Annotated in this window: 53 protein-coding genes (2 of these 53 running past the window's edge); 22 read left to right on the top strand and 31 right to left on the bottom strand. The window is 69.8% G+C overall.

Going from position 1 to position 55,873, the window contains the following annotated elements; genetic code table 11:
* From OG966_RS06025 to OG966_RS06005, 5 genes are all read right to left on the bottom strand, one after another.
* On the bottom strand, positions 1–251 hold the 5' end (the start) of the coding sequence (locus OG966_RS06025) for an ATP-dependent Clp protease proteolytic subunit (RefSeq protein ID WP_326648374.1). 385 nt of this gene lie to the left of the window's left edge; 251 of the gene's 636 nt are visible here — the first part of the coding sequence; it begins with the start codon at positions 249–251; its stop codon lies beyond the left edge, outside the window.
* Between the two features lie 872 nt (positions 252–1,123).
* On the bottom strand, positions 1,124–1,417 hold the full coding sequence (locus OG966_RS06020; RefSeq protein ID WP_326648373.1) for a hypothetical protein: 294 nt from the start codon (positions 1,415–1,417) through the stop codon (positions 1,124–1,126).
* Positions 1,418–1,658: 241 nt separating this feature from the next.
* Positions 1,659–1,841, bottom strand: a complete 183-nt coding sequence (locus OG966_RS06015; RefSeq protein WP_326648372.1) for a hypothetical protein — start codon at positions 1,839–1,841, stop codon at positions 1,659–1,661.
* 2 nt (positions 1,842–1,843) lie between these two features.
* The gene (locus OG966_RS06010; protein WP_326648370.1) at positions 1,844–2,185 is read right to left on the bottom strand and encodes a DUF397 domain-containing protein; all 342 of its coding nucleotides are present in this window, start codon (positions 2,183–2,185) and stop codon (positions 1,844–1,846) included.
* A gap of 91 nt (positions 2,186–2,276) precedes the next feature.
* Entirely contained in the window at positions 2,277–2,720 is a 444-nt protein-coding gene (locus OG966_RS06005; RefSeq protein ID WP_326648369.1) for a recombinase family protein, read from the bottom strand.
* Between the two features lie 112 nt (positions 2,721–2,832).
* Between OG966_RS06005 and OG966_RS06000 the strand changes: the two genes are divergently transcribed.
* Both OG966_RS06000 and OG966_RS05995 read left to right on the top strand, forming a co-directional pair.
* Positions 2,833–4,077 (top strand): Twin-arginine translocation pathway signal, encoded by a 1,245-nt coding sequence (locus OG966_RS06000; RefSeq protein WP_326648368.1) that lies wholly within the window; start codon positions 2,833–2,835, stop codon positions 4,075–4,077.
* Position 4,078: 1 nt separating this feature from the next.
* Entirely contained in the window at positions 4,079–4,396 is a 318-nt protein-coding gene (locus OG966_RS05995; RefSeq protein ID WP_326648367.1) for a 4a-hydroxytetrahydrobiopterin dehydratase, read from the top strand.
* A 931-nt stretch (positions 4,397–5,327) separates the two neighbouring features.
* On the opposite strand, the gene OG966_RS05985 is transcribed toward OG966_RS05995, so the two are convergent.
* Positions 5,328–5,828: a hypothetical protein gene (locus OG966_RS05985; protein ID WP_326648366.1), complete on the bottom strand. Its 501-nt coding sequence runs from the start codon at positions 5,826–5,828 to the stop codon at positions 5,328–5,330.
* A 229-nt stretch (positions 5,829–6,057) separates the two neighbouring features.
* Here OG966_RS05985 and OG966_RS05980 point away from each other — a divergent pair, with 229 nt between their 5' ends.
* A complete protein-coding gene (locus OG966_RS05980) occupies positions 6,058–6,339 on the top strand; it encodes a type II toxin-antitoxin system Phd/YefM family antitoxin (RefSeq protein ID WP_326648365.1) in 282 nt (93 codons plus the stop codon).
* 133 nt (positions 6,340–6,472) lie between these two features.
* Here OG966_RS05980 and OG966_RS05975 read toward each other — a convergent pair whose 3' ends face one another.
* On the bottom strand, positions 6,473–7,462 hold the full coding sequence (locus OG966_RS05975; protein ID WP_326648364.1) for an ABC transporter permease: 990 nt from the start codon (positions 7,460–7,462) through the stop codon (positions 6,473–6,475).
* 109 nt (positions 7,463–7,571) lie between these two features.
* Here OG966_RS05975 and OG966_RS05970 point away from each other — a divergent pair, with 109 nt between their 5' ends.
* The 8 genes from OG966_RS05970 (at position 7,572) to OG966_RS05935 (ending at position 14,517) form a co-directional block, all read left to right on the top strand.
* Positions 7,572–8,192: a TetR/AcrR family transcriptional regulator gene (locus OG966_RS05970; RefSeq protein ID WP_326648363.1), complete on the top strand. Its 621-nt coding sequence runs from the start codon at positions 7,572–7,574 to the stop codon at positions 8,190–8,192.
* 131 nt (positions 8,193–8,323) lie between these two features.
* Positions 8,324–8,626 carry an urease subunit gamma gene (locus tag OG966_RS05965; RefSeq protein WP_326648362.1) on the top strand — a complete coding sequence of 101 codons (303 nt, stop codon included), beginning with the start codon at positions 8,324–8,326 and terminating at the stop codon, positions 8,624–8,626.
* A gap of 9 nt (positions 8,627–8,635) precedes the next feature.
* Positions 8,636–8,947 (top strand): urease subunit beta, encoded by a 312-nt coding sequence (locus OG966_RS05960; RefSeq protein WP_326648361.1) that lies wholly within the window; start codon positions 8,636–8,638, stop codon positions 8,945–8,947.
* Positions 8,940–10,661 (top strand): urease subunit alpha, encoded by a 1,722-nt coding sequence (locus tag OG966_RS05955; protein ID WP_326648360.1) that lies wholly within the window; start codon positions 8,940–8,942, stop codon positions 10,659–10,661. Before OG966_RS05960 ends, OG966_RS05955 begins: the two co-directional genes overlap by 8 nt.
* A gap of 10 nt (positions 10,662–10,671) precedes the next feature.
* Positions 10,672–11,346 carry an urease accessory protein UreF gene (locus OG966_RS05950; RefSeq protein WP_326648358.1) on the top strand — a complete coding sequence of 225 codons (675 nt, stop codon included), beginning with the start codon at positions 10,672–10,674 and terminating at the stop codon, positions 11,344–11,346.
* A gap of 19 nt (positions 11,347–11,365) precedes the next feature.
* Positions 11,366–12,043 carry an urease accessory protein UreG gene (gene ureG / locus OG966_RS05945; RefSeq protein WP_326648357.1) on the top strand — a complete coding sequence of 226 codons (678 nt, stop codon included), beginning with the start codon at positions 11,366–11,368 and terminating at the stop codon, positions 12,041–12,043.
* Complete coding sequence (locus OG966_RS05940; RefSeq protein WP_326648356.1) at positions 12,040–12,780, top strand: urease accessory protein UreD; 741 nt, start codon at positions 12,040–12,042, stop codon at positions 12,778–12,780. Before ureG ends, OG966_RS05940 begins: the two co-directional genes overlap by 4 nt.
* A gap of 159 nt (positions 12,781–12,939) precedes the next feature.
* Positions 12,940–14,517, top strand: coding sequence for an alpha/beta hydrolase (locus OG966_RS05935; RefSeq protein WP_326648355.1), 1,578 nt, complete (start codon positions 12,940–12,942; stop codon positions 14,515–14,517).
* A 189-nt stretch (positions 14,518–14,706) separates the two neighbouring features.
* Here OG966_RS05935 and OG966_RS05930 read toward each other — a convergent pair whose 3' ends face one another.
* The gene (locus tag OG966_RS05930) at positions 14,707–15,744 is read right to left on the bottom strand and encodes an NAD-dependent epimerase/dehydratase family protein (protein ID WP_326648353.1); all 1,038 of its coding nucleotides are present in this window, start codon (positions 15,742–15,744) and stop codon (positions 14,707–14,709) included.
* A 64-nt stretch (positions 15,745–15,808) separates the two neighbouring features.
* Complete coding sequence (locus tag OG966_RS05925; protein WP_326648352.1) at positions 15,809–16,516, bottom strand: lysophospholipid acyltransferase family protein; 708 nt, start codon at positions 16,514–16,516, stop codon at positions 15,809–15,811.
* A gap of 392 nt (positions 16,517–16,908) precedes the next feature.
* Here OG966_RS05925 and OG966_RS05920 point away from each other — a divergent pair, with 392 nt between their 5' ends.
* Positions 16,909–17,316, top strand: a complete 408-nt coding sequence (locus tag OG966_RS05920; RefSeq protein ID WP_326648351.1) for an SSI family serine proteinase inhibitor — start codon at positions 16,909–16,911, stop codon at positions 17,314–17,316.
* 10 nt (positions 17,317–17,326) lie between these two features.
* Here the strand turns inward: OG966_RS05920 and OG966_RS05915 are convergent, their stop codons facing one another.
* From OG966_RS05915 to OG966_RS05895, 5 genes are all read right to left on the bottom strand, one after another.
* The gene (locus tag OG966_RS05915) at positions 17,327–17,485 is read right to left on the bottom strand and encodes a hypothetical protein (protein ID WP_326648349.1); all 159 of its coding nucleotides are present in this window, start codon (positions 17,483–17,485) and stop codon (positions 17,327–17,329) included.
* Between the two features lie 63 nt (positions 17,486–17,548).
* Complete coding sequence (locus tag OG966_RS05910; protein WP_326648347.1) at positions 17,549–18,499, bottom strand: cytochrome c oxidase assembly protein; 951 nt, start codon at positions 18,497–18,499, stop codon at positions 17,549–17,551.
* Positions 18,500–18,628: 129 nt separating this feature from the next.
* Positions 18,629–19,654 carry a 6-phosphofructokinase gene (locus tag OG966_RS05905; protein WP_326648346.1) on the bottom strand — a complete coding sequence of 342 codons (1,026 nt, stop codon included), beginning with the start codon at positions 19,652–19,654 and terminating at the stop codon, positions 18,629–18,631.
* A 149-nt stretch (positions 19,655–19,803) separates the two neighbouring features.
* Positions 19,804–20,532 (bottom strand): type 1 glutamine amidotransferase, encoded by a 729-nt coding sequence (locus tag OG966_RS05900; protein WP_326648345.1) that lies wholly within the window; start codon positions 20,530–20,532, stop codon positions 19,804–19,806.
* Between the two features lie 29 nt (positions 20,533–20,561).
* On the bottom strand, positions 20,562–21,800 hold the full coding sequence (locus tag OG966_RS05895; protein WP_326648344.1) for a MurT ligase domain-containing protein: 1,239 nt from the start codon (positions 21,798–21,800) through the stop codon (positions 20,562–20,564).
* Positions 21,801–21,915: 115 nt separating this feature from the next.
* Here OG966_RS05895 and def point away from each other — a divergent pair, with 115 nt between their 5' ends.
* Positions 21,916–22,461, top strand: a complete 546-nt coding sequence (def, locus tag OG966_RS05890; RefSeq protein WP_326648343.1) for a peptide deformylase — start codon at positions 21,916–21,918, stop codon at positions 22,459–22,461.
* An 81-nt stretch (positions 22,462–22,542) separates the two neighbouring features.
* On the opposite strand, the gene OG966_RS05885 is transcribed toward def, so the two are convergent.
* Positions 22,543–23,190: a TetR family transcriptional regulator gene (locus OG966_RS05885; protein ID WP_326648342.1), complete on the bottom strand. Its 648-nt coding sequence runs from the start codon at positions 23,188–23,190 to the stop codon at positions 22,543–22,545.
* A 154-nt stretch (positions 23,191–23,344) separates the two neighbouring features.
* Here OG966_RS05885 and OG966_RS05880 point away from each other — a divergent pair, with 154 nt between their 5' ends.
* Positions 23,345–24,571, top strand: coding sequence for an acyl-CoA dehydrogenase family protein (locus OG966_RS05880; protein ID WP_326648340.1), 1,227 nt, complete (start codon positions 23,345–23,347; stop codon positions 24,569–24,571).
* 100 nt (positions 24,572–24,671) lie between these two features.
* Here OG966_RS05880 and OG966_RS05875 read toward each other — a convergent pair whose 3' ends face one another.
* From OG966_RS05875 to OG966_RS05865, 3 genes are all read right to left on the bottom strand, one after another.
* The gene (locus OG966_RS05875; RefSeq protein ID WP_326648339.1) at positions 24,672–25,160 is read right to left on the bottom strand and encodes a glutathione peroxidase; all 489 of its coding nucleotides are present in this window, start codon (positions 25,158–25,160) and stop codon (positions 24,672–24,674) included.
* Positions 25,161–25,333: 173 nt separating this feature from the next.
* Positions 25,334–26,206: an acyl-CoA thioesterase gene (locus OG966_RS05870; RefSeq protein WP_326648338.1), complete on the bottom strand. Its 873-nt coding sequence runs from the start codon at positions 26,204–26,206 to the stop codon at positions 25,334–25,336.
* A gap of 31 nt (positions 26,207–26,237) precedes the next feature.
* Complete coding sequence (locus tag OG966_RS05865; RefSeq protein WP_326648337.1) at positions 26,238–28,811, bottom strand: DEAD/DEAH box helicase; 2,574 nt, start codon at positions 28,809–28,811, stop codon at positions 26,238–26,240.
* Between the two features lie 60 nt (positions 28,812–28,871).
* On the opposite strand from OG966_RS05865, the gene OG966_RS05860 reads away from it, so the two are divergent.
* On the top strand, positions 28,872–29,663 hold the full coding sequence (locus OG966_RS05860; protein WP_326648336.1) for a metal-dependent hydrolase: 792 nt from the start codon (positions 28,872–28,874) through the stop codon (positions 29,661–29,663).
* Positions 29,664–29,676: 13 nt separating this feature from the next.
* Here OG966_RS05860 and OG966_RS05855 read toward each other — a convergent pair whose 3' ends face one another.
* Together OG966_RS05855 and OG966_RS05850 are read right to left on the bottom strand one after the other, a co-directional pair.
* On the bottom strand, positions 29,677–31,458 hold the full coding sequence (locus OG966_RS05855) for an ABC transporter ATP-binding protein (RefSeq protein WP_326648335.1): 1,782 nt from the start codon (positions 31,456–31,458) through the stop codon (positions 29,677–29,679).
* Positions 31,455–33,269 carry an ABC transporter ATP-binding protein gene (locus OG966_RS05850; RefSeq protein ID WP_326655096.1) on the bottom strand — a complete coding sequence of 605 codons (1,815 nt, stop codon included), beginning with the start codon at positions 33,267–33,269 and terminating at the stop codon, positions 31,455–31,457. Before OG966_RS05850 ends, OG966_RS05855 begins: the two co-directional genes overlap by 4 nt.
* A 158-nt stretch (positions 33,270–33,427) precedes the next feature.
* Here OG966_RS05850 and OG966_RS05845 point away from each other — a divergent pair, with 158 nt between their 5' ends.
* Positions 33,428–35,029 carry a peptide-N4-asparagine amidase gene (locus tag OG966_RS05845; RefSeq protein WP_326648333.1) on the top strand — a complete coding sequence of 534 codons (1,602 nt, stop codon included), beginning with the start codon at positions 33,428–33,430 and terminating at the stop codon, positions 35,027–35,029.
* Between the two features lie 184 nt (positions 35,030–35,213).
* Here OG966_RS05845 and OG966_RS05840 read toward each other — a convergent pair whose 3' ends face one another.
* On the bottom strand, positions 35,214–35,675 hold the full coding sequence (locus OG966_RS05840; protein ID WP_326648331.1) for a MarR family winged helix-turn-helix transcriptional regulator: 462 nt from the start codon (positions 35,673–35,675) through the stop codon (positions 35,214–35,216).
* Positions 35,676–35,793: 118 nt separating this feature from the next.
* Between OG966_RS05840 and OG966_RS05835 the strand changes: the two genes are divergently transcribed.
* The 3 genes from OG966_RS05835 (at position 35,794) to mltG (ending at position 39,226) form a co-directional block, all read left to right on the top strand.
* Positions 35,794–37,602, top strand: coding sequence for an ABC transporter ATP-binding protein (locus OG966_RS05835; protein WP_326648330.1), 1,809 nt, complete (start codon positions 35,794–35,796; stop codon positions 37,600–37,602).
* Positions 37,603–37,642: 40 nt separating this feature from the next.
* Entirely contained in the window at positions 37,643–38,236 is a 594-nt protein-coding gene (locus OG966_RS05830; protein ID WP_326648329.1) for a hypothetical protein, read from the top strand.
* Between the two features lie 126 nt (positions 38,237–38,362).
* Positions 38,363–39,226, top strand: a complete 864-nt coding sequence (gene mltG / locus OG966_RS05825; RefSeq protein ID WP_326648328.1) for an endolytic transglycosylase MltG — start codon at positions 38,363–38,365, stop codon at positions 39,224–39,226.
* 6 nt (positions 39,227–39,232) lie between these two features.
* Here the strand turns inward: mltG and OG966_RS05820 are convergent, their stop codons facing one another.
* From OG966_RS05820 to OG966_RS05805, 4 genes are all read right to left on the bottom strand, one after another.
* On the bottom strand, positions 39,233–40,312 hold the full coding sequence (locus OG966_RS05820; RefSeq protein ID WP_326655095.1) for an NAD(P)-binding domain-containing protein: 1,080 nt from the start codon (positions 40,310–40,312) through the stop codon (positions 39,233–39,235).
* A 120-nt stretch (positions 40,313–40,432) separates the two neighbouring features.
* Positions 40,433–41,971 (bottom strand): L-piperidine-6-carboxylate dehydrogenase, encoded by a 1,539-nt coding sequence (gene amaB, locus OG966_RS05815; protein WP_326648327.1) that lies wholly within the window; start codon positions 41,969–41,971, stop codon positions 40,433–40,435.
* Positions 41,968–43,308, bottom strand: a complete 1,341-nt coding sequence (hglS, locus tag OG966_RS05810) for a 2-oxoadipate dioxygenase/decarboxylase (protein ID WP_326648326.1) — start codon at positions 43,306–43,308, stop codon at positions 41,968–41,970. Before hglS ends, amaB begins: the two co-directional genes overlap by 4 nt.
* Before the next feature lie 33 nt (positions 43,309–43,341).
* Entirely contained in the window at positions 43,342–44,502 is a 1,161-nt protein-coding gene (locus OG966_RS05805; RefSeq protein WP_326648325.1) for an NAD(P)/FAD-dependent oxidoreductase, read from the bottom strand.
* 140 nt (positions 44,503–44,642) lie between these two features.
* Between OG966_RS05805 and OG966_RS05800 the strand changes: the two genes are divergently transcribed.
* The gene (locus OG966_RS05800) at positions 44,643–45,548 is read left to right on the top strand and encodes a LysR family transcriptional regulator (RefSeq protein ID WP_326648324.1); all 906 of its coding nucleotides are present in this window, start codon (positions 44,643–44,645) and stop codon (positions 45,546–45,548) included.
* Between the two features lie 2,405 nt (positions 45,549–47,953).
* Positions 47,954–48,958, top strand: coding sequence for a GntR family transcriptional regulator (locus OG966_RS05795; protein WP_326648323.1), 1,005 nt, complete (start codon positions 47,954–47,956; stop codon positions 48,956–48,958).
* A gap of 623 nt (positions 48,959–49,581) precedes the next feature.
* Here OG966_RS05795 and OG966_RS05790 read toward each other — a convergent pair.
* Together OG966_RS05790 and OG966_RS05785 are read right to left on the bottom strand one after the other, a co-directional pair.
* Positions 49,582–50,004 carry a secondary thiamine-phosphate synthase enzyme YjbQ gene (locus tag OG966_RS05790; RefSeq protein WP_326648322.1) on the bottom strand — a complete coding sequence of 141 codons (423 nt, stop codon included), beginning with the start codon at positions 50,002–50,004 and terminating at the stop codon, positions 49,582–49,584.
* A gap of 373 nt (positions 50,005–50,377) precedes the next feature.
* Complete coding sequence (locus OG966_RS05785) at positions 50,378–50,704, bottom strand: hypothetical protein (protein WP_326648319.1); 327 nt, start codon at positions 50,702–50,704, stop codon at positions 50,378–50,380.
* Positions 50,705–51,277: 573 nt separating this feature from the next.
* On the opposite strand from OG966_RS05785, the gene OG966_RS05780 reads away from it, so the two are divergent.
* Positions 51,278–51,964 carry a phosphatase PAP2 family protein gene (locus tag OG966_RS05780; protein ID WP_326648318.1) on the top strand — a complete coding sequence of 229 codons (687 nt, stop codon included), beginning with the start codon at positions 51,278–51,280 and terminating at the stop codon, positions 51,962–51,964.
* A 7-nt stretch (positions 51,965–51,971) separates the two neighbouring features.
* Here the strand turns inward: OG966_RS05780 and OG966_RS05775 are convergent, their stop codons facing one another.
* The 4 genes in view from OG966_RS05775 to OG966_RS05760 are tightly spaced (at most 37 nt apart) and all read right to left on the bottom strand, a layout consistent with a single transcriptional unit that may run on beyond the window.
* The gene (locus OG966_RS05775; RefSeq protein WP_326655094.1) at positions 51,972–53,276 is read right to left on the bottom strand and encodes a glutamate-1-semialdehyde 2,1-aminomutase; all 1,305 of its coding nucleotides are present in this window, start codon (positions 53,274–53,276) and stop codon (positions 51,972–51,974) included.
* Between the two features lie 37 nt (positions 53,277–53,313).
* Positions 53,314–53,865 (bottom strand): dTDP-4-dehydrorhamnose 3,5-epimerase, encoded by a 552-nt coding sequence (rfbC, locus tag OG966_RS05770; RefSeq protein WP_326648317.1) that lies wholly within the window; start codon positions 53,863–53,865, stop codon positions 53,314–53,316.
* On the bottom strand, positions 53,862–55,169 hold the full coding sequence (locus OG966_RS05765) for a polysaccharide pyruvyl transferase family protein (protein WP_326648315.1): 1,308 nt from the start codon (positions 55,167–55,169) through the stop codon (positions 53,862–53,864). Before OG966_RS05765 ends, rfbC begins: the two co-directional genes overlap by 4 nt.
* Positions 55,166–55,873, bottom strand: partial view of a glycosyltransferase family 2 protein gene (locus tag OG966_RS05760; RefSeq protein WP_326648313.1) — the 3' portion only. 240 nt of this gene lie beyond the right edge of the window; the window shows 708 of its 948 coding nt (coding positions 241–948); the start codon falls outside the window, past its right edge — the gene reads right to left on this strand; its stop codon occupies positions 55,166–55,168. Before OG966_RS05760 ends, OG966_RS05765 begins: the two co-directional genes overlap by 4 nt.

The following is a 55,873-nucleotide window of genomic DNA, read 5'->3' as shown; positions in this document are numbered from 1 at the left end:
TAGATCGCGGACATGGCGCCGAGCGAGCCGCCGGGGGAGTTGATGTACAGGCAGATGTCCCGGTCCGGGGCGGCGTACTCGAGATGCAGGAACTGCGCGATCACATCGTTGGCGGAGGTGTCGTCGACGGCGGTCCCGAGGAAGATGATCCGCTCCTCGAGCAGCTTCGAGTACGGGTCGAGGGTGCGGGCTCCCGCGCTGGTGCGCTCGGTGAACTGGGGCAGGACGTAGCGGGCGGCAGGGCGGCTCATGGCGTACCTCTCCTCGGATGCGACCTCTGTAAAAAATGTACAGGACGTACAGAAGGTGATGATGGGGAGCATGGCCTAGTGATCGAGGAGAAGCAACAGGTCAGAGACGGTTTCGCTATCAGCGAGCGGGCTGATATCTCACCCAGACCACCCATCGCGTCATCGAATCGAAGTCGAGCGTCAATCTCTACCTATGAATCCTAGGCACCCTGGAGTATCGTTCCAGGTAGAGGACGACCGAGCGCAGCCAACAGCCAGGGTTCCGCAGGCGTGATGCCTGGGGCGTGATGTCCACCAGGAACAGCGGCTCGGCAACAGGCAGGCGAAAGGCGGACCAGGACGGTGCCGCGAGACCACCGCGTGATGCGGATGCCAGCGAGACGGGCGGGCCAAATCGGGCCCGCGGAACGGTCCTCCGCCCGCTGCTGCTCATGTCTGGGGTCCCCGTGCGCGCCTTTGATGGACCACGCTTGCGCGACGAGCGCCGCCTCGTCGGACTGTCCGCCGCCCAGCTTGCCGCCCACGTCGGGCGCAGCGGAGGGGCGATCCTCAAGTACGAGGCCGACTCGGCACAGCCGCCCTGCTGTAGCCGACGCCCTCGCCGCCGCGCTCGGCCTGCCGCTCGAGCGGTTCCTCAGGCCAAGGTTCGCAGGCGCCCACTGCTCAGCGACGCCTAACGCGGAGTGTGGTCGTCGTCTTCACTGGAGACCCCGTTCCGGCGGCTGGCGAACCATGCCGTCACGGCAGCGATCCCTCCACCAATCAGAGCGGCAAGGGCATCGAAACTCGCCAGTCCGGACGCCACAACGATCGATCCTCCGGCGGCAATCGGAGCCACGAGGAGAGCGGCATACGCCGTCCATCGCTTTGCGTCACGCATAGGTCTTGACCCCCGCTACGACGGATGAGAGCAGTACCAGCAGCCCCGCTAGATCTGCTACCACAACGTGCACCCAGCCCTTGATTACGCCCGTGCCGTCGTAACAAACCATTCGGACTCCGAACGGCATGAAGGTCAGCCCCAGGATGATGACGACGAGTGCTGTCGCTACCGTTGCCGCATCGATTGGTTTTCCCTCAAGGCTGGCGGCCAGCAAGGCGCCGCAGAAGGCGACAGCTGCAGTAACAATCCAGTCGATCCAGAAGACCGCGTCGTCGATGGTCAACGCGTGTTTCTCGCCCGGGCGAGGCTCCCGCGAGACCAAGCGAAGCCAGGTCTGTAGAACAGCCACTACGAGCGCTACCCCAAGCGTGAGTAGCCAGGCCAAGACGTCCCCCTTGAAGCCGTGAGCAGCCAGCATCCTTGCACTGCAAGCGAGTTCACGCGAACTGAATCGAGGAACTGCAAAGGGGAAGCCCCGGCCTGTCCGCGACGGGGGGCGCAGACAGACCGGGCCGGTCAGGGAACTAGGCGGTGGCCGGCTGCGCGAGACGGCCCTTGCGGGTGGCGCCTCCGCAGTTCTCGCACGAGACGATGACAACACCCTGATTGATCAGCGGGACGGTCTGCTGACTCTGGCATTCCCGGCACCGGGTGTGGCGGAACCGCTCGATGCTCGCGAACGCCTGCCCTACCTGGATCGCGTCCATGGTCAGACGGCCGCGGCGGCGGTGGCCTGCTCCATCTCCGCATCGGTGGCCATCAAGTCATCGAACTCGCCGGCCTTGATGCCCTCGGCGAACTTGGTGAACTCGGCCCGGCTGAAGTGCAGTACCGGGCTGTCCATGTCCTTGTCGTCGGAGAGGGCGACCATGCGGGTGCCGTTCGGGATGTTGTAGTGCGGGTGGTCCTTGGCGTCCGGTGCCTCGGCGAGGATGACGCAGTCCTTCAGGATCGGGTCAAGGTCGGTCCTGCTCGCCTTGCGCCAGTCCAGCCCGAGGGCGTGCGAGTTCTCGAACGGCTTGGTCGTGATGCCATTGCTGATGGTGCCCATCAGTGGTGTCCTCTCTCTCGGATGTTCGCTGTCCGTGCAACCCGTCCCGGCCGGGGGTTCCTGGCCGGAGTCATCCGGTCGGGACGGGCGTTCAGTGGGGTGTGCAGAGCCGACCGCGCTGCTTCTCGGCAGGCGCGTCGCTCTCGCCCTCGGCCGTCACGCAGTGCCCGCCTGTCTGCCCGACGCGGTGCCGCATGACCGAGCTCTGCGAGGCGTCCCGGGTAAGCCGGTCCCAGCCGTCGACGAGGCACACGATCCGACCGGGGGCCCTGTCCATGGCCACACACAGCGCGTCGAACTGCGGCCTGTGATGACTCAGGGCGTGGTCGCCGAGGTCGAGCCAGATACCCGCGACGTCCCAGCCGCGGGACTCCGCGTATGCGCGGCACCGGTCGAGGCGGATGTCGAGAATGACAGTCGACGTGGTGGCGTGCCGGTCGTAGATGAAAGCGCGCGGCCGGTCCTCGGCCGTGGCCTCTTGGTCGTCAGCCGAAGGGTCGGATCCTGTCGCGATCTGTGTACGTCCGGTAGTCACACGTGGATGATGGGCGTGCACGTCGGGACCCAAATAGGTCGCGGTACGGCCACGCGTGGCCACGTAGCGGCCATGGCCGAGGACATGGGCAATGACACCTCAGACTGGGCGCGTGAGCCGCAACGACGCATTGAGAGCGGCCCGGTTACGGAAGGGCTGGCGCACCGTCGAGGCCGCGGCCACGGCGCTCCAGGAGCACGGGCAACAGCTCCTCGACGACTGCCAGTTCACCGTGTCCGCGCGGACGTGGCGCCGGTGGGAGGGTGGCCGTCCCGGCTGGCCGGCGGAAGAAACCGCCATCGTGCTGCACGACGCGCTCGGCCACTGGCCCGAAGACCTCGGCTTCACCACACCGCCCGGCTGGATCCGGCCCGAGCACCACCAAGAGGACGACGTGAAACGCAGGGCCTTTGTCTCCGTCACCGCCGCCGCGCTCATCGCCGGGCCCGTTGCCCCGCAGCACGTCGACCCCACGCTGATCGACTACTTCCAGCAGCAGCTCGAGGGCCACTACCGGGCGGATATGTTCCTCGGCCCGCACGACTTGATCGGCACCGTCAGCGCGCAGTACCAGCTGATCGACAAGCTGATCCGCAGCGCGAAGGGCGAGACGCGCCGCGGCCTGCTCCGAGTCGGCGCGGCCTACGCCGCCTTGGTGGGCTGGCTGTACCAGGACGCGGGCGACATGGACGGGGCGAGCTTCTGGCGCGGGGTGACGCAGGAGATAGCGATGCGGTCCCGCGACCCGCATCTGATCGGCTACAGCCTGGTCAATCAGGCCCAGGTGAGAACCGACTTGGGGGACGGGCACGCGGTCATCGACCTGTGCGAGGCCGCCCTCGACGACACCACTCGGATTCTGCCGAAGGTCCGCATCATGGCCATGCAGCAGCAGGCGCACGGAGCCAGCCTCACCGGGGACCGTACCGCCGTGGACCACCTGCTCGACCAGGCGGACGGGCTCCTCGGCCGCGTCGACGACGATCTCCCATGGGGCAACGCCTGCCGCAGGACGCCCGGATACCTCGAGGTGCAGCGCGCCACCTGCTACGGACGGCTCGGCCTCGGCCGCGAAGCCGACTCGCTGTGGTCCCAAGTGCTGACGGTCGTCCCGGAGACGGCCCGCAGGGACCGCGGGGTGTACCTCGCCCGTCATGCCACCGCGGCAGCGGCAGCGCGGGAACCGGACCACGCTCTCGAGATCGCCCGCACCGCTGCGGAGATCGCGGTGGAAACCCGATCCGCACGCATGGCCCGGGAGTTGGCCACCCTCGAGGGAGCCATGCGGCCATGGCACGATACGCCCGTCGGCCGGGACCTCGCCGAGGTACTGGCACCGGTGACCGAGAGGGGATGACGTGGCAGGCGTACCGAAGCCGCTGACCGATGGGGAGATTGAGGAGCGGCTGAGCAAGCTGCCGGAGTGGACGCGGGCGGGGGATGAGATCACGCGCCGGGTCGAGATCCGGTATCACGCGGGCGTCGCGATGATTGTGCACATCGCCGACCGTGAGCGGCGCATCGGGCATCACGCCGACATCGACCTGCGGATCGACCACTTGAAGATCGCGATCACCACGCACGACGCTGGCTACAGGCTGACGGCCGCCGACTTCGACCTAGCCGCGCGGATCGACGCCATCGCGGCGGCGCACCTGTCGACGCCACTGGCCTGACCCCGGACGCAGAAAGGCGCCCCCTCCCGAAGGAGGGGGCGCACTGCCTTACGTATTGCGTTACGGGTACTGGCGGCGTTGCGGGTCGAGGCCGAGGGACAGCAGGCCCGGCTTGTCGTCCGGCGCGGGTGCGCCGTCCTTGCGGCAGACGAGCGCGTCGGGGTCATCTTTCGGCGCCTGCCAGCTGTAGCCGGCCGGGCACGCCTGCCCGTCCCTGCCGTCCGCGCCGGGTCGAGCAGGTCGCCGCCCTTGGACAGCGGGACGATGTGGTCGAGGGTGAACGACCAGGAGTCTCGCGGGTCGAGGGCTGGGTCGATGTTGTGGCCGCAGCGTGCGCACGGGTCACCGAGGGCTTTCACGGCGGCGACGAGGCGGCGGTAGGGGCGCCCGTTGCGCGGGTTGCCCGCCACGGGCGCCCACCTCCCGGCTACGCCTTGGGGATGGCCCACTCGGTGGGCTGGACCCCGTCGGGCTCGTACGCGAGGTTCTCCGGGCGCTTGCCGCTGGGCACCGGGAAGGCGATCAGGCCGCGCGCGCATCGGCTTCAGTGTCTTGTCCATTGGGAACTCGGGCTTCGGCGAGTCGCCGCCTGAGGAGCTGGTGATGTCGATGCTGGTGCCGTTTGCTGTAGGCCAGTGACCAGGGGACTGACTGACGGTGATGTCGGCCCCCTTGATGTTGCAGACCTTGATGTCTGCCGTTGCCCCAGGTGTCGCCGCCCTGGAAGTCCTCTGGGGGCTGCGGCTGGGGGCCCTTGTAGGGCTGTTCAGCGTGTACGTGGCAACTGTGCGCCACCCAACGATGCGTCGACGCCAAGCGACAACGAATGGCACGGGCGTTAATGCGGTGAGGCTGACGGCTGGCGCCGCGGCCAAAGCCCAGCGATGCCAACGGCGGTTGAACATGCGCGGCTGCGCAGCCCTATCCCCGGTCATGAGCCGATGATCTCGGTCAGCCGATCGTTGACGGCTACGAGGTGTTCTGTGCCGATCGACATCTCTGCCGCCATGGTGTCGAACGAGGCTTGGTCTTCGCTGTTGGCGCCTTGGGCGCACGCTGCCGCAGATGCGGCCAGGTGCTCGAGGGCCAGGGACCAGCGGGTGGCCAACGTCTTGTCCGGCATCGGATCACCCTTCTGGGCTGCTTCGAGGTCGGCGGTCATTCGTGGGCAACTCTTCCTGAGGCCCGGCAGGTTGACCGGATGGGAGTCCTTGTTGACGGCGGTGAGGTCGGCGGTGATCGTGCTCAGCTGGTCTGATCCGCCCGTGTCTCTCCAGTTCCTGAGCTGATCGACTGCGCTGAGGCTTGGTGTCGAAGCGGCCCCGACCGTCGGCGTCTCCGCTTCGCCGGGAGTCTTGCTTTCGGCCGTGCCGCAGCCGGCGAGACTGATGAAAAGGACTGCTGCGACAGCAACGGTGGTGCGGGTGTTCATGAGGCCCCCAGGTGTCTTGGAGGCATCATGCGGCGTACAGGCCCGGCATGCCGCCAGTGTGACCGAACGGTGACACAGGGTGCGAACGGGAGCTAAGGAGATCGGCGGGCTCGTCTCACACCTGTCTCACAGACTGGCGTTTTCGCCCTGTCCGACGTGGCAGTGACCTGGGATTTAGCGCTCTCCCTGGACGCTATGGACGCCAAGGAGGGCCCGTAAGCTGGGAGCCATGGCCTACGAGATTCCGGTGACGCAAGCCCGCGCAGAGCTCGCCGAACTGATCAACCGCGTTGTCTACGGCGGGGAGCGTGTCGTCGTGACCCGGCACGGAAAGCCCCTCGTAGCGTTGGTCTCCGCCGCTGACCTGGAACGACTCGAGAAGGATCAGGAGGCTGCCGAGGAGCAGGTGATCAGCTCGGTCTCCTCGCTCGGCTCGGTCGCGTCCGTTTCCGGCGAACGCGGGCGCTTCGGTCTCGGTGCCGAGCACCGCCCCCCCGACCGGCGCGGCTGAGCGCGCGCCATCACGCGAACGCGCGCCGGCACGCGAAGAGGCCGCGCGTCCCCGTCCGCTACAGCGGGGACGCGCGGCCGGTCGATGGGCCCCGATGCGCCGCGAATTGCTCGGCCGACGGGCCTCGAAGGGCTCAGCCGACGGGTACCGCTTCGGCCTCGCGATGATCCGCGGCCACGACCGGTCGCCCGGCACGGCGCCCGCCTGCCACAACCGCGGCCAGTCCGAGTGCGGCCCAGAGCGAGAGGGTGAGGACGGCCGCCCCGGCGGCGTTGCCCTCGAAGTACGCCACCGACCGGAGCAGCGTCCCGCCCGCGCCCGGCGGCAGCCACTGGCCGATCAGTCCGGCAGGCTCCGGCAGGAGTTCGGGCGCGCTCGCGGCACCCGAGAACGGGTTGCCGATGAGCACCATGAGAAGTCCTCCGAGCGCGAGCCCCGGTGTACCGATCAGGGCCGCGAGCCCGGCCACGGCCGCGCCGATGGCCAGGACGGTCAGGCCCAGTACTCCGGCCTGGGCCCACCATGGGCCGGTGAGCACGCCGAGCCAGCTGTCGGCGAGTACGGCGGCGGTGATGCCGACCAGGACGGCGGTGCCGATCAGTGCGGTTGCCGCGCGGGCCCCGCGGAGTCCCAGCAGGGTCACGACGGCGCCGGCCGCGACACCGGCCAGAGCCAGCGGCAGGATGCTCGCCGCCAGAGCGCTGCCGCGCGGATCACCGGAGGGCGTGGGCACCACGTCCGTGATCTGTACCTGGGTACCGGCCGGAGCCTGTGAGGTGACGGCCTCCTTGAGGAGCTGGGCGACGACCGGACTGGCCGCCGATGCGGTCAGCAGTCGTGGTCCTTCGGTGGTGACGACCACAGCTCCGTATACGACCCGGTCCTCGATCGCGGAGCGGGCGGCGGCTTCGTCGTCGTAGTGGTGTACGTCGAAGGCTCCCTCGCGCTGTTCGAATCGCTGCTCCAGCTGTGCGGTCGCTGCCGCCGGTCCGGCGATGCCGATGGGTACGTCACGGGGCGCGATTCGGGCGGCCGGCCACGCGAAGGCCCAGAGGGCCAGCGCCACCAGGGCTGGGACAAGGACCATCACCGCGATCATTCGGCGGGTGGAGGTGGCGGACATGATGGCCCTCGATTCAAAGAGAAGGATCGTTCGTTTTTGTTGTTGCCCTGACTGTCGCGCCGGGCTCGCTTCCTTGTCAAGAAGGAATGTTCGTTTTAGGTTGGACGGCATGGCCCGCGTATCCCAGGAACACCTCGACGCCCGCCGCCGCCAGATCCTGGACGGCGCCGCCCGCTGCTTCGCCCGCAACGGCTTCCACGCCACGTCGATGCAGGACATCCTCCGTGAGGCAGGCCTGTCGGCCGGCGCGGTCTACCGGTACTTCCGCAGCAAGGAGGAGCTGATCGCGGCCATCGCCGATGAGGCGTTCAGCGCGATCCGCGGGGCCTTCGACGAGGCCGCCAGGAGCACCCCGCCGCCCACCCCCGACGTACTTCTCGGCCGTGTGCTGCGCGTCATGCTGGAGGAGCAGGTGCCCGGCGGCGACCGGCAGGCGTTTGCGCGGCTGATCGTGCAGGTGTGGACCGAGACCCTGCGAAACGAGCAGCTCGCCGCCACGCTGGACGAGGGGTATGTCGGCATGCGCCAGGCCTGGTCGAAGCTCGTGGACGCCTATCGCGACAGCGGCCTGATGGCCGCAGATGTACCCGCCGACCATGTGGCCCGCACCCTCATCGCCACCGCCCAGGGCTTCATCGCCCAGCAGGCGCTCTTCGGTGATGTGCAGGTCGAGGTCCTGGAGGACGGACTCCGGGCGCTGATGTCCATGGGAGATCCCGAGATCAGTTAACGCGCCGGAAAAACTTGCGCCTTACCGTTCACCCCCAGGTCGGGAGACTCCCGCGCACAGCTCAGCGGAGTGTGAAGTGAGCTGTGTTCCCGCTGCGTCCAGGCGGGGCCGGACGACAGTGAGGTGGGCCCATGCAACTCTCCCCGCACGAGCAGGAACGACTGCTCATTCATGTGGCTGCCGACGTGGCGGAGAAGCGTCGCGCGCGGGGGGTGCTGCTGAACCATCCCGAGTCCGTCGCGCTGATCACCGCTCACATACTCGAAGGCGCGAGGGACGGCCGTACCGTCGCCGAACTCATGGCCTCGGGACGCAAGGTGCTCACCCGTGCCGACGTCATGGAGGGCATCCCCGAGATGATCCACGACGTGCAGGTCGAGGCGACCTTCCCGGACGGCACCAAGCTCGTCACCGTCCATGACCCGATCGTCTGAGGTACGCGGATGATTCCCGGAGAGATCCTTTTCGCCGACGGCCCCATCGCCCTCAACGCGGGCCGCGAGGTCACCCGACTCGCTGTCGTCAACGCCGCCGACCGGCCCGTCCAGGTCGGCTCCCACTATCACTTCGCCGAGGCGAACCCCGGTCTGGACTTCGACCGCGCGGCCGCCCGCGGCAAGCGGCTGAACATCGCCGCAGGCACCGCCGTGCGCTTCGAGCCCGGCATCCCCGTCGACGTCGAACTCGTCCCGTTCACCGGTGCACGGGTCGTGCCGGGGCTGCGCGGCGAGACCGGAGGTCCCCTCGATGCCTGAGCTGAACCGCGCTGTCTACACCGATCTTTTCGGCCCCACCACCGGTGACCGCATCCGGCTCGCCGATACCGACCTGGTCGTCGAGATCGAGGAGGACCGTTCCGGGGGGCCCGGACTCGCCGGGGACGAGGCCGTGTTCGGCGGCGGCAAGGTGATCCGCGAGTCGATGGGCCAGTCCCGTACGACACGGGCCGAAGGCGCACCCGACACGGTCGTCACCGGTGTGGTCATCATCGACCACTGGGGCATCGTCAAGGCCGACATCGGCATCCGCGACGGCCGGATCACCGGCATCGGCAAGGCCGGCAACCCCGACACAATGGACGGCGTTCACGCCGATCTCGTCATCGGTCCCGAGACCGAAGTCATCGCCGGCAACGGGAAGATCGTCACCGCGGGCGCCATCGACGCGCACGTCCACTTCATCTCGCCGACCCTCATCGACCAGGCCCTGGCGACCGGTGTCACCACCCTCGTCGGCGGCGGCACCGGCCCGGCCGAGGGCACCAAGGCCACCACCGTCACCCCGGGTCCCTGGCACCTCGCCCGGATGTTCGAGGCACTGGACACCCTCCCCGTAAACATCGGACTGCTCGGCAAGGGCAACACGATGTCCCGCGAGGCCATGCACTCCCAACTGCGCGGCGGAGCGCTCGGATTCAAGATCCACGAGGACTGGGGGTCGACCCCCGCCGTCATCGACGCCTGTCTGAGCGTCTGTGACGAGAGCGGCGCCCAGCTCGCCATCCACACGGACACGCTGAACGAGGCGGGCTTCGTCGGGGACACGCTCGCCGCCATCGCCGGACGCACCATCCACGCGTACCACACCGAAGGCGCGGGCGGCGGGCACGCACCGGACATCATCACCGTGGTCTCCGAGCCGTACGTCCTGCCCAGCTCCACCAACCCGACCCGGCCGCACACCGTCAACACCATCGAGGAACACCTCGACATGCTGATGGTTTGCCACCACCTCAATCCGGCCGTCCCGGAGGACCTCGCCTTCGCCGAGTCCCGGATCCGGCCCTCCACCATCGCGGCCGAGGACTTCCTGCACGATCTCGGCGCCATCTCGATAATCTCCTCCGACTCGCAGGCCATGGGACGCATCGGCGAGGTGGTGATGCGGACCTGGCAGACCGCGCACGTCATGAAGAAGCGCCGCGGAGCACTGCCCGGCGACGGTCGCGCCGACAACCACCGGGCACGTCGCTATGTCGCCAAATACACGATCAACCCGGCGGTCGCTCAAGGCCTCGACCACGAGATCGGCTCGGTCGAGACGGGTAAACTGGCCGACCTGGTGCTCTGGGAGCCGGCCTTCTTCGGCGTCAAGCCGCAGCTCGTCATCAAGGGCGGCCAGATCGCGTACGCGCAGATGGGCGACGCCAACGCCTCCATTCCGACTCCGCAGCCGGTGCTGCCCCGGCCGATGTTCGGCGCGCTGGGCAGGGCGGCGTCGGTGAGCTCGCTCAACTTCGTCGCCGAGGCGGCGATCGAGGACGGACTGCCCGAACGCCTGGGCCTGGACAAGCAGTTCGCAGTGATCAAGAACACCCGGCGGATCACCAAGGCGGACATGCGGGAGAACGACGCGCTGCCCCGTGTCGAGGTCGACGCCGACACCTTCACGGTGACCATCGACGGCGATGTGGTCGAGCCCGCACCTGCGGTGGAACTGCCCATGGCCCAGCGCTACTTCCTCTTCTGATGAGTACGCGATGAGCCGCGCCGCACTTCTCGTCCTCGCCGACGGCCGATTCCCCGCCGGGGGCCACGCCCACTCCGGCGGTGCCGAGCCGGCCGTCAAGGCGGGCCGCATACGCGATGCCCGGGACCTGGCCGAATTCTGCCGGGGCCGACTGCACACCACCGGCCTCACCGCGGCGGCGCTCGCCGCCGCGGCCGCCCTGGGTCTCGACCCGCTGGCGCTGGACGAGGCCGCCGACGCCCGTACCCCCTCGCCCGCCCTGCGGGCCACCGCCCGCAAACTCGGCCGGCAGATGATGCGGGCCGCCCGTTCCACCTGGCCGAGCCAGGAGCTCGACGCGCTTGCCGCGGCCCGCCCGCGCGGCGCACACCAGCCGGTCGTACTGGGGCTCGCCGCCCGCTCCGCGGCCCTCGGCCCCGAGGACGCGGCGCACTGCGTCGTGTACGAGGCGGTCAGCGGCCCGGCCACCGCGGCCGTACGTCTCCTCAGCCTCGACCCGTTCGAGGCGACGGCGGTGCTGGCCCGGCTGGCGCCCGAACTCGACGCCGTCGCCGGACAGGCGGCGCGCGCGGCGGCCGCGGCGGCCGTCGAAGGGCTCGACGTGCTGCCCGCCGCCTCCGCCCCGCTGCTCGACCTCACCGCGGAGGCCCACGCAGCCTGGCCCGTACGCCTCTTCGCCTCGTAGGACCGACAGGAGCCGCACCATGCACCTCGATCACTCCGACCACGGCCCGTCCGCTGTCAGTGCCGACGCCGTGCGCCCCGACGGCGCTCGTCGCGCCCTGCGTATCGGTCTCGGCGGCCCCGTCGGTTCCGGCAAGACCGCGACCGTTGCCGCGCTCTGCCGCGCCCTGCGCGACCAGTTGTCCATCGCCGTCGTCACCAACGACATCTACACCCGCGAGGACGCCGAATTCCTGCTCCGTAACGCGGTACTGCCGCCCGAGCGCATCCAGGCCGTCGAGACCGGCGCCTGCCCGCACACCGCGATCCGCGACGACATCTCCGCCAACCTCGAAGCGGTCGAGGACCTGGAGGAGAGCGTCGGCCCCCTCGACCTGATCCTCGTCGAGTCCGGTGGCGACAATCTCACCGCGACCTTCTCCAAGGGCCTTGTCGACGCTCAGGTCTTCGTCATCGATGTGGCAGGCGGCGACGACATCCCCCGTAAGGGCGGCCCGGGCGTCACCACCGCCGATCTGCTCGTGATCAACAAGACCGACCTCGCGCCGTACGTCGGCTCCGACCTGGGCCGGATGGCGCGGGATGCCAAGGAGCAGCGCGGTGAACTCCCCGTCGCCTTCACCTCGTTGAAGGGCGGGGAAGGGGTGGCACCGGTCGCCGACTGGGTGCGCGCGCAGCTCGCCGCCTGGACCGCATGAGCATCCAGGCCACGGCCCGTATCGTCGCCACCCGGGACGGACTGCCGGTGCTGGAGAGCGACGGGCCGCTCGCACTGCGCCGCACCAGAGCCACCGGTGCCTTCACCCGGGTCACCGTCGTCGGCGCGATGAGCGCACCGCTCGGCGGTGACCGGCTCGCCATCGAGGTTCGGGTGGAGGACGGCACCCGGCTCGCCGTCGACTCCGCCGCGGCGACCATCGCACTGCCCGGACGCATCCCCGAACAGGCCCGCTACGACGTCCGGTTGAAGGTGTGCGACCACGCCGAACTGCGCTGGCTGCCGGAACCGCTCATCTCCGCGCGCGGCAGCGATCTGCGGATGCGTACCCGCGTCGAACTCGCCGCCACCGCACGGCTGGTGCTCCGCGAGGAGCAGATCCTCGGCCGGTACGGCGAGCAGCCCGGCACCCTCTCGACCCGTCTCACCGTCCACCGCGCCGGACGCCCTCTGCTGGACCAGGAGCTCGGCTACGGACCCGGCGCGCCCGGTGGCTGGGACGGCGGGGCGGTACTGGGCGGCCACCGGGCCGTGGGTCAACTCCTCATTGTGGACCCCGCGTTCGAGGAGAAGCCCGCGGAGCCCAGGCTGCTGGGCCCGAACGCGGCTCTTACGCCGCTCGCCGGTCCTGCCGTACTGGTCAATGCCGTCGCGCCCGACGCCCGTCAACTGCGCCGCGTAATCGACGAGGTGCTGCACGCGGAACTGTCCGATTGAGGGAACCGGGAGATCCCGGTCATTTCGGTGCACCGCTCAGCGGGACACTACTTACCGGTTATTGGTTCGGTAAAGAAACACCAGTCCGATCTGTTCCCGGCTGCCCCGGAGACGAAAGGATCCCCCCGGAGAACTCGACTACAGAAGGGGGAGTTCTACGTGAGACGCACAGCAGTGCTCGGCTCGGCCGGCACTCTGATCGCGGGCACCCTCATAACGGGCGCGATCGTGGCTCCGGCGGCCAACGCCGAGAGCCGCCAGAGCGGTTGGTCCGAGGCCCGCGGCGCTCAGGTGGCCGCGGCGCGGGCCGCCAAGCGGGGCATCGACTGGGCGGACTGCCCGGCGGACTGGGGTTTCGCCAAGCCCATCCAGTGCGGCTGGGTGAGCGTGCCGCTCGACTACGCGCGGCCGAACGGCAAGCAGATCAAGATAGCCGTCGACCGGATCGGCAACACCGGTACCAAGGCAGAGCGCCAGGGCGCCCTGGTCTACAACCCCGGCGGCCCCGGCGGCTCGGGCATGCGCTTCCCGACCCGGGTCACGAACAAGAACCCGCTCTGGGCCAACACCGCGAAGGCGTACGACTTCGTGGGCTTCGACCCGCGGGGCGTCGGCCACTCGACGCCCATCTCCTGTGTCGACCCGCAGGAGTTCGTCAAGGCGCCGAAGGCCGACCCGGTGCCGGACAGCGAGGCCGACAAGCGCGCCCAGCGCAAGCTCGCCGCGGAGTACGCGGACGGTTGCGCCGAGCGCAGCGGCTGGATGCTGTCGCACATGACGACGCCGAATACCGTGCGCGACCTGGACGTCATCCGGGCCGCCCTCGGCGAGAAGAAGCTCAACTTCCTGGGCGTCTCCTACGGCACGTACATCGGCGCGGTCTACGCGACGCTGTTCCCGGGCCATGTGCGCCGGATGATCGTCGACAGCGTGGTCAACCCCTCGCGCGAGAAGATCTGGTACGAGGCCAACCTCGACCAGGACGTCGCCTTCCAGATGCGCTGGAACGACTGGAAGGCCTGGGTCGCCAAGAACGACGCGACCTTCCACATCGGGGACACCCCCGAGAAGGTCGAGCAGCAGTGGCTGAAGCTGCGGGCCACCGCCAAGAAGAGCCCGCTCGGCGGGGTCGTCGGACCGGCGGAGCTCATCAGCTTCTTCCAGAGCGCGCCGTACTACGACTCCTCCTGGGCGCCCGTCGCCCAGACCTGGAGCAAGTACCTCGCCGGTGACACCCAGGCACTGGTCGACGCCGCGGCGCCCGACCTGTCCGACACCGCGGGCAACATCGCCTCGGAGAACGGCAACGCCGTCTACACGGCTGTCGAGTGCGCGGACTCCAAGTGGCCGACCAGCTGGAAGAAGTGGGACCGGGACAACACCCGGCTCCACAAGGACTACCCCTTCATGACGTGGGCCAACGCCTGGATGAACCTCCCGTGCGCCACCTGGTCGTCCAAGCAGCAGACCCCGGTCAACGTGAAGACGGGCAAAGGCCTGCCGCAGGTGCTGATCGTGCAGTCCACGCGTGACGCCGCCACTCCCTTCGACGGCGCCGTCGAGCTGCACAAGCGGCTCAAGGGCTCGCGTCTGATCATCGAGAAGGACGCCGGCTCGCACGGTGTGACCGGCCTGGTCAACCCGTGCATCAACGGGCGGGTGGACGCCTACCTGCTCAGCGGCAAGCTGGACGGCAGCGATGTGACGTGCACTCCGCACGCCACGCCGAAGCCGTAAGGCGCAGTGTTACGGGAGGGGCGGCCGGTCACGGCCGCCCCTCCTTTTCGCTTGCGGACCTCAGCCGGCGCCGGCCGCCGTTCCGCGACCGCCGTGCGGCCGACCGTACGCAACGCAGCGCCGGCGCACGGTCCGGCCGTGCCCCGCCGGTCCAGCGGGGCGATCAACTCGGCAAATGTCTCCGGTCGCTCACCGCGCTTGCTTCAGCCAGGAGTCCTCCGCCGCGTAGTCGAACCAGTCGTCCTCGTACTTCACGAGTCCGCTGAAGATCTCGCGCCAGTCGCGGCCGTCGAGCTGCCGGGCGAGCCACTCGACGGTCGTCGGCAGCGATTCGGCGTAGCCGGTGACGGCTCGGTACCCCAACTCCCGCTCCGCCGCCGTCATGTCGTACACGATCGGATGGTCCACTCCCCACGGAGTGAGACCGACCGTGCCCACCGGCGCCGGTCCGTCGATGAGGACGGTCTCGCTTCTCACGCCGAGCGCCGCGTCCACTCCCGCGCTGATCTCCGCGACGCTCGGCACGTCCGGATCACCGGCGTTGAGCACTCTTGCGCCGGGCATTGCCGCCGCCAGCCGGATCAACTCGGCCAGATTGCCGACATGGACGGGGTGGAAGCGGGACTGCCCGTTGTACGCGAGGACGCGCACCGGCCGCCGGTCCAGCGCTCGCTTCACGAAGAACAGTTCGCGCGGACCACGGCAGTGCACTCCGTGGATGGCGCCCGCGCGCAGCAGGGTCACCGGCAACTCGTCGCCCGCCGCCAGCAGTTCCCGCTCCAGTGCCACCTTGCGGGTGCTGTACGTCGCCTCTGAGGGCGTCACGACCCGCTGCGACTCCGGAATCGGCACCGGATAGCGCGGAAAGCCGTCGGGCGTGTCCTGGGTGTCGAAGTTGCGGCCCCGGTCGTCCTCGTACACCGCGCCGCTGGAGATCACGACCGCCGAGCCGATCCGGTCGGAGAGCGCCCGCAACTGCCGTGCGTGGCCCTGTCCGTAGGCGACCATGTCCACCAGCACGTCGCAGCCGTCGCCGAGCGCGGCGGCCAGAGCCGCGTCGTCGGCCCGGTCGACCCGGACCACCTGTACGTCATCGGGCCACCGCTCGTCCCGGCCGCCGCCGCGCGAGGCCGCCCGTACCTCCCAGCCGTCCGCGGCGAGCGCGGTCACCGCGGCCCGTCCCACCTGTCCTGTCGCACCGAGCACGAACACGCTTCCTCTGGTCATGGAAGGCACGCTAGGTGCGCGGTGGACGCCGGGCCAGGCCGATTCGCCGAGCGCAGATTCGCTCTCAGCCTCTTCGCCGCGGGAACTTCTTCGGCTGCTCCAGTTCCGCCTTCACGTCGGCGGCGTAGCGGTCCACGTACTCCTGGCCGGACAGCTCGAGGATCGCGTACATGATCTCGTCGGTCACGGCGCGGATGGCCGCTTTCTCGTCCTCCATGCCCGCGTACCGCGAGAAGTCCATCGGCTCGCCGAAGCGGACGGTGACCCGTTTGATCTTCGGCATGACCTGTCCGGGCGGCTGGATCTCGAACGTCCCCACCATCGCGCACGGCACCACCGGCACCTGCGCCTTGAGCGCCATCACCGCGACACCGACCTTGCCCTTGTAGAGACGGCCGTCGTGCGAGCGGGTGCCCTCGGGGTAGATCCCCAGCAGCTCGCCCTTGCTCAGAACTCCCAGCCCCTCGCGGATGGCCGCCTTGCCGGCCTCCTTGCCGGTGCGGTCCACCGGGATCTGCCCTGCGCTGCGGAAGAACGCGGCGGTCAGCCGGCCCTTCAGGCCCGGGCCCGTGAAGTACTCGGCCTTCGCGAGGAAGGTGATGCGCCGCTTGATGATGGCCGGCATCAGGAAGTGGTCCGAGAACGAGAGATGGTTGCCCGCGACGATCGCCGCGCCCTCCGCGGGGATGTGCTCGAGTCCCTCGATCCTGGGCCGGAACAGCAACCGCAACAGCGGCCCCAGAATGACGTATTTGAGCACGTAATAGAACAAGGGGCGCTCCTCACTCCGCGGAACCGGCTCCAGGGCTGCGTTGTGCCAGGTCATCAGGTATGCCGGGGGAGGGTCAGTCTAGGTGCAGCCGTCACCGAGTGTAAGCGTCTGGGACCGGACAGATACTGACTCAATGAGGGCTCAACTCCGAAGTTCCTGATGCTATGTCAGATCTTCCGGTGCCCTTGGGCTGGTGCCCGTACCGGGGCGGACCCGGGCTCCGTGGCGGGTCAGGCCTGGTGACGGCACGTCATATCTGTCGGGCGGGCGAATCGCCGCGCCCGTACGCGCTACCCCGGCGGCGCGGCCACTTGCCTGCGCCGGCATAGAAAGGTGCTCTGGCCCTGTGCCCGACCCGACCGCGCGTCGGGCCCGAGCCCCTGGAGTACTCGATGCACCGCACTGCCACGTTCGCCGCAGCCGCCATCATCGCCCTCTCGGCCGCTGCCCCCGCAGCGGCCTCGCCCGCGCATACCGCCGACGAGGTGCCCATGCCCGCCCAGGGCCTGCTCCTGACCGTGTCGGGTTCCGAGAACACCTGGATCCGCGGGGTCGTGCTGCAGTGCCCGGCGCAGACCGACGGACCGCACCCGCACGCCGGTGCCGCCTGCACGGCACTCTCCGCGGCCGACGGAGACCTGGACGCGCTGCCCGGCGATCCGCGACCGTGCGACAGAAGATTCGACCCGGTCACGGTCAGTGCCACCGGCACCTGGCGCGGCCTCCCCATTGCCTGGCACAGGACCTATCCGAACGCGTGCGCGCTCGACGTGGCGACCGGAGTCGTCTTCCGCTTCTGAGGCCCACTCGTCAGCCGGTGCGCGACGCGACCACCCCGATCGTCACCAGACCGAGCACAACCCAGCCGAACCAGAGCCAGCCATTGCTTCCGAGTGCTGCCGTGTAGGCCGTCACGACCACCAGGGTCCCGACGGTGAGCACTCCCATCGCCTTCGTGGATCCGGACATGCGCGCCCTCCTCCGACGGCCACGGCCGTCGGAATCATCGTCACCCGGGAGGAGGGCTCCGCGCTACTGCCCGCGCGCCTGGAGCGAGGCGAGATATGCGTTGTACGCCTCGAGCTCCTTGTCCCCGTTGCGGTCCGCGGCACGGTCCGACCGCCTGGCCTGCCGCTGCTCGGAGCGGTACCACTGGAAGACCAGCGCGATCAGCACCAGTACCGAGGGGATCTCGCTGAACGCCCAGGCGATGCCGCCCGCCGCGTTCTGGTCGGTGAGCGCGTCGATACCGAGCGAGGCCGGGGGATTCTCGTACGCCTTGATCATCGGCTCGGTCGCCATCATCAGCGCGATACCGAAGAAGGCGTGGAACGGCATGCCGGCGAAGAGCTCCAGCATGCGCATCACATAGCCGGGCCGGTGCGGCCCCGGGTCCACGCCCATGATCGGCCAGAAGAAGACCAGGCCCACGGCGAGGAAGTGCACCATCATCGACGCGTGTCCCGTCCTGGACCCCATGAGGAAGTCGAAGAGAGGGGTGAAATAGAGCGCGTACAGGCTCGCGATGAAGAGCGGGATGGTGAAGGCGGGGTGCGTGACGACGCGCAGGTAACGGCTGTGCAGCAGGGCCAGCAGCAGCTCGCGCGGCCCTTTGCGGCCCCGGCCCGCGACCGGCAGCGCGCGCAGCGCCAGCGTCACCGGCGCGCCGAGCAGTAGCACGATCGGCGAGAGCATGCTGATCACCATGTGCTGCATCATGTGCACGCTGAACATGACCATGCCGTAGTCATTGAGCCTGGTGCACATCACCAGCGCCACGCTCAGTACGCCGAGGGTGAAGAAGACGGTGCGGCTGACCGGCCACCTGTCGCCGCGCGCGCGCAGCCGCAGCACGCCCCAGCCGTAAAGAGCCAGCCCCAGCAGACAGCCGGCCAGGAAGAACGGATCCGGTGAGTACTCGAGCCCTCGCCCCAGCGTGAACGGCGGCAGATCCATCGTCATGCCGTGCCCGCTGTGATCCATCTGCGCACTCCCGCCGGAACGTTCCTTGATGCCGACCGGATCTGTTTCGTACCGGTTGTCCGCACCAGGGTAGAACTGCCCCCGGCCGCGGCTGCGACCGGGGGCAGTTCATTCACACATGTACCAAAATCAGAGCACGCACTCGGCCTCGGCGTACCGCTCGGACGGGACGGTCTTCAGCGTCTCCACGGCCTGCGCCAGCGGCACCATGGTGATGTCCGTGCCGCGCAGCGCGGTCATCATGCCGAACTCACCGCGGTGCGCCGCCTCCACGGCGTGCCAGCCGAAGCGGGTCGCGAGCACACGGTCGTACGCGGTCGGGGTGCCGCCGCGCTGCACATGCCCGAGGATCACCGCGCGGGCCTCCTTGCCGAGCCGCTGCTCCAGCTCGACGGAGAGCTGCTGGGCCACGCCCGCGAAGCGCTCGTGCCCGTAGATGTCCTTGCCGCCCTCGTTGAACTCCATCGAGCCCTCGCGCGGCTTGGCGCCCTCCGCGACCACGACGATCGCGAACTTCTTGCCGGCCGAGAAACGCTCGCCCACCCGCTCGGTCAGCTCGCCGATGTCGAAGGGCCGCTCCGGGACGACGATGGCGTGCGCGCCCGCCGCCATACCGGAGTGCAGCGCGATCCAGCCGGTGTGCCGGCCCATGACCTCGACGATCAGCACCCGCTGGTGAGACTCGGCGGTGGTCTTCAGCCGGTCCAGTGCCTCGGTCGCCACACCGACGGCGGTGTCGAACCCGAACGTGACGTCGGTCGAGGCGATGTCGTTGTCGATGGTCTTCGGCACGCCGACGATCGGCAGCCCGCTCTCGGAGAGAAGGTTGGCGGCCTTGAGAGTGCCTTCGCCGCCAATCGGGATGATCGCGTCGAGGCCGAGCTCGGCGACATGTCCCTTGGCCCGCTCCACGCCGTCGCGCAGATGCGCGGGCTGGACCCGGGAAGAACCGAGGATCGTGCCGCCGCGGGCCAGGATGCCGCCCACCGCGTCAAGGTCGAGCTTGCGGTAGTCGCACTCCAGAAGGCCCTTCCAGCCGTCGTGGAAGCCGATGACCTCGTCGCCGTGATCGACGACGGCTCGGTGTACGACGGAACGGATGACGGCGTTCAGACCGGGGCAGTCGCCACCGGAGGTGAGCACACCAATGCGCATAGCCCGAAATACCTTTGCAACGTGGGCCGGTTCCCGGACCACGTCGTCCGGCAGGATCCCCGCCACCCTACCGGCGCAAGGTGGCGGGGCCGAACCGGGCGTCCGACTGATGGACGGCAGGTTGCCGTCCGGCGGGTGTCGGGCGGGTGTCAGGCGGGCTGCGTCGCGGACGCGATGCGCTCGGCGCGCAGCGCCTCGTACCACCGCTCGTCGGTGGGCGGCAGCGCGTTCACATCGAGGGCCAGCTTCAGCAGCAGGTCCGCGATCTGCGGATTGCGGGCCATGACCGGGCCGTGCATATAGGTGCCGAAGACGGTGTCGTTGTACGCGCCCTCGGTGCCGTCGCCGGTGCCGTTGCCCCGGCCGAGCTGGACCCGGGCGAACGGCCGGGCCGAGGGGCCGAGGTGGGTGATGCCCTGGTGGTTCTCGAAGCCGGTCAGCTGCGGCAGGCCCAGTCGCGGGTCGATGTCCGCCAGTACGTCGCCGACGCACCGCTCGCCGTCGCCGCGGGTGGAGACCACGTCGATCAGGCCGAGCCCCGGCTCGCGCTCGCCGAGGTCGTTGATGAACTCATGGCCGAGGATCTGATAGCCGGCGCAGACCGAGAAGATGATCGCGCCGTTGGCGGCGGCCCGGCTGAGTCCGCCGTCGCGGCGCAGCCGCTCGGCGGCGAGCCGCTGCGGCCGGTCCTCGCCGCCGCCGATGAGATAGATGTCTCCGGACGTCGGGATCGGCTGGTCGCTGCGTACGTCGATACGCATCACGTCCAGGCGGCGCTGGCGGGCGCGGCGCTCCACGACGAGGGCGTTGCCCTGGTCGCCGTAGGTGCTCAGCAGGTCCGGGTAGACCCAGACCAGACGCAGGCTGTTGTCGCTCATGCTCGTAAGTCCTTTTCGGGGTCCGCGGGTCAGTTGCCGACGCGGCGGCGCAGGTCCTGGAAGGCGGTGTAGTTGGCGATCGCCTCGATCCGCCCGGGCGGGGCGAGCTGAACCGCCTCGTCGACGGACTCGCACACCCGGAAGTCCAGGCCCGCCACCTCCAGACGCACGGCGAGGTCCAGCTTGCGGTCGCCGATGACGAAGATCGGATGCCCGGCGAGCCGGGTGTAGTCGACGTCCCAGAGCCAGGAGGTGTCCGTGCCGTCGGCGCCGCGGGCGTTCACGGAGAGGATGACCGGGGTCGGAGGCGGGTCGATCAGCGAGAACGTCTCCAGCCAGCCGGCCGGGTTCTTCGCGAGCAGCAGTCGCAGATCGCGGCCCAGGAAGTTGACGACGTCGTAGCGGCCGGCGACGGCCTGCACGGAGTACATGCGCTCCAGCGCGACCTGCGGAGGCACGCCGAAGCAGGCGGCGACCGCGGCGGAAGTGGCGGCGTTCGCCTTGTTGGCGCGGCCGGGCAGCTGGAGGTGGATCGGCCAGGCGGAGCCGTGCGGGTCCAGGACGTGGTCGCCGCTGAGCACCCAGCTCGGCGCGGGGCGGCGGAAGCCGCACTCGCCGCAGAACCAGTCGTCGCCGGGGCGCTGCATCACACCGCCGCAGGACGGGCAGGACCAGGCGTCGTCCTTCCACTCCTGCCCGGCGGCCACCCACACCACGTTGGGGGAGGAGGACGCGGCCCACACGATCAGCGGGTCGTCGGCATTGGCGATGACCATGGCCTTCGTACCGGACAGGCCCTCGCGCCACTTCTCGGCGAGCATGCGGGTCTCGGCGGCGCGGTCCAGCTGGTCGCGCGAGAGGTTGAGCAGCGCGATCGCCTTGGGCGTCACATCGCGGGCGACGCCCGCGAGGTACTTCTCGTCGACCTCGATCACACCGAATTTGGCGTCCGAGCCGCCGGCCAGTGCGGAGGTGATGCCCGCGGGCATATTGGCGCCGAGCGCGTTGGAGACGACCGGGCCGCTGGCCCGCAGCGCCTCGGCGATCAGCCGGGTCGTGGTGGTCTTGCCGTTGGTCGCCGACACGAGGACGACGTCCAGGTGCTGCGCCAGCCGCCCCAGCAGATCGGGGTCGAGCTTGAGCGCGACCCGGCCGCCGATCACCGATCCGCTGCCGCGTCCGGCGGCGCGCGATACCGCCGCTGCGGCCTTGCCTGCCGTCACGGCCAGCTTGGCGCGCGGCGTCAGGGGCTCCGAGTTGCCTGACATCGTCCTTGATCCTCCTTGCATCGGTCGGGCTCAGCCTATCGATGTCCTGTCTGCCGCCCGCACCTCGGCACCGTCGGAAAACGTGGAGGTCCAGGCGGAACGTACGCTTACGGCCATGCGAAACCGGCCGATCCCCGGCAGTTCCGGACTCGTGAGGGCCATGAGCCTGCTCGGAGATCCGCTGCTGCACGCCCCCTGCGAGACTGTCACCGACTTCTCTCCCGCGCTGTCGAGGCTCATCGAGGACATGTTCGCGACGATGTACGCGGCCCAGGGAGTGGGCCTCGCCGCGAACCAGGTCGGGATACCGCTGCGGGTGTTCATCTACGACTGCCCCGACGACGAGGACGTCCGCCACCTCGGACACATCGTCAACCCGCGTCTGGTGGAGGCGGACGGTGTCACGGTGCGCGGCGCGGAGGGCTGTCTGTCGCTGCCGGGCCTCGAAGCCGGTACGGAGCGTTTCGACCACGTGGTGGTGGAGGGTGTGACGGCGGATGGGACGCCGGTACGGGTCGAGGGCACCGGGTTCTTCGCGCGGTGCCTGCAGCACGAGTACGACCACCTGGAGGGGATGGTCTACACGGACCGCCTCAGGGGCTGGCGCCGGGCCAGGGCGCTGCGCGCGGCCCGGCGGGCGGGCTGGCGAAGCACCACCTGACCGGCCGTCAACGGCCGACGGCCGGTAGTCGGCTCTCGGCGACCGGCCCTCGACGACCGGCCGTCGATGCCGCTCGGCCCGTCAGAAGACCGGACCGCCGGCGCGGTCGCCGGCCGCGGCCAGCCGGCCCCAGAGCAGATCGGCGAGGCTGCGCACCAACTCGGCGCGGGAGCACGGGCGTTCGCCGAGCCACCAGTCGCCGGCCGCGTGCATCATGCCGACGATGCCATGGCCCCACACCCGGGCCAGCTGTTCGCTGTCGGGTCCCAGGTCGACCCGGTCGTAGATCACTTTCGCCAGCTCCTCGCCGAGCCGGCGCAGCAGTGGCGCCGAGTGGCGGCCGACGTCGAAGCCGGCCTCCGACGGCTGGGCGTCCTCCGCCGGATGCATCAGGAAGCGGTAGACCTGCGGCCGTGCCTCGATCGCGGCGAGGTAGGTGTCGAGAGTTGCCTCGACCCGCTCACGGCGGTCGGCGGGCGCGTCCACCGCTGCCCGCAGGGCGTCCAGCAGGGCGTCGGTGTGGCGCTTGGCGAGCGCACGGTAGAGGCCGCCCTTGTCGCCGAAGTGCCGGTACAGGATGGGTTTGGTGATGCCCGCCTCGGCGGCGATGGCGTTCATGGAGGCATGCGGGCCGTCCCGGAGCACCACCCGGTCCGCGGCTTCGAGCAGCTCCCGGCGCCGCTGGTCGGCCGACCGTTGCTGGCCAGCTGCGTGCTGTGTGGTCTCCATAGTGTTTCTCCCCGCCCGAACGATTGCGTGACGCCTGCGCAACGTAACACCATGCCCGCGTGTACAGGGGATCGGGCAGTTGCCGGTTGACACGGGCTACTCGCCGGTAACAGACTGATGTTACCGTTAGTAACATGCAGCGCTGGAGGCGAACATGGCCGAGTTCACGCTCGAACTCAACGACGACCAGAAGCAGGTCCGCGATTGGCTGAACGGTTTCGCCAAGGACGTGATGCGCCCGGCCGCCGCCGAGTGGGACGAGCGTGAGGAGACCCCCTGGCCCGTCATCCAGGAAGCGGCCAAGGTGGGAATCTACTCCCTCGACTTCTACGCCCAGCAGTACGTCGACCCGACCGGTCTCGGCATCCCGATGGCGACGGAGGAGCTCTTCTGGGGCGACGCCGGCATCGGCCTTTCCATTGTCGGTACGGGACTTGCGGCCGTCGGCGTCCTCGCCAACGGAACCGAGGAGCAGATCGGCACCTGGATTCCGCAGATGTACGGCGACGTGCACGATGTGAAGGTCGCGGCCTTCTGCTCCTCCGAGCCGGACGCCGGCTCGGACGTCGGCGCGATGCGTACGCGGGCGGTGTACGACGAGGCCAAGGACGAGTGGGTACTCAACGGCACCAAGACCTGGGCGACCAACGGCGGTATCGCCAACGTCCATGTCGTGGTCGCGGTCGTCGACCCGGAGATCGGCTCCAAGGGCCACGCCTCGTTCATCGTGCCACCGAACACCCCCGGTCTCTCGCAGGGCCAGAAGTTCAAGAAGCACGGCATCCGCGCCTCCCACACCGCCGAGGTGGTGCTGGAGGACGTACGCCTTCCCGGGCACTGCCTGCTCGGCGGCAAGGAGAAGCTGGACGAGCGCCTGGCCCGGGCGCGTGAGCGCGCCAGGTCCGGCGGCGAGCGTGTGAAGAACGCGGCCATGGCCACCTTCGAGGCGTCCCGGCCCGCGGTCGGCGCGATGGCGGTGGGCACCGCCCGCGCCGCGTACGAATTCGCACTCGACTACGCCATGACGCGCACCCAGTTCGGCCGCCCGATCATCGACAACCAGGGCATTGCCTTCCAGCTGGCCGACATGCGCACCCAGATCGACGCGGCGCGGCTGCTGGTGTGGCGCGCCTCCTGGATGGCGGTGACGGGCAAGCCCTTCAACTCCGCCGAGGGCTCCATGTCCAAGCTGTTCGCCAGTGAGACCGCCAAGAAGGTAACGGCGCAAGCCATCCAGATCCTGGGCGGCAACGGCTTCACCCGCGAGTACCCGGTGGAGCGCATGCACCGCGACTCCGCGATCTACACGATCTTCGAGGGCACGAGCGAGATCCAGCGCCTGGTGATCGCCAGAACCCTCTCGGGCATGCCGATCCGCTAGTGCGGTCCGTTCTTCCCTGGTCGGAGAGGGCTTGACCAAGCCTTCTCCGACCGGGGACAGAGCACAGCAAACCCCGTCCTGCGATCGAGGACGCAGGACGTCAGGCGGAGAGCAGCGCCTCGATCGCGGCGACGACCTCGGGGGCCTCGGGCTCGGTGCGCGGGCGGATCCGTGACACGACCGCGCCGTCCTTGCCGATCAGGAACTTCTCGAAGTTCCACTGCACGTCGCCGGACTCGCCCTCGCTGTCCGCGACCTTCGTCAGCTCCGCGTACAGCGGGTGCCGGTCCGCGCCGTTCACATCGGTCTTCTCCAGCATGGGGAAGGTCACACCGTATGTCGCCGAGCAGAAGGACTCGATCTCCTCCGCACTTCCCGGCTCCTGGCCCGCGAACTGGTTGCAGGGCACGCCCAGGACTGTGAAGCCCTGCTCGCCGTACTGCTTCTGCAGCTGCTCCAGGCCGGCGTACTGAGGGGTCAGACCGCACTTGGAGGCGACGTTCACCAGCAGGACCGCCTGGCCGCGGTAGTCGGCCAGGGAGGTGGGCTCGCCGGTCAGCGTGCGCAGCGGGATGTCGTACAGGGTCATCGGGTTCTCCTCGGTGGCGGGCAATCGATGTTCATTGTGGACCCCGGGGACGCGGTGCCACGAAGCCGGTCGCCCCGGGGAGCCGGCCGAGGGTGACGTCGGTGTGGACCGCGACCGGGGACCCGTTGCTCCGCTGCTTCTCGCCGGCGCCGGCCTGGGGCCCATGGACCGCTTCAGCCGCCGAGCGGTCTGAAGAGCCCCTCCTGCACCACCGACACCAGCAGCCTGCCCTCGCGGTCGTAAATACGGCCACGAGCCAGTCCCCGGCCGCCGGTCGAGATCGGGGACTCCTGGTCGTACAGGAACCACTCGTCCGCGCGGAACGGCCGGTGGAACCACATCGCATGGTCCAGCGATGCCATGTCGAAGCCGCGCGGACCCCAGAGCGGCTCCACCGGGATACGGACCGCGTCCAGGAGAGTCATGTCGCTCGCATACGTCAGGGCGCAGGTGTGCACCAGCGGGTCGTCGCCCAGCGGGCCCACCGCGCGCATCCACACCGCGCTGCGCGGGTCCGCCTCCTTGATCTCCTCCGGGGTCCAGCGCAGCCGGTCGACATATCGGATGTCGAAGGGCTGGCGGCGCTCCATCCGCTCCAGGGCCTCGGGGAGGGCGCCGAGATGCTCACGGATCTCGGTGGTGACCGAGGGCAGGGACTCGGGGTCCGGGAATTCGAGGCGCGGCGGCAGCTGATGCTCGATGCTGCCTTCCTCCGGCCGGTGGAAGGAGGCGGTCAGATTGAAGATGGTCTTGCCCTGCTGCACGGCGGTGACCCGGCGGGTGGTGAACGACCGGCCGTCCCTGACCCGTTCGACCTGGTAGACGATGGGCACGCCGGGGATTCCCGGCCGCAGGAAATATGCGTGCAGCGAGTGCACAGGCCGCTCGCCGTCCGTCGTACGCCCGGCGGCGACCAGGGCCTGGCCCGCCACCTGCCCGCCGAAGACCCGTTGCAGGGACTCCTCGGGGCTGCGCCCGCGGAAGATATTGACCTCGATCTGTTCCAGGTCGAGCAGATCGACCAGGCGCTCGGCCGGGTTCGTCATCAGGTGTTCTCCCATGTTCAGGCCGGCCGGGTCAGAGCTGGCCGACGGCGGTGACGCGTACGACCGCGAGGCCTTCCTCGTCGGAGGCAGCGAGATCGACCTCCGCACTGATTCCCCAGTCATGGTCGCCGTTCGGATCGGCGAAGATCTGCCGGACGCGCCACAGGCCGTGCTCCGCGTCCTCCTCGATCAGCAGCAGCTTCGGCCCGCGGGCGTCGGGACCGGTGCCCAGCTCCTCGTACTCGTCCCAGTACGCGTCCATCGCCTCGCCCCAGGCGTCCGCGTCCCAGCCCGACTCGGCGTCCAGCTCGCCGAGTTCGCCGACCTTGTCCAGCGCGGCGAGCTCGACCCGCCGGAACATGGCGTTGCGCACCAGGACCCGGAAGGCGCGGGCGTTGGCGGTGACCGGCTTGACCTGGTCGGCCTTCTCCTGGGCCTGCTCGGCGGTCTCGATCTCCGGGTTGGCGAGCTGCTCCCACTCGTCCAGCAGGCTGGAGTCGACCTGGCGCACCATCTCGCCGAGCCAGGCGGTCAGGTCCTCGAGGTCCTCGGACTTCAGATCGTCCGGGATGGTGTGCTCCAGCGCCTTGTACGCGCCCGCGAGGTAGCGCAGCACGATGCCCTCGGTGCGGGCCAGCTCGTAGAAGGAGGTGAACTCCGTGAAGGACAGGGCCCGTTCGTACATGTCACGGATGACGGACTTCGGCGAGACGGGATGGTCGCCGACCCACGGGTGGCTCTTGCGGTAGACGTTGTACGCGTGCCACAGCAGCTCTTCCAGCGGTTTGGGGTACGAGACGTCCTGCAGCCGCTCCATCCGCTCCTCGTACTCGACGCCGTCCGCCTTCATCAGCGCGACCGCCTCGCCGCGTGCCTTGTTCTGCTGGGCGGCGAGGATCTGGCGCGGATCGTCCAGCGTGGACTCGACCACCGAGACCATGTCCAGGGCGTACGAAGGCGATTCGGGGTCCAGCAGCTCGTAGGAGGCCAGCGCGAAGGTGGACAGCGGCTGGTTGAGCGCGAAGTCGTGCTGGAGATCGACGGTGAGGCGGACGATGCGGCCCTCGGGGTCGGGTGTGTCGAGCCGCTCGACCACGCCGCCGTCGAGAAGCGAGCGGTAGATGGCGATCGCGCGGCGAATGTGGCGGAGCTGGTTCTTGCGCGGCTCGTGGTTGTCCTCGAGGAGACGGCGCATCGCGTCGAAGGCGTTTCCCGGCCGGGCGATGATCGACAGCAGCATTGTGTGCGTGACCCGGAAACGGGAGGTCAGCGGCTCCGGGTCGGAGGCGATGAGCTTCTCGAAGGTGGTGTCCGACCAGGCGACAAAGCCCTCGGGCGCCTTCTTACGGACGACCTTGCGGCGCTTCTTCGGATCGTCTCCGGCCTTCGCGAGCGCCTTGTCGTTCTCGATGACGTGCTCGGGCGCCTGGGCGGCGACCAGGCCGGCCGTGTCGAAGCCGGCGCGGCCCGCGCGGCCCGCGATCTGGTGGAACTCACGGGCACGCAGGGTGCGTACACGCGTGCCGTCGTACTTGGTCAGTGCCGTGAACAGCACCGTACGGATGGGGACGTTGACGCCGACCCCGAGGGTGTCCGTGCCGCAGATGACCTTCAACAGGCCCGCCTGGGCAAGCTTTTCGACCAGCCGCCGGTACTTGGGAAGCATGCCGGCGTGGTGGACGCCGATGCCGTGCCTTACATAACGGGAGAGATTGCGGCCGAACTTGGTGGTGAACCGGAAGCTGCCGAGCAACTCGGCGATCTGGTCCTTCTCCTCACGCGAACACATGTTGATGCTCATGAGCGACTGGGCGCGCTCCACGGCCGCCGCCTGCGTGAAGTGCACGATGTAGACCGGCGCCTGCTTGGTCTCCAGGAGTTCGGTCAGCGTCTCCGTGATCGGCGTCCGCCGGTACTCGTAGGAGAGCGGGACCGGGCGGCTTGCGGAGCGCACGACCGAGGTGGGACGGCCGGTGCGTCGGGTCAGGTCGCCCTCGAACCGGGAGACGTCGCCGAGCGTCGCCGACATCAGGATGAACTGCGCCTGCGGCAGTTCGAGAAGCGGGATCTGCCAGGCCCAGCCGCGGTCCGGCTCGGCGTAGAAGTGGAACTCGTCCATCACGACCTGGCCGATATCGGCGTCCTTGCCGTCACGCAGCGCGATGGAGGCCAGCACCTCGGCGGTGCAGCAGATCACCGGGGCATCGGCGTTGACGGACGCGTCGCCCGTCAGCATCCCGACGTTCTCCGTGCCGAAGAGCTTGCAGAGGTCGAAGAACTTCTCGGAGACCAGCGCCTTGATCGGCGCCGTGTAGAAGGTGACCTTGTCCTGAGCCAGCGCCGTGAAGTGCGCACCCGCCGCGACCAGGCTCTTTCCCGAGCCGGTGGGAGTGGAAAGGATCACATTGGCCCCGGATACCACCTCGATCAGCGCCTCCTCCTGAGCCGGGTAGAGCGTGATGCCCTGGCCTTCGGCCCACGAGGAGAAGGCTTCGAAGAGGGCATCGGGGTCGGCATCCGGCGGCAGCTGATCAATAAGGGTCACGCACCCATCTTGCCTGCCTTCCGCCCGGATCAGGGAACCGGGCGACGGCGACAAGATCATGGGCGATACGCTGCGCTGTCAACTGGGCTTCACCACAAGAGCAATGGGGCGGGAACGCACATGATGGGACCGGCGCACTCTCTGTCCGGGGCGGCTGCCTGGCTGGGGGTGGGCGCGGCGACCGCCGCCGCCGGCCACCCGATGCCGTGGCCTGTCCTCGTCGTCGGAGCGCTGATCTGCGCGGGCGCGGCACTCGCGCCCGACCTCGACCACAAGGCGGCGACGATCTCGCGGGCCTTCGGGCCCGTCTCGCGCGGACTGTGCGAGGTCGTGGACAAGCTGTCGTACGCCGTCTACAAGGCGACGAAGAAGCCCGGCGACAAGCGCAGGACCGGCGGCCACCGCACGCTCACCCACACCTGGCTGTGGGCGGTACTGATCGGCGCCGGCACCTCGGCGCTGGCGATCACGGGGGGCCGGTGGGCGGTTCTCGCGATCCTCTTCGTCCACCTGGTGCTCGCGGTGGAGGGCCTGCTGTGGCGGGCCGCCCGGGTCTCCAGCGATGTACTGGTGTGGCTGCTGGGCGCCACCAGCGCGTGGATCCTGGCGGGAGTGCTGGACAAGCCGGGCAACGGCGCGGACTGGCTGTTCACGGCCCCGGGTCAGGAGTACCTGTGGCTGGGCCTGCCGATAGTGCTGGGCGCCCTGGTGCATGACATCGGCGATGCGCTGACCATCTCGGGCTGCCCGATCCTGTGGCCGATCCCGGTGGGCCGCAAGCGCTGGTACCCGATCGGCCCGCCGAAGGCGATGCGGTTCAGGGCGGGCAGCTGGGTGGAACTGAAGGTGCTGATGCCGGTGTTCATGCTGCTCGGGGGAGTGGGCGGCGCGGCGGCGATGGGCTACATCTAGCGTTCCGCGGTGCTCACCCGTGCCAGGAACGCCACAGTGCCGCGTACGCGCCGTCGGCCGCCACCAGTTCGTCGTGGCTGCCCAGCTCGCTGATCCGGCCCTCCTCCACCACCGCGATCACATCCGCGTCGTGCGCGGTGTGCAGGCGGTGAGCGATCGCCACCACCGTGCGGCCGTCCAGGACCCGGGACAGCGAGCGCTCCAGATGCCGTGCGGCACGCGGGTCCAGGAGCGAGGTCGCCTCGTCCAGGACCAGCGTGTGCGGGTCCGCGAGGACCAGGCGGGCCAGTGCGATCTGCTGGGCCTGGGCCGGGGTCAGGGCGAGGCCGCCCGAGCCGACCTCGGTGTCCAGGCCGTCGACGAGACTCCGTGACCAGGAGGCCGCGTCGACCGCGCCGAGCGCCGCCCAGAGCTCCGCGTCGGACGCGCCGGTACGAGCCAGCAGCAGGTTGTCGCGCAGCGAGCCCACGAAGACGTGGTGCTCCTGGTTGACGAGCGCGACATGTTCACGGACCCGCTCCGCGGGCATCCGGGACAGCTCGGCCTTGCCGAGGGTGACCTGTCCCGCCCGCGGCGCGTAGATACCCGCGAGCAGTCGGCCCAGCGTCGACTTGCCCGCGCCGGACGGACCGACCAGGGCCAGCCGGGTGCCCGGCGCCACGGTCAGGGACACCTGGTGCAGCACGTCCACGCCCTCGCGGTAGCCGAAGTGCACCTCGTCCGCGCGCACGTCGCGTCCGTCCGGACTGGCCCCGCCGTCGCCCGCGTCCGGCTCGATCTCCCGGACGCCCACCAGCCTGGCCAGCGACACCTGGGCCACCTGCAGCTCGTCGTACCAGCGCAGGATGATCCCGACCGGGTCGACGAGCATCTGGGCCAGCAGCGCGCCCGTGGTCAGCTGACCGACGTCGATCCAGCCCCGCAGGACGAACCAGCCGCCGATCATCAGCACCGACCCGAGCACCGTGACATGCGTGATGTTGATGACGGGGAAGAGGACCGAGCGCAGATAGAGCGTGTAGCGCTCCCACGACGTCCACTCCTTGACCCGCTGGTCGGAGAGCGCGACGCGGCGAGCGCCGAGGCGGTGCGCCTCGACGGTCCGGCCCGCGTCGACCGTCTCGGCGAGTACGCCGGCGACCGCCGCGTAACCGGCCGCCTCAGAGCGGTACGCGGAAGGCGCCCGCCTGAAGTACCAGCGGCAGCCCGCCACCAGCAGCGGCGCGGCCACCAGCACCGCAAGTGCCAGCGGCGGCGCAGTCACCGCGAGACCGCCCAGCAGCAGCGCCGCCCACACCACGCCGATGGCGAGCTGCGGCACGGCCTCGCGCATGGCGTTGGCCAGCCGGTCGATGTCGGTGGTGATACGGGAGAGCAGATCGCCGGTACCGGCCCGCTCCAGCACGCCCGGCGGCAGGCCGACCGACCGCACGAGGAAGTCCTCGCGCAGATCGGCCAGCATCTCCTCGCCGAGCATCGCGCCGCGCAGCCGTACCAGCCGTACAAACACGGTCTGGACGACGAGCGCGAGCGTGAACACCGCGATGGTGCGCTCCAGATGGAGCTCGCGCGCCCCGTCCGTCAGCCGCTCCACCACCGAGCCGAGCAGATACGGGCCCGTCATGGAGGCGATCACCGCGATCGCGTTGACGGTGATCAGCGCGACGAAGGCGCGCCGGTGCCGGTGCAGCAGCTCGCGCACATAGGACCGTACGGTCGCGGTACTGCCGACGGGCAGCGTCGTCGCCGACTCCGGTGCAGCCGGGTCGTACTCCGGCGGTGCGATTCCGATCATGCCGACCCCTCGATCTCCGCGAATGCTTCCAGTCCGGCCGCTTCGGGCGCCTTCATACGCTCCTCGGCCTCGTCGTCCGTCTCACGGGTGACGACGGCCCGGTACCGCGGCTCGGTGCGCAGCAGCTCGCGGTGCAGGCCGACGGCCACCACCTCGGCGTTGTCCACCAGCACCACCCGGTCCGCGAGGTCCAGCAGCAGCGGAGACGAGGCGAAGACCACGGTCGTACGGTCCGCGCGCAGGCGCTTGACGCCCGCCGCCACCCTCGCCTCCGTGTGTGAGTCGACGGCCGATGTCGGCTCGTCCAGGACCAGCACCTCGGGGTCGGTGACCAGCGAACGGGCCAGCGCGAGTCGCTGCCGCTGGCCACCCGACAGGGACCGGCCGCGCTCGGTGATCCGCGTGCCCATCGGGTCGCCGTCGGCGTCCACCGACGCCTGGGCGAGAGCATCCAGCACATCGCCGCACTGCGCCGCGTCGAGCGCGTCCTCGGCGGACACCTGGCCGGAGGAGGGGACATCGAGCAGCTCCCGCAGAGTGCCGGAGAGCAGCACCGGATCCTTGTCCTGTACGAGGACGGCGGCACGGGACTCCTCCAGCGCCAGCTCGTCCAGCGGCACGCCGCCGAGCAGTACGGACGTGACGTGGTCCGCCTCGGTGGCCGGGTGCCCGCCGAGGCGTTCGGCCAGCACCCCGGCGGCGTCCGGGTCACCGCACACCACGGCGGTGAACCTGCCGGCCGGAGCGAGAACACCGGTGACCGGGTCGTACAGATCACCGCTGGGGCGGCCGTACTCGACCCCGGACGGCTCCGTCGTGCGGCGCAGTGCCAGCACCCGGGCCGCCCGCTTCGCGGAGGGCCGGGAGAAGGAGAAGGCCATGGCGATCTCCTCGAAGTTCCGCAGCGGGTAGTGCGTCAGCAGCACCGCGCTGTAGACGGTGACCAGCTGGCCCACCTCGATGCGGCCGTCGAGCGTGAGCTGTGCGCCGTACCCGACCACCGCGGTCATCAGCACACCGGGCAGCAGCACCTGGATCGCGGAGATCAGCGCCCACATACGGGCGCTGCGGACGGCGGCCCTGCGCACCTCCTGCGACGCCCGGCGGTAGCGGCCGAGGAACAGTTCCTCTCCGCCGATACCGCGCAGCACCCGCAGGCCGGCGACCGTGTCGGACGCCAGCTCGGTGGCCTTGCCCGCCTTCTCGCGCTGGATGTCCGCGCGCCGGGTGGCGATGGGCAGCAACGGCAGTACGGCCAGGGCCAGTACCGGTACGCCGATCGCGACCATGAAGCCGAGGGCGGGCTGGTAGATCACGAGACCGACGCAGACCACGATCAGCGTGGTGGCGGCCGCCGCGAACCGCGACAGTGCTTCGACGAACCAGCCGATCTTCTCCACGTCACCGGTCGAGACCGCGACGACCTCGCCCGCGGCGACCCGGCGGGTCAGCACCGCGCCGAGCTCCGCGGTCCTGCGCGCCAGCAGCTGCTGGACACGGGCGGCCGCGGTGATCCAGTTGGTGACGGCGGTGCGGTGCAGCATCGTGTCGCCCAGCGAGATGGCCGCGCCGAGCAGTGCGATCAGCCCGCCCGCGTACGCCAGCCGCTCGCCGGAGCGGTCCACCACGGCCTGGACGGCCAGGCCCACCCCGAGCGGCAGCCCGGCGATGCCGAGCTGGTGCATCAACCCCCAGAGCAGGGCCTTGAGCTGACCGCCCAGCTGATTCCGACCGAGCCACAGCAGAAAATGGGTGCCGGACCGGACGTCGGGATCGCCTGGATCGGGATACGGAAGATCGCGAATCTGCATGACGTCCCAGTGCTCGAAAGTGTGGCTCAAACCGTGCAAGGTTCGCCTTTCGGAGCCCTCCGAGGCAATCGAATATTGCGTAGGGGGACACAGAACGCGCCAAGATCCAGCACCTCGCTCTGGCGCACCTGACCTGCCGCACGCTTCACTCCTGACGCATGAAGAAACAGATCATGTCCATGATCGCGGGACTGGTGCTGGCGGCAGGATCGCTGCTCGGCGCCGGACCCGCCGCCGCGGCCGATACGCCGCCCGCGGAGTTCGGCACCGACTGGCACGACCCGGTCACCGCCGTGCCGCCCGTCGCCCGCCCCCGGGCGAAGTCCTGCCAAGTGACCCTCGCCGAGGCGCAGTTCCGCGATTTCACGCCGTACAGAGGGAGTTACGCACCGCCCAAGGGATGCGGCGACCGCTGGAGCAAGGTGGTGCTGCGGCTCGACGGGAGCGTCAAAGGACGGCAGTACGACCGGCTCGGTCATCTCAGTGTCGGCGGCGTGGAGATCCTGCGCACCTCAACGCCGCAGCCCTCGCCGGACGGCATCGCCTGGTCGGTCGAGAAGGACGTCACGCGCTACAGCGACACACTGCGCCGCACTCAGCCGGTCGAAATGCTCATCGGCAATGTCGTCAATGAGACCTACACCGGCGTCTTCGACGTCAAGGTCACACTGTCCTTCTACGCGGCCGGGCTCGCAGCGCAGCCGGCGGCGCCGGCCGACGAGGTGCCGGACAGGGTGCTCGCTCTGGACGGTACTTCGCTCACCACTCCGCGCAACTCCCGGCGGATCCTTGCCGAGGTGTACGCCACCGGGTCCGGTGGCGGCTGCGAGGAGTACTGGTATCTGACCGTCCCGGACGCCGCCCCGTACTCGTGCAAGGCCGAGAGCGGTCCGTACCGCGAGGTGCAGATCAGCGTCGACGGACAACTCGCGGGAATCGCGGCGCCGTTTCCGACGGTCTGGACGGGCGGCTGGTCCAACCCCTTCCTCTGGTACGTGATTCCGGGGCCGCGCGCCTTCGACATCAAGCCGATCCAGTACGACCTCACGCCCTTCGCCGCGCAGCTCAACGACGGCCGGCCGCACCGCGTCGAGGTGTCCGTCGCCGGAGTCCCGGCCGGCCGGACCGGCTGGAGCACGCCCACCAATGTGCTGGTGTGGCAGGACAACGGGAGTGACGTCGTCACCGGCGCGCTGACCCGTCACGAGGAGGGCGCGCCCGCCAACTCGGTGACGTACACGCCCGGTTCCGAGCACCGGCTCGACACCGAGGGCGGTCACCGGCTCACCGTGGCCGGTCACCTCAACACCTCGCACGGTCGCGTCGCGACGACCGTGACCCGTGTGCTGGGCAACGCCTCCGTACACCGCTGGACCGAGGGCGAGAACCTGGACGCGCTGGCGGGCACCTGGACGGACGACGAGACGGTGACCAGCGGACTCCGGATCACGGCCACACATCGGACGTACACGATGGACGGAGTCACCACGCTGGGCGCGGGCGACCGGCTGCGTACTGTCCTCACTCTCGGGGACAAGGCCGACACCGTCGTCGCACAACGCGGGAAGCGGTCGGCCTGGTCGCGGCTCGACGACACGTACAGCGGCGATGCGACCTACACCGCCAATGTCCCGCGCGACCAGCGGCACGCGGTCGGGGCGACGGCTGAGCGCTACCGGCTGTACGGCTCCGGCGGCTGCTACGACCGCAGCCTGCGGACCGTTCAGGGGACGGTGACCGAGGACCGGCTGCGCTGCTGAAGCGGGCACGGCTTCACAGGCAGTGCGTCGACCGCGCGGAGCGGAGCCTGCCGGTCGCGGAACCCTGTGCGGAGCGGAGCCTGCCGGTCGCGGAACCCTGTCGGGTGACGGCGTCCGCTCCGCACCGGGACGCAGAGTCTCCGGCATCGGCCCAGCAGCGCACGGCGCGGTGCCATCGCCTGCTTCAGCAGCGGGGCCCCGGTCCGTCGACCAGGGCGGACAGCAGACCGCCGAACACCTCGCGCTGTTCGGCGGTCAGGGGAGCCAGGATGTCCTCCGCGGCCGCGCGGCGCGCGCTGCGCAGCGCTCTGAGCGTGGCGCGGCCGGTGTCGGTGAGCTCGATCCGGGTCACCCTGCGATTGCTCGGATCGGGGACGCGGCGGACGCATCCGCTCGTCTCCAGGCCGTCGACCAGGCTGGTCACGGCGCGGGGCACCACTTCCAGACACGCGGCGAGATCGGCCATGCGCGGCGGCTCATCGTAATGCGCGACGGTGCGCAGCAGCCGGGACTGCGCGGGCGTGATCGCGATGTCGGCCGACTCCAGCTGCCGCTTCTGGCTGCGGTGGAGTCGTCGCGTCAGCCGCAGCAGTTGCTCCGCCAGCAGGCCGTCGGCGTCGGATGCCCCGGAAGATGAGTACAGCATGCCGGAACAATATCAGGAGCAGGCTCATTGTGAATATAGGTAACAGTGAGCTAAGCTCTCCAAATCTTTGCTGAACTGCCCCTGCCCCACCCCGCCTCAGCCCCTGTCGAAGGAGCCCATGCACCCCGAACCCGTCACCTGGACACCCCCGCCCAAGGACTCGGAGCAGCCGCCCGCCGAGGTGCGGCGCATCCTCCGGCTCTTCCGTCCCTACCGCGGCCGGCTCGCGATCGTCGGGCTGCTCGTCGGCGCGGCGTCGATCGTCTCGGTCGCCTCGCCGTTCCTGCTGCGCGAGATCCTCGACACCGCCATCCCGCAGGGCCGAACCGGGCTGCTCAGTCTGCTCGCCCTCGGCATGATCCTCACCGCGGTGATGAACAGCGTCTTCGGTGTGCTCCAGACGCTGATCTCCACCACTGTCGGCCAGCGGGTCATGCACGACCTGCGCACCGCCGTCTACGCCCAGCTGCAGCGCATGCCGCTCGCCTTCTTCACCAGGACCCGCACCGGAGAGGTCCAGTCGCGCATCGCCAATGACATCGGCGGGATGCAGGCGACGGTGACCTCCACCGCGACCTCCCTGGTCTCCAACCTCACCGCCGTGGTCGCCACCGTCGTCGCGATGCTCGCGCTGGACTGGCGGCTCACCGCCGTCTCGCTGCTCCTGCTGCCGCTGTTCGTCTGGATCAGCCGCCGGGTCGGCCGCGAGCGCAAGAAGATCACCACGCAGCGGCAGAAGCAGATGGCCGCCATGGCCGCCACCGTCACCGAGTCGCTCTCCGTCAGCGGCATCCTCCTCGGCCGCACGATGGGCCGGGCCGACTCGCTCACCAAGTCCTTCGCCGAGGAGTCCGAGCGCCTCGTCGACCTCGAAGTGCGCTCCAGCATGGCCGGCCGGTGGCGGATGTCGACCATAGGCATCGTGATGGCCGCCATGCCTGCCCTCATCTACTGGGCCGCGGGCCTGGCGCTCCAGTCCGGCGGGCCCACGATATCCATCGGCACGCTCGTCGCCTTTGTCTCGCTCCAGCAGGGCTTGTTCCGGCCCGCCGTGAGCCTGCTCTCCACCGGAGTGCAGATGCAGACCTCGCTCGCTCTCTTCCAGCGGATCTTCGAGTATCTGGACCTGCCGGTGGACATCACCGAGCCTGCCGAACCGGTCCGCCTCGAAAAGGTCCGCGGCGAAGTGCGCTTCGAAGACGTCGACTTTGCCTACGAGGCGAAGCAGGCGCGGCCGACCCTCGACGGGATAGACCTCACGGTGCCGGCCGGTGGCAGCCTCGCCGTCGTCGGTCCCACCGGCTCCGGAAAGTCCACGCTCAGCTATCTCGTGCCCCGGTTGTACGACGTCACCGGCGGCCGGGTCACAGTCGACGGCGTCGACGTGCGCGACCTCGACTTCGACAGTCTCGCCCGGGCCGTCGGCGTCGTCTCCCAGGAGACGTACCTCTTCCATGCCTCCGTCGCCGACAATCTGCGCTTCGCCAAACCGGACGCCACCGAGGCGGAGATAGAGGCGGCCGCCCGCGCCGCGCAGATCCACGACCACATCGCGTCCCTGCCCGACGGCTACGACACCCTGGTCGGTGAGCGCGGCTACCGCTTCTCCGGCGGTGAGAAGCAGCGGCTCGCCATCGCCCGCACCATCCTGCGCGATCCGCCCGTCCTCATCCTCGACGAGGCGACCAGCGCCCTCGACACCCGCACGGAGCACGCCGTGCAGCAGGCCATCGACGCGCTCTCCGCAGGCCGTACGACCATCACCATCGCCCACCGGCTCTCCACGGTCCGGGACGCCGACCAGATCGTCGTTCTCGACGCCGGGCGCATAGCCGAGCGCGGCAGCCATGAGGAGCTGCTCGACAGGGACGGCCGCTACGCCGCTCTGGTGCGCAGGGACGCACAGTTGGCCCCCGTCGCACCCTGACACGGGCGGGGCCCCGTGCCCTACGGCATGATCACCGCCCATGAGAGCTCTTCTTGGGGTGGAACTGCCCGGATACCGGCCCGTAGACAACGACGTATGGGCGAACGACCAGGGCGATGTGCTGTCGCTGCACTTCTTCGGGCTGACGCCGGACCTGCCCGCCTCGCTCGACGACGGTCCCGCGCTGCGTGCCGCACTCACCCGCCTCACGGCCGACGCGGGCGGCGGTCTTATCGAGGCCTCGGTGAAACGGCTCGGACAACTGCCCGCAGTGAGGCAGATACTCAAGCTGCCGCTGCCGGGACAGCCCGCCGGCCAGGCGTTCATCGGCAGTTTCACCGTGCCGCGCGCGACATGCAGCACTGTGGTGAAGATTCAGGCGCCCGAGCGCGGCATGACGGGAATGCGGGAGGCCATGGTGATGGCCCAGGTCGGCACGGACAAGTACTTCAGACCGCACCCGTACGCTCCGGAGGTCCAGGGCGGTCTGCCCTTCCACGCCGCCGACCATGTCCAGTGGGACGCGCAGTTCCCCGACCACCCGCTGACCAGGGTCAGGCGCACCCTCGACACCCTCGCCGAGGCCGTGCAGGTGGTACCGGAGTTCGCGGCACTGCCGCCCTTCGTGCGGTAGACCTGCGCGGTAGGCCTCCCGCCGTACGGCGCGCGGTGGGCCTCCCGCCGTACGGTTCCCGGCGCCCCGCTCGCGTCGCCGCGCCGGGTGCCGGGATCGGCACAGGCTCCGGGTTAGCGTGCCCATATGAAGAACGAACCCTCGTCGGCACAGCCCGGGCGCAGGTTCCGCCTGACCCGCCGTGGCCGACTGGTCCTGATCGTGCTGAGTGCGGGTCTCGTCGCGGCTGCCGCGGTGCTGGTGCCGCCGCTGCTGAAGGAGACCGCGGAGAAGAAGGAGAAGAAGGAGAAGAAGGTGACACTGGTCGTGCCCGAGGGCTGGCGCGCCTCGCAGGTGTACGCGGCGGTCGACAAGGCCCTCGACGCGGCACCGGGCACCACCCGGAAGGCGGCAGGTGCGGCGAAACTCAAGCTGCCCGCCGACGCCAAGGGCAATCCCGAGGGTTATCTCTTCCCGGCCACATATCCGGTCGATTCCAAGACCACGCCCACGACCCTGCTCGGCTACATGGTCAACACGGCCAGAGAGCGGTTCGGGGCCAAGCACATCAGCAACGGCGCCCAGCACAGCGGAGTGACGGATTACCAGACCGTGAACATCGCCAGCATCGTGCAGGCGGAGGCCGATACGCCCCAGGACATGGGGAAGGTGGCGCGGGTCATCTACAACCGGCTCGCCCAGGGGATGCCGCTGCAGATGGACTCGACGCTGAACTACGCGCTGAACCGCAGCACCCTGGACACCACGGCGAGCGACATCAAGATCGACAGTCCGTACAACAGCTATGACCGCCAGGGGCTGCCGCCCACCCCGATCGACAACCCGGGGGAGGAGGCGATGAACGCGGCGGTCAATCCTGCGTCCGGGACATGGCTGTACTTCGTCACCGTGGCGCCCGGGGACACCCGGTTCACGTCCAGCTACAAAGAGCACCAGCGCAACGTCGAGGATTTCAACGCCAAGCGGGGGAGCGCGAGCAGCAGCGGCTGACGACCGTCAGCCAAGAGCCGGTTCGATCTCACGTTCGCCCTCCAGCGACCGCTTGATCTCACGGACCGCCGCCCGGCCCGCCCGGTTGGCGCCGATCGTCGAGGCCGACGGCCCGTATCCGACCAGATGGATGCGGGCGTCCCGGACGGCGCGGGTGCCTTCCAGCTGGATGCCGCCGCCCGGCTCGCGCAGCCGCAGCGGTGCGAGATGGTCGATCGCCGCGCGGAAACCGGTCGCCCAGAGGATCACATCCGCCTCCACCGTCCGCCCGTCGTCCGAGGCGACCCCGGTCGGAGTGATCCGGTCGAACACCGGCAGCCGGTCGAGAACCCCCTTCGCGCGGGCGCGGCGTACGGCGTCGTTGACCGGCAGCCCGGTGACGGAGACCACGCTCATCGGCGGCAGTCCGAGCCGGACCCGCTCCTCCACCATGGCCACCGCCGCCCGGCCGGCATCTTCGTCGAACGGCCCCTCGCGGAAAACGGGGGGCCGGCGCGTCACCCAGGTCGTGTCCGCGGCCACCTCGGCGATCTCCATCAGATGCTGCGTCCCTGAGGCGCCGCCGCCCACCACGATCACCCGCTGGCCGGTGAACTCCTCGGGCCCCGGGTAGTTCACGGTGTGCAACTGCCGCCCCCGGAAGGTCTCCTGGCCGGGATAGCGTGGCCAGAACGGACGGTCCCAGGTGCCCGTCGCATTGATCAGCGCCCGCGCCGACCACGTCCCCTCCGAGGTCGCGACGAGCAGCCGCCCACCCGCGCCCTCGCGCACCGCCGTGACATCGACGGGCCGGTGGACCTTCAGGCCGAAGCGCTCCTCGTACGCCGTGAAGTACTCGCCGATCACCTCGGAGGAGGGCCGCCCTTCATCGGCTCCGGTCAGCTGCATGCCAGGCAGCGCATGCATGCCGTGGACCTTGCCGTACGTCAGCGAGGGCCAGCGGAACTGCCAGGCGCCGCCGGCCCGCGGTGCATGGTCGAGCACCACGAAGTCGCGGTCCGGGTCCAGTCCGGCGCGTCGCAGATGGTAGGCGCCGGACAGCCCCGCCTGTCCGGCGCCGATAACGATGACAGCCACGTCGCGCACCCCGAAGTTGTTCACGCTTCTACTAACTGCGTCAGGGGCATGGACCTTCCCGCTCCGCTCCGAGGGTTCGGAAGGACCGGAGGATTCGGACGGACCAGGGGGACGGAGAGTTCGAAGAGGTCAGAGGAAGTTGACCCCCTGGGCCAGCGGCAGGCTGTCCGAGTAGTTCACCGTGTTCGTGGCCCGGCGCATGTACGCCTTCCAGGCGTCCGACCCCGACTCGCGGCCGCCGCCGGTCTCCTTCTCCCCGCCGAACGCGCCGCCGATCTCCGCGCCCGACGTGCCGATGTTGACATTGGCGATACCGCAGTCGGAGCCGTCGGCGGCCAGGAAGCGCTCCGCCTCCCGCTGGTCCTGCGTGAAGATGCTGGAGGACAGGCCCTGCGGGACCCCGTTCTGCAGCGCGACGGCCTCCGCCAGGGTCCGATAGCTGAGCACGTACAGGATCGGGGCGAAGGTCTCGCGGCGCACGACGGCGGTCTGCCAGGGCATCCGCACGACCGCGGGCCGTACATACGCCGCCTCCGGCGCCTGCTCCTCCAGCTGCCGGTCGCCGCCGGTCAGGACCTTCCCGCCGTCGGCCTCGGCCGCCGCCAGTGCGTCGGTCATGGCCCGGTGCGCCGTGCCGGAGATCAGCGGGCCCACCAGGGTGGTCTCCTGGAACGGGTCGCCGACCGGCAGCTGGCCGTAGGCATGGACGATCTTCTCCACCAGCTGGTCCGCGATGTCCTCGTGGACGATCAGCCGGCGCAGGCTGGTACAGCGCTGGCCCGCCGTGCCCGCGGCGGAGAAGACGATCCCGCGGACGGCGAGGTCGAGATCGGCGGAGGGAGTGACGATCGCCGCGTTGTTCCCGCCCAGCTCGAGCAGACAGCGGCCGAAGCGGCCGGCCACACGCGGGGCGACCTCGCGTCCCATACGGACCGATCCCGTCGCGCTCACCAGGGCCACGCGCGCGTCGTCGACCAACCGCTCACCCGCCTCGCGCCCGCCGAGCAGCAGCCGGTGCACACCCGCGGGCCCACCGGTGTCGACGGCGGCGCGGGCGAGCAGGGCGTCGCAGGCGAGAGCGGTCAGCGGGGTCAATTCCGAGGGCTTCCAGACGACCGTGTCACCGCAGACCAGTGCGAGCGCGGTGTTCCACGACCAGACGGCGACCGGGAAGTTGAAGGCGGAGATCACACCGACGACACCCAGCGGGTGCCAGTTCTCCGAGAGCCGGTGGCCCGGCCGCTCGGAGGCCATGGTCCGCCCGTACAGCTGACGCGAGAGTCCGACGGCGAACTCACAGATGTCGATCATTTCCTGTACTTCGCCGAGCGCCTCGGAACGGATCTTGCCGGCCTCGATGGTGACGAGGTCGGCCAGGTGCTCCTTGTGCTCGGTCAACAGCTCGCCGAGCCGCTTGACCAGCGCGCCACGCTGCGGCGCGGGAACGGTACGCCACTGCCTGAACGCCTCCTCGGCAGCGCCGATCGCCGCGTCGGCCTGCTCGGGTGGCGTGGCGGGCAGCGTGAAGAGAGCCTCGCCGGTCAGCGGTGTGCGGGCGATGAGATCGCCACCGTCCGCGGGCAGTTGCGCACCGCAGTGGAGCAGACTCTCCTTCGCCCGCGTGCGCAGGGAGTCGGTGTCGGGGAGCGTGATCGCGTTGGTCGTCAAGACGTGTCCTTGGAGAGTCCGAGGGCCCGGCGGGCCTGCCGAAGTGAGCTGTCCTGCTGAGCGGCGTAGAGGTCGAAGGGGTCGTGGACGGTGCGCTCCAGTACGCAGGCGAGCCGCTGCTGGTCGTAGTGGGCGCCGGTGACGGTGGTGTCCCGGGTGCCCTCGTCGGTGAGGTTCGACTGGAAGATCCCGGCGGCGGACGCGGGCAGGAAGTCCTCGTAGACGATGGGGTGGGCGCTCACCCAGCCTCCGTCGAGGAGGCCCGCGAGATCCTCCGGCGGGCGGCGGCCGTCGCCGGGGCGGCTCTCTTCCGGCTCGTAGCCGAAGAACGCCTTTTCCTGGACGGCCAGTTGGTGCTCGGTACGCGGGAAGCGGCCGGTCCAGACTTCGGCCGGTTCGCCGATCAGCTCGTCGTAGAGGGCGCGTCCCGACCGGGTGAGCGCGATGCCGCGTGCCTCGACCTCGCCGAAACGGACCCGCAGGGAACCGGCCGCGACACTGCCGTCCGGTTCGCGGAACCGGCGGGGCTCGGCCAGCGCCCGGAACGACGTCTGGCGAAGCAGCACATCCGGGCCTTCCCAGCGCGGCGGGCCCTGGATCCGGTCGATCATCGTGATGCCGCGCTCCGCCATCCGGCGGTAGAGCTCGTCGATGTCGAGTACGCGGGGGGTGAGGTGGTTGATGTGAGTGCTGGTGACGCCGCCGATGTCGGCGGCGACGGCGGAGATCCGCTCCAGTTCCGTGTACCAGGCACGGTCCACGGGCTCGGGTGACAGCTCGAAGGCGGCGACCGCCAGAGTCAGGAAGCGCATCGCCGGGGCCTCGTCGAGGCCCTCCTCCCGCTCGGCCCGCGCGGCAAGGCCGAGGAGCTCCGGCGGGAACAGCTCGCGGCGGGCGAGGAAGGACTCCAGCCGGGCCTCGAGCCCGGCGTCGAAGAAACGCCGGTCGGCCGTGGTGAGCATGGAGGTGAAGACCCGGAAGGGGTTGCGCTCCAGCTCCACGGCCTTGATGGGCCTGAAGGCGGTGGAGACGACCGGGACGGCGCTGGCCGCGGCCTCGCGCAGATCGTAGAAGCCCACGGGCTCCATGCCCAGCGCGGCAAAGACCTGGGCGGCCTGGCGCATCTCGCGCGCGGTACCGACGCGGATGGCACCGTGCCGCTCCGCGGTGACCCTCTCGATGCCGCCCAGCCGTCCCGCGTCGCCGTCCTTGCTGATCACCTCGTCGTTGACCTGCGCCGACACCTCCAGAAGCGTGGTGTACGCGGGGACTTCCGTGCCGTACATGTCGGAGAGACGGCGGGCGAACGCGGCGCGCAGCCGCCATGTGGGAATCATGCGTTCCTCCTTCCCTTCCTGTGTACTGCGGGATCAGATGATGTGGGCCTCGGGGCGGACGCCCGCGGCGTGTCCCCCGAAGCGGGCCGCGGAGAGCGGCCCGACATCGATGAACGGCGTCCTGTCGAGGTAGAGGTCACGCATGATCTCGCCGACCGCGGGCGCCTGCAGAAATCCGTGTCCGGAGAATCCGGTGGCGTACAGAAAGCCGCTCACCTCGCCCGCCCGGCCGATCAGCGCATTGCGGTCCGGAGTCATCTCGTACAGGCCCGCCCAGCCGCTCCGGGCCTCGAGACCGGCCAGTGCGGGTGCCCGCCGGGCCGCCGCCTCACGGAACGGCTCCAGCCACTCCTGGCTGAACTCGCGCCCGAATCCAGGCTCCTGGCGTGGGTCGGACAGGCCGAGGACCAGCCCGCCCGCTCCGTCGTTGTGGAAGTAGAGCGTGGAGTCGAAGTCGAGGGTGAAGGGGACCCGGGGCGGCACGGGACTCAGTGGCCCGGTCAGTCCGATCTGCCGGCGCAGCGGGGTGACCGGCAGCTCGACCCCGGCCATCGCGCCGACGGCGGCGGACCAGGGACCCGCGGCGCAGACCACCGCCGTTGTGCGTACGGTCCCCGACGTCGTACGCACCGCCCGCACCCGCCCGCCGTCGACATCGATGCCGGTGACCGTGCAGTGCGTACGGAGGGTTGCGCCGAGGCGCCGTGCGGCACGCAGATAGCCGTGCACGGCCGCCTTCGGCAGCGCATAGCCGTCGTCGGGGGAGTACGCGGCGGCGACGACGGAGCGCGGATCCACGTAGGGGCACAGCTCGTGCGCCTCGCGGGGCGTGATGATCCCGCTGCGGACGCCGAGCTCGTTCTGCACGTCGACGGCCTGCTGGAATGTCTCCACCTCCTCCTCGCTGCCGAGGAGGAAGAGGTACCCGACGCTCTCGATGCCGATGCCGATGTCGGCCCCGGGGCGGGTGGTGAACGCCCGCCAGGCCTCCAGACTGCGCTGCCCCAGCCTGATGTTGAGCGGATCCGAGAACTGGGCGCGAATCCCGCCGATCGGCTTGCCCGACGAACCCGACGCCGGTTCGTCGCGCTCCAGAACCAGGACGTCCCGCACCCCGGCCTCGGCCAGATGGAAGGCGACGCTCGCTCCGACGACGCCACCGCCGACGATGACGACCTCAGCGCTGTGAACCATGAAAGAGCCGTCCCCTCTGCTCGACACATCGCGGTACATCGCGGCATGAGGCGGAACCCAGTGCGGTGAAGCCATGGTGGACGTCACCGACTCTTCGCGTCCATTGACAGTTACAGCAGTCGATCTTTTAGATCTTCTCTATGGAACTGGGCGGAGTACACCTGCGCGCACTGGCCGAACTCGCCCGCCACGGCACCATGACGGCGGCTGCCGCGGCGCTCGGCTACACCCCCGGCGCGATCTCCCAGCAGATCGCCCAGCTGGAGCGGACCGCGGGCACGCAGCTGATACGCAGAGCCGGGCGCCGGGTCGAGCTCACGGACGCCGGGCACACGCTGGTCATCCACGCCGGCCACATCCTGCGGGCTCAGGCCGAGGCGGCGGCCGCCATCGAGCGCACCCGCACGGAGATCTCGGCGCGGCTGCGGCTCGGCGTGTTCGGCACAGCGGCTGCGGCCTTCCTGCCGCCCGCCCTGCGCCGGCTCGCCGAACACCACCCCGGCGTCGAGGTGGTGAGCCAGGAAGTAGACGTCGACCAGGCGCACGCGGAGGTGTCAGCCGGTCGGGTGGACCTGGCGCTCGGACTCGACTATCCGGACGCGCCGCTGGCCCGGGACGACGTCTCCGATCTGGTACGACTCCACTCGGAGCGCTTCACTGTGGCTGTGCCGGCCGATCAGGCGCCGCCCGCCGCGACGTCCTGGCGGCTGACCGAGCTGGCCGACCGGGACTGGATCCTGCCCGCGCGCCGCACGTACTACGGACGTGCCGTACGTACGGCCTGCCGCCGGGCCGGATTCGAACCGCGCGTCGCGCACGAGGTCACCGACACCGCCACTTCCCTCGCCATGGTCGGGGCGGGGCTCGGCGTGGCGCCGCTGACCGGGCTGATGCTGAGGCTGCGCTCGGAGGGCATCGCCTCGGTGCCGCTGGACGACCTGGTCGAACGCCATGTCGTGGTGGCCGTACGCGCCGCCTCGCGGGGGCGGCCGTCGGTGGAGGTGCTCATCGAGGCACTGCGAGGGGCGGCGAGGGCGGAGCCGTGACGCCATGTGGCTACCCGGTCACGCGTCCGGTGCCCGGGTGTCGGACCTCGGTGGCGAACCTCCGTGGCCGAACCGGGAACGCCCCAGGTGGCGGGCGTGGACCTGGGCCAGCTTCAGGGCCATTCCAAGACGCGGTATGTCCGCAAGCTGGACCTGTTCGACCGTCGGGGCATGGGGACTGTCGGTTCCAGCTGGACGAACCGGATAAGCGGAGGGACTGCCTCCGGGCAGTGAAGGAGGGCCTGAACCCCAGTGTCCCCGGCCGGCGAATCATCTTCGCTGTCCTGGCGGAGCGCGCGGGAGGAGGCCCAGGACGTCGCATGGCACCACGCTTGTTTTGCGAACTGAGAGGGTTGGCCCAGCCAAGGGGCCGGACCTCACTCGCCTTCTGCGATGGCCGGCTGAGCTGGCAGTGACGAACCGGGGGTCCAGGTCACAAGAAGCGCCCTGGGACCCTTCTTCTCCATACGTGTGTGCAGAGAAGAAGGGCCATAGGCTCTTTTCTTGCCCCTGGCCGGAGAGCCCAACTCCTGGCGGTGTGAACGTGCCTGACCACGTGTCACGGTTACCGGTCAGTGCATATGAAGGCGGGTCACCGGCTCACGCTCCCGCGTCTGACGTGGAGGCGGCAGCGGCTCGGCCCAGCTCCGCCCCCCGGCTCCCCGTACTCTCCTCCGGGTAGAGCGGGGTGTTGAGCCAATCACTCGACTTACCGCATGAACAACCACGTACCGAGGGCGGAAGTTGCTGCCCCCGCCATGGCCGTGATGATCCGGACCGGGAGCCGGTCGGCGGTCACGCGAAAGGTGCCCACCACCAGCACAAAGTACGGCGAAGGTGTTTCCGGGTTCACGACATGCCTTTCTTTCGCATCATCGCGGGAACGGTGCGCGCGGGTTCAACTTCAGCACGTTTCATGTGGGTTGACTAGCCGCGCTGGTCAGGCGCGTGAACTGGTTCACCTGCCTTTGATTACCCGCTGGTTGGGGAGTTGGTTGCCCTGGAGCCAGTCAACGGGTGACAGATTCGCAGTACTGAGAATCTGTCATGCCGGGGTGGGGGATCTTCAAATCTGCGACCCGCGGGGTGGATCTTTCAAACTCAAGACTCTCGCGGGGAATGGAGCGGATCGGCTTTCAATTCGGCGGCTGTCGGAGAGGGGCAGAGTGAGCCGTCGGCCAATTCGACAGTTGTCGAGGGCTGGTGGGGCGGATCGGCCTGCAAATCGACCGCTCTCGGCGGCCTATTTGGCGGTGCGCGTCGTTCATGGCCCCTGGCGCACTCCGCAACTCGAAGGAGTTGGGGGCTGCCGGCCGTGGAGAACGGGTCCTGGGTGTGAGCTCCCCGGGAAGTGCGGAGGCGGGGGGCGGGCACAGCCAGTCCGCTGTCCCGTCCCGGCAGGCCGGCGCTGCGGTCTGCATGTCTCCGATGAGTGCGTAATCCTCGATGCGCCAGGCCGCGTGCATCTCATTGTCTCCATGAGTTCCCCGGGGAGATCGAGCAGTTCCTCACTCGCAGTTGCGTACGCAGTTGCGTACGCACCTCGGCGTTGGTGCGTGTGAATCCAGGGTTATCGGAACCGGCCGACCGCCCGGCCAGTGGTTGCTCAGGACCCGTACTCCGAAAGAGTTGCGGGTGGCTGTGCTCCCGTCGTGCACGCGTGCGCCCACGCATGCCTGGGGTGGCGAACGGCTTGCGGTGGGGCTACAGGCGGGGGCCGTAACCTGGGGCGGCGGTATTCGCCACCATTCGCCATGGTGCGGAAGTCCGCGAACGCAGGTCGATGAGAAACCGCGATTCGACTCACTCGGTGAAACCATGTTCAGCGATGCGTCACGGGGCGGGTCGGAGCGCTACGCACACCACTCAATTCGTGTTCACTGCCTTTGGTGACGAACCATGATCCTCCAAGGTCCGCTGGTGACTTGCGGACCCTTCGTCCGGATCTCTTCGCATGGTGTGCGAGGTTGAGTCTCAGAACATGTTCCGACCTCGGGGGAGTCGGCAGTGGCGTGGCACGGCAGTGACAGACGCTTCAGGCTCCCCCGAGGTCGGCGTTCCCTGAGAGCTCAGGTCCTGAAGCGGGACGCGTACATGTGCGCCGGACGCCTGGCATCACGCACGGAAGTCCATTGCTGAGGGTGCGGCGGCCGTGGGCGACGGGCGCCCCGGAGGCGGCCAAGCGGTCGTCGCCCTGGCGACCTAGCGTAACGCATCGCGTGACTCTGTGCAGTTCGCCGGCTTGTCCCTGAGTGGCAATCGGGACAGCGTCCGTCGCGTCCTGGATCTTCGAATTGGCCTGGGGTGTACCCCCTTTCGGATCGGCTGGGACGTCGAAACGCAGGAGACGGCGGGGTCTCCGGCGGTACGGTGGCCCCGCTCCATCGAGACAAGGGGAGAGCACGATGGCAAAGGCAGCCAAGTACGAAACCGTGGCGGAGGGCATCCGTCAGGAGATCCAGGCGGGGACCTACGCGGGGGGCGTGGGCCTGGACGTGGCGGAGTTGGTGGCGAAGTACGGCACTACCCAGGCCACGGTGTCCCGGGCCCTTGCTCTCCTGGGGGATGACGGCCTGGCGGTGGCCGACGGGGACGTGTGGAACGTAATCCCGGCGGACATGGAGGGTTCAGCCGGCCGTGACGCTGCGGAACCGCCGGCCCCGGTCGTCACGGAATCCGCGGAGGAGCCGGCGGCCCGCACGGCGGCCAAGGCCCAGGCGAAAGCGGCGGAGCTGGTCGTCCACACGCCCCAGGTCCTGAAGGGCACCCGCGTGGTCACGGAGCACGTGGACCCCAATGCGGAGCGGGCACTGAAGCGGGCGGGCGTGGCCCAGGCGTACCAGGAGACCAAGACCCTGGGCCGTCAGTGGCTGGACGCGGAGGGCCGCGCGACGGAGGCCAAGCGGGCCATGTCCGCCAAGCTGATGGAGCTGCGCCAGATGTTCACGTACCGGGGAGATCCGGACTACAACGGCCAGTCATCGGAGTACCAGGCCCTGGCGGCCCTCCTGTACCAGGACCTGGGCGCGGACAAGTCGGCCCAGCGGGCCATCCTCCACCACGTCGAGGACCGCAAGCGGGAGATCATCCCTCCGGCCAAGTGGGACAAGTTCGGCGTGGAGCCGTTGACGCGTGGCGAACGCGCGGGCCTGGAGAAGAAAGCGGCCAAGGCTCTGACGGAAGTCTCCGACATGGCCAAGGCCACGGCCGTGGAGGCCCGCAAGGGCAAAGCCACCGGGGCCCAGCTGGTGACGCTCGCAACGCAGATCGAGCACGGCGTGGCCGTGTTCTCCACGGCGTCCCTCCGGGTCATGTCCCCGGCCCAGCGGAAAACGTTCCGGGAGCAGATGCAAGCGACCCGGGACCAGGCGGAGGCGGCTCTCCAGGAGTTGGACTCCCTGGACGACTGACGCCAGGAGACCCGCTCTCACTCTCGGGCCCCGTTCCCATCACGGAGCCGGGCCGTTTCGCGTGTCCGGGGGCAAGGAAAGTGCACTGGGTCCCTCCCTTCCTATTCTGCGGCCTGCTCACGTGTCTCTCCCCCGGGACATGGATGCGGGTTTCTTTGCGTTGGCAACTCGTCGCAAAGGCGCAAATGAGTCGTTGAAAGTGCAACATCAGTCCGGGTTGCATCGTGAGTGCAAAGTCCGTAACCCCCTCCGCCTCGGCGTCCGCCGTGGCCGCCGTTTTGGCCTGGGCGTCGTTGCCATGGACGGGGGAGAACATCGCCCAGCCGGTCCCGGCCACTCAGCCGGACGGAGAGCTGGAGGCAGGAGAGGCCACCCCCGGGCGTGGCACGCCGGAAACCAAGCCCGTGGCCAAACCCAACGCCAAGGCGGAGAGGGAGAGTTCAGTCGCCCGTGACACTCCGCACGCGGAGGCGGCCACACCGACGGCCACGGCTGGCTCCCCGGCCAGGCACGCCAAGGGGAAGCACAGGGAGGCCAAGCCCAAGGGGGACTACCTGGCCCCGGACGGACACCTGGGCCCCACCTGGAGATCGGGGCCCTTTGTCGTGTCCGGCGGAGGGTGGTCACCCCAGGAAGGAGAGCCGGACCTGACGTTGGGTGTTGTCCCTGTTCGTGTCCACCAGGACCACGGATTGCCAGGTCCCCAGCTGCAGCGCTCCGCCGATGACAGGGAGTGTCGCGTGGGGCGGGACGATGGCGGGGAGGACATGGTCCCGGCCGTGTCCCGGTGAACCGTGCCGATGCTGCCAACGGTTGTCCGCCGGGAGGAGCTGGTGGAGGGCCGCCAGGAGGTCCGCGTCACTCCCCGCCCCTGTCTCGATAAGGGCCAGTCCGGCAGTTGCGTGCGGCGTGAAGACGTTGAGCAGTCCGTCCCGGCCCCGGGCCACTTCCCGGAGGAACGACGTACATGCGTCGGTCAAGTCGTGCACGGTTTCACTTGAGCCGGTCGTCACGTCGATGGTTCGTGTACTGAAGGTGTCAGCCATACGTCCATCCTCGCGCCACGTCCCCTCCCGGGTGAGCTGGGAGGGCCGGTGTTGTGTCCGGGATCAGGCGGCCAGGTCCCGGCGGCCTTCCGGGCGGACACGCCCACCAGCTCCGTGTACGTCGTGCCGTTGACGTCCTGGCCGTCCGCCTCCAGTGTGCCACTGCCGCCCGAATGTGCTCCAGCGAACGGCCAGGCTTGGCCGGGGCCTTGACCTTGGCCACCGGCTCCGGGCCCGGGAGCGTGTCCGCCCAGGGCCACGTCCTCGACTGCGGACAGTTTGGCCGACGGGAGCGCTCCGTCATCGGCCGGGGAGGAATCAGGTCGTGATCCTCCTCGGCGGGTACCGCCGGGGAGGAGCCTGTGGACGGTGCTCAGCGGTCGGCCGGGACCGTGGACTTCGGATCGGCGCATCCGTAGATCTTGGAGAGGTTGGCGGCGCTCTCCAGGAGGATGGTGCGCAGCTTGGGGACCAGGGACGCGGCCGAGGACTCGGCGTGGGCGGCCACGTTCGGACCGACCTTCAGAGTCACGATGACGTGCCGGGCATCGTTGTAGATCTGCTTGCCGCACGACGTGGGGAGTTGGACCTCCCCCTGCCTCGGGCCCACCCAACCTGTGTGTCCGCTGCCGATCGGTACGGAGTCCTTCGTCGGGCCGCTGAGTGACGTGCCGGCCGCGACATCCAGGTAGTACAGCATCCGCGTTGTCCTGCTGGTTTCTCGCGGTCCACGGAGTTCGCGGAGGGTTGACCCGCGGACTATCCGACGGTGGTTTGCCGCGACCGCATTTTTGGGCAGTGTTGCCGCGCGCAGCCCGTACATCTGACGTCCCGGCCATGTCGGCGGGCGGCAGCGGGAGTTCTCGTGGGCGCGGCATCGCGGTAGCGGCGGGGGCGACATGGCGTAGGCCCCGACGGGGGGAGGCGCATCGCATCTGTCGGATGGTCTGCGACGGTGTGCGGCGGGTAGTGCACGCGCTCATCGGCCCGCGCGGTGGTGGCCGCGACCATGCCGTTTCGGACCTGCCCGCGGGAGCCGGGATACTGACGGGACACATAGGCCGTGGCGTGCCCGGACTTACGGTCACCGGAGTCGTCCGGGAACAACGCTCCCCGTCGTGGGGCGCGGTCGGAAACAGGAAGGCGCTGATTCATGGCTGCCCACCGGTCCGATGAAGGGCCGCACCCTCACCCTGCCTCAAGAAGTCAAGACCCGGAACACCATCCACCGATCACGGCAAACCACCGCAGGTCAACCGGACGCGGTGGGCGTGTGACCGGCCGGCCGGCGCCCGCGGTGCTGCCCCCATCGCTGCGCGCGTGGCTCGGGCTGATCGCGGCCCTCGCCGCGCTGGTGGTCGTCGTGCTCGGACTCCTGTACGCCGGTCACAGCGAGCCCGGCAGGGTGGACAGGTGGATCATCCAGCCGACGGCGGACAGTGTGCGGCCGCCGTGGCGGCGCGTCGCTCTGGCCATCGACTTCTTGGGAGAGCCCGCCGGAGCGGCGGTGCTGGTCGTGGCCGCCGTGACGGGCTGCCTGCTGCTGCGGCGTCCTCGCGCGGCGGTGCTCGTCGTTGCCGGCGTCGGCATGACAGTCGGGACGGCGACACTGCTCAAGTCGCTGGTGGGACGCACCATCCACGGCGACGGCAACCTGTCCTATCCGAGCGGGCACGCCGCCTTCCTCACCGCGCTCGCCCTCGTGGTGGCGCTGCTCGCGGCCGGCCGGCTCGGCCTCGGCAGGACGGCCGGCACGTCAGTCGTGCTCGCCGCGGCGCTGGTTGGCGGCGCCGCCATGGGCTGGGCGCAGGTCGCCCTGGGCGCGCACTACCCGACCGACGTCCTCGGCGGCTGGTGCACCGCGCTGGCGGTGACACCGGCGACTGCGTGGCTGGTCGACCGGACAGCCGACCGGCCGGTCGATCGGATGGCCGACGCCGGTCGGCGGGAGCGTCGCTGACGTCACGTCACGCCAAGCGGCGGAATACGGGCTTCACCGGTCGCCCGGCCAGCCAGGGGGTGGGGTCGGCGGCGTCCAGTGCCTTCCGGTACACCGCACATGCCTGGGCCACCACGTCGACGGTGCGATCGATGTCGGCGTCGCCGAGCGCGCTGCTCACCACGAACGACGGGGCCAGCACCCCGCCCGCGAGGAGCCGGCGCAGGAACAGGGTGCGGTACTGCTGCGACGGCTGCCGGTTCTCGTCGAGGGTGGCGAAGACCAGGTTGCTGGCCCGGCCCCGGACGACGATGTGGTCGCCGACGCCCATGCCGGCCGCGGCGTCGCGCACACCGGCGGCCAACCGCTCGCCGAGGGCGTGCAGCCGCGCGGTGACGCCCTCCTCGACGTAGGTGGTCTGCACGGCCATCGCGGCTGCCAGGGAGTGCGTTTCCGCACCGTGCGTGGTGGACAGCAGGAACACCCGGTCGCGGGAGTGACGCAGCCCGCCCCGCTCCATCAGTTCGCGGCGCCCGGCCAGCGCGGAGACGGCGAACCCGTTGCCCAGCGCCTTGCCGAACGTGGAGAGGTCGGGGACGACGCCGTACAGGCCCTGGGCGCCCGCCTCGGACCAGCGCAAGCCGGTGATCATCTCATCGAAGATCAGTACGCAGCCGTGCCGGTCGGCCAGCTCGCGCAGGCCGGCGAGGTACCCGGGCGGCGGCTCGGTGTGGCCGGCAGGTTCGAGGATCAGGCAGGCGACCTCGTCCTGGTACCGGGTGAGCAGTTCCTGTGTGGCGGCCAGGTCCCCGTAAGGGAAGGACACGGTGAGCTCGGTGGTCGCCGCCGGAACACCGGCCGACATCGGCGTGGTGCCGATGAACCAGTCGTCGACGGAGAAGAACGGATGGTCGCCGCAGATGGCCACCCGCGGGCGCCCGGTGACGGCGCGGGCGAGGCGCACCGCGGCGGTGGTGACGTCGGAGCCGTTCTTCGCGAACTTCACCATCTCGGCGGTCGGCACGGTGGCAAGGAAGCGTTCCGCGGCCTCGACCTCCACGATCGACGGCCGGACGAAGTTGCTGCCGCGGTCGAGTTCCCGCCGCACCGCCTCGATCACGCGTGGGTGGGCGTGGCCGAGGCTGACCGACCGCAGGCCGGAGCCGTACTCGATGTAGCGGTTGCCGTCGATGTCCCACACATGGGCACCGCGGCCGTGGCTGATGACCGGGGCCAGGTTCTCGGGGTACTGGTCGTCGCCCTTGGCGTACGTGTGCGCGCCTCCCGGGATCATGGCGTGCAGCCGCTCGTTCGCCATCCGCGACCGGGGCATGAGGAGCTCTTCGGTGCCTTCGGTGTCCACGCCAACCTCAACTCTCTTTTTGCTGCAGGGCCTCGGCGAGGCTCGGCGCCTCCCGGTCCCGCTGGGACATCGATGTGACCGGCAGCGGCCAGGGAATGGCGAGCTCCGGGTCGTCAAAGGCGATCGTCACGTCCTCGGCCGGATCGTGCGGGCGGTCGATCCGGTACGAGGTGTCGGCGGTCTCGGTCAGCGCCTGGAAGCCGTGCGCGCACCCCGCCGGGATGTACAGGGTCACCTGCGTCTCGCCGGACAGCTCGAAGAAGGCCCGGTTGCGGTAGGTCGGCGAGTCGGGCCGCAGGTCCACGACGACGTCGAAGATCCTCCCGTACGAGCACCGCACCAGCTTGGCCTCGCCTGCGCCGGAGCGCAGGTGCAGGCCGCGCAGCACGCCCCGGACCGAGCGGGACACGCTGTCCTGGATGAAGACGTCCGGATCGAGGCCCGCCGAGCGGACCACGTCGGCGTCGAAGGTCCGGCAGAAGAAGCCGCGTTCGTCGGCGTACGGCGTCGGCTCGAAGAGGTACGCGCCGGTGATCTCCGGTACTTCGGTCGCCTTCATGGAGCCTTCCGCAAGGTGTGGGCGTGGTCGGTCGCCGGGAACAGGGCCGCGGTCAAGGAGTTGAACTGGTGCTCGAGTCGCCGGGCGGCGGCCAGGTTCCGCTCGGTGAGGGTCTGCCGCAGCTCGGCCGAATGCTTTTCCAGCGCACGGAACTGCTCGAGCAGTCGGTCCGCGTCGACCTCGCGCGCCGGGTGGCAGTACGCGCCGAGGCCCATCTCCGCCATGAGCGCGTCGCTCTTCGCCGCATAGCAGAGAGCGAGCACCGGCGTACCGGTCTTCAGCGCGCAGATCAGGTTGTGGTACCGGATCGCCACCACGGTGTCGGCAGCCGCCATCTCCTTCATCAGGTCGGCCAGTGAGGACGGCTCGGCAGCGGTGACCAGCGGCGAGTCCACCGCTTCGAGGATCGCGGCGACCACCGACGCGTCGCACTCGTCACCGGTGAGCAGCCGGACAGCCCTGCCCTCCTCGACCAGCGCGCGGACGAACCGGACCGTCCCGTCGAGGTAGCGCCGGTATATCTCATCGGCCCGGGCGCGATCGTCGTTGCCGCCGTGGAAGTCCATGACGCCGACGCAGACCGGGCCCGGCGGGGCCGACGGGTCCGAGGGCGCGCTGGGGGTACCTCCCTGCTCTGGGGGCCCCTCCCGGCCGAAGGCTGGGGGAGAAGCCGAGAGCTCGGGGGACCGCGGCGTCGGCAGGGCGAACGCGAGGTCCGGGTAGACCTCGTCGCGCGCGGTGTCTACGCCCATCGCCCGCATCGCGTCGCGCGACTGCGCGTCCCGGTACGACCGGTATGCGGCCAGCCGCGCCGACCAGCGCACCAGGGCGCGGGTCGGCCGGTTGCCGATCGTCGCGGCGCCGACGCTGACCAGCCCCACCCGGGTGCGCAGCAGCCGGCCACTCGCGCAGAGCAGGAACAGCGAGTACGGGAAGCCCCACGGCCGCAGGGGCAGTGTCGCCTCCAGGACGCCCATGCCCGGCACGATCACCACGTCGTGCCGGCGCACCCAGGCAGCGGTGCGGAAGACGTCGACAAGTTTGCCCAGACCCTTCGCCGCGATCGCGCCCGCACGCGACGCCGTCCGGTACTCCCCGCCGTACCAGTGCAGCCGCGTCGCGGGGATCCCGAACCGGGTCGTCACGGCCTCGGGTCCGCCGCACAGCGCGTCCACGTCCGCCTCCGGGTGTTCGGCGCGGAGGTACCCGAGCACGGCTTCGAGCGATCCGTCGTTGCCGAGGTTGCCGGAGCCGAGCAGCCCGAACACCCCCACGCGCACCGGAGTCCCGTTCGCGGGTGTCATGCCTGCCTCCCCTCACGGCCGGCGACGAGGGCGTCGACGGAGACCGTGAGCAGACCCGGATCGACCGGGTCGCGATCCTCGACCCGCTCGCCGGCGCCCGGCCCGACCCGGCTGGTCATCCACGCGGCCAGGTGGCGGTAGCACGCGCGCCGGTCGGCTTGGGACAACGGCGCCCGCCGGATCGCCGAGACGAAGCCCCAGACGTACTCGGCGAGCAGCCGGGGTGTCGGGTGCAGCGGGCCTGCCCGGCGCGGGTCCAGGTTGACGCACCGGGCGCGCTTGCCGGGGTTCGCCCGCTCGGCGCGGGTGGGGTGGTCGCGGCGGAAGTACAGCAGCTCCGGCACCTGGTGGAAGGACCCGTGCAGGGCGATCTCGGCGACGAACGTACGGTCCGCGTGGTGGTAACTGTCCATCGGCCGCACCCGGCGCAGCATGTCGGCCCGCATCACCCCGTAGAAGTCGTCGCCACCCGGTTCGAACAGCAGACTGCGGAAGCGCTCCGGCGCGTGCGGAGAGTCGGTGGCGAGCCCGTACTCGTACGGGACCTTCACCTGGCCGTCGCCGTCGATGACCGCCTGGCCGGTGTGCGCGAGGATCATGTCCGGCCGCTCGTCCAGCGCATCCACGCAGCGCCGCAGCAGGTCCCGGCCGTACAGGTCGTCGTGCGAGGCCCACTTGAACAGCTGGCCGCGGGACTCGGCGAA

Source organism: Streptomyces sp. NBC_01750 (assembly GCF_035918095.1).
Classification (GTDB): Bacteria; Actinomycetota; Actinomycetes; order Streptomycetales; family Streptomycetaceae; genus Streptomyces.
The sequence above is the reverse complement of the archived record's forward strand: the minus strand, read 5'-3'. Positions and strand labels throughout refer to the sequence as shown.

Bases quoted from the DNA above. Each gene is read 5' to 3' on its own strand.
- OG966_RS06015 (WP_326648372.1), bottom strand. From the start codon at position 1,841: ATGGACGCGATCCAGGTAGGGCAGGCGTTCGCGAGCATCGAGCGGTTC.
- OG966_RS06010 (WP_326648370.1), bottom strand. From the start codon at position 2,185: ATGGGCACCATCAGCAATGGCATCACGACCAAGCCGTTCGAGAACTCG.
- OG966_RS05985 (WP_326648366.1), bottom strand. From the start codon at position 5,828: ATGAACACCCGCACCACCGTTGCTGTCGCAGCAGTCCTTTTCATCAGT.
- OG966_RS05980 (WP_326648365.1), top strand. From the start codon at position 6,058: ATGGCCTACGAGATTCCGGTGACGCAAGCCCGCGCAGAGCTCGCCGAA.
- OG966_RS05975 (WP_326648364.1), bottom strand. From the start codon at position 7,462: ATGTCCGCCACCTCCACCCGCCGAATGATCGCGGTGATGGTCCTTGTC.
- OG966_RS05970 (WP_326648363.1), top strand. From the start codon at position 7,572: ATGGCCCGCGTATCCCAGGAACACCTCGACGCCCGCCGCCGCCAGATC.
- OG966_RS05965 (WP_326648362.1), top strand. From the start codon at position 8,324: ATGCAACTCTCCCCGCACGAGCAGGAACGACTGCTCATTCATGTGGCT.
- OG966_RS05960 (WP_326648361.1), top strand. From the start codon at position 8,636: ATGATTCCCGGAGAGATCCTTTTCGCCGACGGCCCCATCGCCCTCAAC.
- OG966_RS05955 (WP_326648360.1), top strand. From the start codon at position 8,940: ATGCCTGAGCTGAACCGCGCTGTCTACACCGATCTTTTCGGCCCCACC.
- OG966_RS05950 (WP_326648358.1), top strand. From the start codon at position 10,672: ATGAGCCGCGCCGCACTTCTCGTCCTCGCCGACGGCCGATTCCCCGCC.
- ureG (WP_326648357.1), top strand. From the start codon at position 11,366: ATGCACCTCGATCACTCCGACCACGGCCCGTCCGCTGTCAGTGCCGAC.
- OG966_RS05940 (WP_326648356.1), top strand. From the start codon at position 12,040: ATGAGCATCCAGGCCACGGCCCGTATCGTCGCCACCCGGGACGGACTG.
- OG966_RS05930 (WP_326648353.1), bottom strand. From the start codon at position 15,744: ATGACCAGAGGAAGCGTGTTCGTGCTCGGTGCGACAGGACAGGTGGGA.
- OG966_RS05920 (WP_326648351.1), top strand. From the start codon at position 16,909: ATGCACCGCACTGCCACGTTCGCCGCAGCCGCCATCATCGCCCTCTCG.
- OG966_RS05915 (WP_326648349.1), bottom strand. From the start codon at position 17,485: ATGTCCGGATCCACGAAGGCGATGGGAGTGCTCACCGTCGGGACCCTG.
- OG966_RS05910 (WP_326648347.1), bottom strand. From the start codon at position 18,499: ATGGATCACAGCGGGCACGGCATGACGATGGATCTGCCGCCGTTCACG.
- OG966_RS05905 (WP_326648346.1), bottom strand. From the start codon at position 19,654: ATGCGCATTGGTGTGCTCACCTCCGGTGGCGACTGCCCCGGTCTGAAC.
- OG966_RS05900 (WP_326648345.1), bottom strand. From the start codon at position 20,532: ATGAGCGACAACAGCCTGCGTCTGGTCTGGGTCTACCCGGACCTGCTG.
- OG966_RS05895 (WP_326648344.1), bottom strand. From the start codon at position 21,800: ATGTCAGGCAACTCGGAGCCCCTGACGCCGCGCGCCAAGCTGGCCGTG.
- def (WP_326648343.1), top strand. From the start codon at position 21,916: ATGCGAAACCGGCCGATCCCCGGCAGTTCCGGACTCGTGAGGGCCATG.
- OG966_RS05885 (WP_326648342.1), bottom strand. From the start codon at position 23,190: ATGGAGACCACACAGCACGCAGCTGGCCAGCAACGGTCGGCCGACCAG.
- OG966_RS05880 (WP_326648340.1), top strand. From the start codon at position 23,345: ATGGCCGAGTTCACGCTCGAACTCAACGACGACCAGAAGCAGGTCCGC.
- OG966_RS05875 (WP_326648339.1), bottom strand. From the start codon at position 25,160: ATGACCCTGTACGACATCCCGCTGCGCACGCTGACCGGCGAGCCCACC.
- OG966_RS05870 (WP_326648338.1), bottom strand. From the start codon at position 26,206: ATGACGAACCCGGCCGAGCGCCTGGTCGATCTGCTCGACCTGGAACAG.
- OG966_RS05865 (WP_326648337.1), bottom strand. From the start codon at position 28,811: ATGATCTTGTCGCCGTCGCCCGGTTCCCTGATCCGGGCGGAAGGCAGG.
- OG966_RS05860 (WP_326648336.1), top strand. From the start codon at position 28,872: ATGATGGGACCGGCGCACTCTCTGTCCGGGGCGGCTGCCTGGCTGGGG.
- OG966_RS05855 (WP_326648335.1), bottom strand. From the start codon at position 31,458: ATGATCGGAATCGCACCGCCGGAGTACGACCCGGCTGCACCGGAGTCG.
- OG966_RS05850 (WP_326655096.1), bottom strand. From the start codon at position 33,269: ATGCAGATTCGCGATCTTCCGTATCCCGATCCAGGCGATCCCGACGTC.
- OG966_RS05845 (WP_326648333.1), top strand. From the start codon at position 33,428: ATGAAGAAACAGATCATGTCCATGATCGCGGGACTGGTGCTGGCGGCA.
- OG966_RS05840 (WP_326648331.1), bottom strand. From the start codon at position 35,675: ATGCTGTACTCATCTTCCGGGGCATCCGACGCCGACGGCCTGCTGGCG.
- OG966_RS05835 (WP_326648330.1), top strand. From the start codon at position 35,794: ATGCACCCCGAACCCGTCACCTGGACACCCCCGCCCAAGGACTCGGAG.
- OG966_RS05830 (WP_326648329.1), top strand. From the start codon at position 37,643: ATGAGAGCTCTTCTTGGGGTGGAACTGCCCGGATACCGGCCCGTAGAC.
- mltG (WP_326648328.1), top strand. From the start codon at position 38,363: ATGAAGAACGAACCCTCGTCGGCACAGCCCGGGCGCAGGTTCCGCCTG.
- hglS (WP_326648326.1), bottom strand. From the start codon at position 43,308: ATGATTCCCACATGGCGGCTGCGCGCCGCGTTCGCCCGCCGTCTCTCC.
- OG966_RS05805 (WP_326648325.1), bottom strand. From the start codon at position 44,502: ATGGTTCACAGCGCTGAGGTCGTCATCGTCGGCGGTGGCGTCGTCGGA.
- OG966_RS05800 (WP_326648324.1), top strand. From the start codon at position 44,643: ATGGAACTGGGCGGAGTACACCTGCGCGCACTGGCCGAACTCGCCCGC.
- OG966_RS05795 (WP_326648323.1), top strand. From the start codon at position 47,954: ATGGCAAAGGCAGCCAAGTACGAAACCGTGGCGGAGGGCATCCGTCAG.
- OG966_RS05790 (WP_326648322.1), bottom strand. From the start codon at position 50,004: ATGGCTGACACCTTCAGTACACGAACCATCGACGTGACGACCGGCTCA.
- OG966_RS05785 (WP_326648319.1), bottom strand. From the start codon at position 50,704: ATGCTGTACTACCTGGATGTCGCGGCCGGCACGTCACTCAGCGGCCCG.
- OG966_RS05775 (WP_326655094.1), bottom strand. From the start codon at position 53,276: ATGCCCCGGTCGCGGATGGCGAACGAGCGGCTGCACGCCATGATCCCG.
- rfbC (WP_326648317.1), bottom strand. From the start codon at position 53,865: ATGAAGGCGACCGAAGTACCGGAGATCACCGGCGCGTACCTCTTCGAG.
- OG966_RS05765 (WP_326648315.1), bottom strand. From the start codon at position 55,169: ATGACACCCGCGAACGGGACTCCGGTGCGCGTGGGGGTGTTCGGGCTG.